Origin of the sequence: Enterobacter sp. V87_3, assembly GCF_029967835.1 — a bacterium.
Taxonomy (GTDB): domain Bacteria; phylum Pseudomonadota; class Gammaproteobacteria; order Enterobacterales; family Enterobacteriaceae; genus Enterobacter; species Enterobacter cancerogenus.
In genome coordinates this window covers 57,672-115,342 of the sequence record NZ_JASCAM010000011.1, presented here as the reverse complement: position 1 = coordinate 115,342, position 57,671 = coordinate 57,672, and the positions used below count along the sequence as shown (strand labels likewise).

The window sequence follows — 57,671 nt, the reverse complement described above, 5'->3', positions numbered from 1 at the left end:
CAATCAGCGGATGAATGTTATAGCCGCCCTGCATGGTGCCGAGCAGTTCAATCGCTTTTTCAGGAGTAACCAGTGGGGAGGTCGCTTCGCCTTTGGCAACGGCGGCAAGGAATCCGGCTTTTACGTAGGCAGCTTCATCTACGCCAGGCGGTACACGGTTGATCAGCAGATCTAAAAGGAATTCTTCTTCGCCCGCAGGCGGGTTCTTCAGCAGCTCGACGAGCGCGGCCATTTGGGTTGCATCTAAAGGTTTGGGTACAATTCCCTCGGCGGCACGTTCTGCTACGTGCTTACGGTATTCTTCTAGCACGACGGTTCTCCTCGCTCTCATTGTCATATGCGGCCGGCGTTCTCTTCACGCTCCTGTGAGACAGCAGTTTGTAGGGTAAATGCCCGATACCGCGTCGGGCAGCATAGCAGGATTTCTGCACAGTGTTAATCTGTTTACAAAAAAGCAACATTAAATACTTTGCTGAATCGTTAAGAATGGTATAGCGGGCAGACGAGGCCAATTTGAGGGACAAAAAAACCGCCTGAAAGCGGTGAGTTTGTTGCCTTGCGGTGGCTGGCAGGTTTGCGGCAGGTGCATGTACAGAATTGTGTAATAAATACTCACACTCTTTATCCGGACCTTCTGGTGAATTCCCAACAATCGTCAAAACTGTAAAAGACGGGTGAATAATACTCGCGGCAATTGCAACGCCTGAGGGCATTGCGCTGGTCTCGTCGGAGTCACTATATGAAGTTGCCCTTTAAGCCACATCTGCTTGTTCTTCTGTGCAGTACCGGGTTATTCGCCGCCTCTGGCGTGATGTTTGTTAAAAGCCGCGCGACAGAAACGCCGGTCTCCCCTGCGCCTGTCGCGCAACAACCCGTCATCCCAACTGCTCAGCCCGCGCCGGTCGTCGCCCCTACTTATACTGCGGCTCAAATCGATCAGTGGACGGCGCCCATTGCGCTCTACCCCGATGCGCTGCTTTCGCAAATCCTGATGGCCTCAACCTACCCTTCAAACGTCATCCAGGCCGCGCAGTGGTCGCAGGACAATCCAAAGCTGCAGGGCGACGCAGCGATCCAGGCCGTCTCCGGCCAGCCGTGGGATGCCAGCGTAAAATCGCTGGTTGCCTTCCCACAGCTGATGACGCTGATGGGCGGTAACCCGGAGTGGGTGCAAAATTTAGGGAATGCATTTCTGGCTCAGCCGAAGGACGTCATGGACTCCGTGCAGCGTCTTCGCGCGCTGGCGCAGCAAACCGGCGCGCTGCAATCGACTCCTCAGCAGACGGTGACCACGGTTAAAAAAGCCACACCCGCCAAAAGTACCACCGCAACGGTCGCCGCCGCGCCTGCAAGCGAGACGGTGATAAAGATTGAGCCCGCCGATCCGCAGGTAGTGTATGTCCCCACCTATAACCCAACGGCCGTTTACGGCACCTGGCCAAACGCCAGCTATCCGCCGGTTTATCTCCCCCCGTCTCCCGGCGAGCAGTTCACCAACAGCTTTGTAAAAGGGTTCGGCTATAGCCTCGGCGTGGCTACTACCTATGCGCTGTTCAGCAATATCGACTGGGACGATGACGACGATCACCACCACCACGATGATGATTATTATCGCCATGACGGATACTCGCATAACGGCGATAACATCAATATCAACGTCAATAATTTCAATAAAATAACCGGCGAGCACCGCACGGATAACAATATGGTGTGGCAGCACAACCCGGCGTATCGCAACGGGGTGCCCTATACCAACAGCCAGCTTGCCAGCCGGTTCCATCCGACGTCGACCCCCACCGGGTTGAGCGCGACGCAGCATCAGCCGGTTAACCGTGACATTCAGCGTCAGGCGGCATTGGCGCAGGTGCAAAAATCGACCGGGAAATCGCTGTCGCAACTGCAGCATCCCGTCACCCGAAACGTGCAGCATCCCGCCTCCACCCAGCAGCTAAGGCAGATCACACAGCGCAATAACTACCGGGGCTACGACGGGATAAAACCGCACGCGCAGCAGCCAAATACCCACGCCCTTCAGGATCGCCTGCAGACCGAGCGACGCGCGCAAAGCCAGCATCCTCAGCGTTATGCCAACGCCCTGAGCGGCAACGACAGCCGTTCTCCGAGCTGGCAGGCGCAGCAGCAGCGCGGGTTACAAAGCCGTCAGCGAGCGTCGCTGAGCGATGAACAACGTGCCAGCCTCAGACAACAGGCGTCTGAACGCCACGCCGAACACCGAGAATTCCGCCACCGTTAAGGACATCATGATGAAAAGACAACTGATTGGCGGCGCACTGTTGCTTATGGTATCCACCTTCGCCCTGGCCCAGCAGAATTTCACGACGCCGGGACAGGCAACGGACGCCCTGACAAAAGCCATCAGCGAGCAAAACGAGGAGGCACTCAACAGCCTGCTCGGCGATAACTGGCGTGATTATCTGCCGCCTGAGGGCGTTGACCCTGAAGCCGTGGCGCGTTTTTTACGCGACTGGAAGATAAGCCATCACGTCGCCATTAACGGCAATACCGCCCATCTCTACGTTGGGGAAAACGGCTGGCAGCTGCCTATACCCGTCGTGAAAAAATCCGACGGCTGGCAGTTTGATATGCAAAAAGCCGCCGACGAGATCCAGACGCGTGAAATCGGGCGCAACGAGCTTGCGGCAATTGAAGCCTTACACGGCTATGTGGACGCGCAGCAGAGCTATTTTGCGCTGAATCAGCATTACGCCGAAAAAATCGTCAGCGCTGAAGGAAAAAAAGATGGTCTGTACTGGCCCGTCTCACCGGGCGAAGCGCCCAGCCCGCTCGGACCGGCATTTAGCCCGCAAGAGCCTGGCGCCGGTTATCACGGCTATCGTTTCCGGATCCTGCCCGATAAAGAGGGCTTTGCCATGATCGCCTGGCCGGTGCGTTACGGTCAGACGGGCGTGATGAGCTTTATGATTAATCAGGACGACAGGGTTTATCAGGCCGATCTCGGCAGTGCGTCCGGCCAAAAAGCAGAGGATGTAACCTCCTTCCACCTGGATAAAAGCTGGGAAGCCGTCGCGCCATAAATCCTTCGCGTGGCGCGCTGGTTCAGCACGGCAAAAGCAAAAAAAACGCCTCCGAAGAGGCGTTTATCAGCAATAAAGAAACTTATTTCTTCTTCGCTTTGGCGTTTGGCAAGTCGGTGATGCTACCTTCAAACACTTCTGCAGCCAGGCCCACAGACTCGTGCAGAGTCGGGTGCGCGTGGATGGTCAGCGCGATGTCTTCAGCGTCACAGCCCATTTCGATCGCCAGGCCGATTTCGCCCAGCAGCTCGCCGCCGTTGGTCCCGACAATCGCACCACCGATAACACGGTGAGATTCTTTGTCGAAGATAAGCTTGGTCATACCGTCTGCGCAGTCAGAGGCGATAGCACGGCCAGAAGCAGCCCACGGGAAGGTGGCGGTTTCGTAGCTGATGCCTTTCTCTTTCGCTTCTTTCTCGGTCAGACCCACCCAGGCAACTTCTGGCTCGGTGTAGGCGATAGATGGGATCACTTTCGGATCGAAGTAGTGCTTCATGCCCGCGATAACTTCAGCGGCAACGTGACCTTCGTGAACACCTTTGTGTGCCAGCATTGGCTGACCAACGATATCGCCGATAGCAAAGATGTGCGGCACGTTGGTGCGCAGCTGCTTGTCAACGCGGATGAAGCCACGGTCGTCCACTTCCACGCCGGCTTTGCCTGCGTCGAGGTTTTTACCGTTCGGCACACGGCCGATAGCCACCAGCACGGCGTCGTAACGCTGTGGTTCTGCAGGGGCTTTTTTGCCTTCCATGGAAACGTAAATACCGTCTTCTTTCGCTTCAACGGCAGTTACTTTGGTTTCCAGCATCAGGTTGAACTTCTTGCTGATGCGCTTGGTGAAGACTTTAACGATGTCTTTGTCAGCAGCCGGGATAACCTGGTCGAACATTTCAACCACGTCAATGTCTGAACCCAGCGCGTGGTACACGGTACCCATTTCCAGACCGATGATACCGCCACCCATTACCAGCAGACGCTTAGGAACGGTTTTCAGCTCCAGCGCATCGGTGGAATCCCATACGCGTGGGTCTTCATGTGGAATGAACGGCAGTTCGATCGGACGGGAACCCGCCGCGATGATCGCGTTGTCGAAGTTGATCACGGTTTTGCCGTTTTCACCTTCCACTTCCAGGGTGTTCGCCCCGGTGAATTTACCCAGACCGTTAACCACTTTCACTTTACGGCCTTTGGCCATACCTGCCAGACCGCCGGTCAGCTGAGTGATAACTTTCTCTTTCCAGGTACGAATTTTGTCGATATCGGTTTTCGGCTCGCCGAAGACGATACCGTGTTCAGCCAGCGCTTTGGCTTCTTCGATAACTTTCGCTACGTGCAGCAGCGCTTTAGAAGGGATACAGCCGACGTTCAGACAAACACCGCCGAGGGTGTTGTAACGTTCTACGATGACGGTTTCCAGACCTAAATCCGCGGCGCGGAATGCTGCGGAATAACCTGCCGGGCCTGCCCCAAGTACTACGACCTGAGTTTTGATTTCTGTGCTCATCATGACCTCTTAATTTATACCCGTCGTCCACCGGGTCGTTCTATCCGCCCGTATTTTACAAAATTGTTAACAATTTTGAAACAACAAACGGCTCATGAATTCTCGCTTTCGCCAGTAACCTCACTGACATCACAAGGTTACCAGAAAAAAGCCGGCCGTCTGGCCGGCTTTTCGATTACATCACCAGGCGGCGAATGTCGCTCAGGGTGTTGTTGATGATGGTGATGAAACGCGCACCATCTGCACCGTCGATGACGCGGTGGTCGAAGGAGAGAGAGATTGGCATCATCAGACGCGGCACAAACTCTTTACCATTCCACACCGGCTCCATCGCGGACTTGGACACACCGAGGATGGCCACTTCCGGCGCGTTTACAATCGGTGCGAAGTGGGTCGTACCCAGGCCGCCGATGCTGGAGATAGTGAAGCAGCCGCCCTGCATTTCGCCGGCAGTCAGCTTACCATCGCGCGCTTTTTTGGAGATGGTGGTCAGTTCACGGGACAGCTCGGTAATGCTCTTCTTGTTCACGTCTTTGAAGACCGGAACAACCAGACCATTTGGCGTATCAACCGCAACACCGATGTTGATGTATTTCTTCAGCGTCAGCTTCTGGCCGTCTTCGGACAGGGAGCTGTTGAAGCGTGGCATCTGTTCCAGCGCCGCCGCAACCGCTTTCATGATGAAGACCACTGGGGTGAATTTCACGTCCAGTTTACGCTTCTCAGCTTCGGCGTTCTGCTGTTTACGGAACGCTTCCAGATCGGTGATATCGGTCTTATCGAAGTGCGTAACGTGCGGGATCATCACCCAGTTACGGCTCAGGTTAGCACCAGAGATTTTCTGAATACGGCCCAGTTCCACTTCTTCGATTTCGCCGAACTTGCTGAAGTCCACTTTTGGCCATGGCAGCATGCCCGGGATACCGCCGCCAGCGGCTGCAGCAGGTGCCGCTTCAGCGCGTTTCACCGCGTCTTTCACGTAGGTCTGAACGTCTTCACGCAGGATACGACCTTTACGACCGGTCCCTTTCACTTTCGCCAGGTTCACACCGAACTCGCGCGCCAGGCGACGAATCAGCGGTGTTGCGTGGACGTAAGCGTCGTTTTCAGCGAACTCGGATTTGCCTTCCGCTTTTGCAGCAGGGGCAGCAGCAGGTTTAGCAGCCTGAGCCGGTGCAGCAGCCGGAGCTGGAGCAGCCGCGGCAGCCGGAGCGGCCGCAGGCGCAGCGCCTTCTACTTCAAAGACCATGATCAGAGAACCGGTAGACACTTTGTCGCCGGTGCTGATTTTGATCTCTTTAACGGTACCGGCGAACGGTGCAGGAACTTCCATGGAAGCCTTGTCGCCTTCAACGGTGATCAGTGACTGTTCAGCGGCAACTTTGTCGCCCACTTTCACCATCACTTCGGTCACTTCAACTTCGTCACCGCCGATGTCCGGTACGTTAACGTCTTTCGCACCGCCAGCCGCTGCTGGTGCAGCCGCCTGGGCCGGAGCCGCTTCGGCTTTCGCCGGAGCCGCCGCGCCTTCAGCGCCAGCCACTTCAAAGACCATGATCAGGGAGCCGGTAGACACTTTGTCACCGGTGTTGATTTTGATCTCTTTAACGGTACCTGCGAACGGCGCAGGGACTTCCATAGAGGCTTTGTCGCCTTCTACGGTGATCAGGGACTGTTCAGCCGTAACGGTATCGCCCACTTTCACCAGGATTTCAGTGACTTCAACTTCGTCACCGCCGATGTCAGGCACGTTAACGTCTTTCGCTGCCGCAGCAGCAGGTGCTGCAGCCGGAGCGGCTTCTTTCTTCTCTTCTGCCTTAGCAGGTGCAGCATCAGCTGCACCGTCGGCGGAATCGAAAATCATGATCAGTTTGCCCGTCTCGGTTTTATCGCCAACAGAGACTTTGATCTCTTTAACGATGCCAGCCTGAGGAGACGGCACTTCCATAGAGGCTTTGTCGCCCTCTACGGTGATCAGCGACTGTTCAGCTTCAACTTTGTCGCCCACTTTGACCAGGATCTCGGTGATTTCAACTTCATCAGCCCCGATGTCCGGTACATTGATTTCGATAGCCATTATTCTTTTACCTCTTACGCCAGACGCGGGTTAACTTTTTCTGCATCGATGTTGAATTTGGTAATTGCATCCGCAACCACTTTTTTATCGATTTCGCCACGTTTAGCCAGTTCGCCCAGAGCTGCTACAACCACGTAAGAAGCATCAACTTCGAAGTGGTGACGCAGGTTTTCGCGGCTGTCAGAACGACCGAAGCCGTCAGTACCCAGAACGCGATAATCATCCGCTGGAACGTAAGTACGAACCTGCTCAGCGAACAGTTTCATATAGTCAGTAGACGCCACCGCTGGCGCGTCGTTCATCACCTGAGCGATGTACGGAACGCGTGGGGTTTCCATTGGGTGCAGCATGTTCCAGCGCTCACAATCTTGGCCATCACGCGCCAGTTCAGTGAAGGAAGTCACAGAGTACACATCGGAACCCACACCGTAGTCTTTCGCCAGGATCTGTGCTGCTTCACGGACGTGACGCAGGATAGAGCCGGAGCCCAGCAGCTGAACTTTACCTTTGCTACCTTCGAGGGTTTCGAGTTTGTAGATACCTTTACGGATACCTTCCTCGGCACCTGCTGGCATAGCCGGCATGTGGTAGTTTTCGTTCAGCGTGGTGATGTAGTAGTAAATGTTCTCTTGTGCTTCACCGTACATACGGGTCAGACCGTCGTGCATGATGACAGCCACTTCGTACGCGTAAGACGGGTCGTAAGAGATACAGTTAGGGATAGTCAGCGACTGAATGTGGCTGTGACCATCTTCGTGCTGCAGGCCTTCACCGTTCAGGGTCGTACGACCAGAAGTACCACCGACCAGGAAGCCGCGAGCCTGTTGGTCGCCCGCCTGCCAGCACAGGTCACCGATACGCTGGAAACCGAACATGGAGTAGTAGATGTAGAACGGGATCATCGGCAGGTTGTTGGTGCTGTAAGAGGTCGCAGCAGCCAGCCAGGACGCGCCTGCACCCAGCTCGTTGATACCTTCCTGCAGGATCTGGCCTTTCTCGTCTTCTTTGTAGTATGCAACCTGCTCACGGTCCTGCGGGGTGTACTGCTGGCCGTTCGGGCTGTAGATACCGATCTGACGGAACAGACCTTCCATACCGAAAGTACGCGCTTCGTCGGCGATGATTGGAACCAGACGATCTTTGATCGACTTGTTCTTCAGCATCACGTTCAGGGCACGCACGAAAGCGATGGTGGTGGAGATCTCTTTGTTCTGCTCTTCCAGCAGTTGAGAGAAGTCTTCCAGCGCTGGCAGTTCCAGTTTCTCGGTGAACTTAGGCTGACGAGCAGGCAGGTAGCCTTTCAGCGCCTGACGACGTTCGTGCAGGTACTTGTGCTCTTCAGAGCCTTCCGGGAAGGTGATGTAAGACAGGTTTTCTACCTGCTCATCGGTCACTGGAACGTTGAAACGGTCGCGGATATAACGCACGCCGTCCATGTTCATTTTCTTCACCTGGTGAGCGATGTTTTTACCTTCTGCGGTATCACCCATGCCGTAACCTTTGATGGTGTGGGCCAGGATTACAGTCGCTTTACCTTTGGTTTCCTGCGCTTTTTTCAGTGCCGCGTAGACTTTCTTCGGATCGTGACCGCCACGGTTCAGCGCCCAGATCTGCTCATCAGTCCAGTCTGCAACCAGTGCGGCGGTTTCAGGGTATTTACCGAAGAAGTGCTCACGCACGTAGGCACCGTCTTTGGATTTGAAGGTCTGGTAGTCGCCGTCAACGGTTTCGTTCATCAGCTGAATCAGTTTACCGCTGGTGTCTTTACGCAGCAGCTCATCCCAACGACCGCCCCACATCACTTTAATCACGTTCCAGCCAGCACCCGCGAAGATGCCTTCCAGTTCGTTGATGATCTTGCCGTTGCCGGTTACCGGACCATCCAGACGCTGCAGGTTACAGTTGATGATGAAGCACAGGTTGTCCAGCTTCTCACGGGTCGCGATGGTGATCGCACCCTTAGATTCTGGCTCATCCATTTCGCCGTCGCCCAGGAAGGCGTAAACGGTTTGCTCTGAGGTGTCTTTCAGACCACGGTGTTCCAGATATTTCAGGAATTTAGCCTGATAAATCGCGCCGATTGGACCCAGACCCATAGATACGGTCGGGAACTGCCAGAATTCTGGCATCAGTTTAGGGTGCGGATAAGAAGACAGACCTTTACCGTGAACTTCCTGGCGGAAGTTGTTCATCTGCTCTTCAGTCAGACGACCTTCCAGGAACGCACGCGCGTAGATGCCCGGAGAGATGTGGCCCTGGAAGTACACCAGATCGCCGCCGTCTTTCTCGTTGGCCGCACGGAAGAAGTGGTTGAAGCACACTTCATAAACGGTTGCAGAAGACTGGAAGGACGCCATGTGGCCACCCAGTTCCAGGTCTTTTTTGGACGCGCGCAGAACGGTCATGATGGCGTTCCAGCGGATAGCAGAACGAATACGACGTTCCAGATCCAGATTGCCCGGGTATTCCGGTTCGTCTTCGACGGCAATCGTGTTTACGTAGTTGTTAGCCCCTGCACCTGCAGCAACCTTCACACCGCCTTTGCGGGCTTCTGAAAGCAGCTGATCAATCAGATACTGAGCGCGCTCAACACCTTCTTCACGGATGACCGATTCGATCGCCTGTAGCCAGTCGCGAGTTTCGATCGGATCCACGTCATTTTGGAGACGTTCTGACATGGGGGTATTCCTTATCTATCTAATACGTTGATTTGTCTGGAACCTGTCCCATTGTATTTTCGCCAGAAAACACAATAAGACAGGTTCTGCGTTTAGTTGCCGCGCTCTAAAATGTCGGCGCTTAATCCTTTCGTTGCTGTATGCGGCGAAGTGAGCGTTCACGACGTGATTGCTCACGGCTGCGGTCCAGCAAGATTTCCTCAATGAAAGCCAGGTGACGGTGCGACGCTTCGCGCGCCTGCTCCGGTTCTCCGGCCATTATCGCCTCGAATACTCGGGTGCGATGGTTGCTTACCAGTGGGAGCATTTCCCGACGGGCATACAACAATTCAAAATTCTGACGAACGTTCTGGGCCAGCATCGGCTCCATGCAGCGTAGCAGATGGAGGAGCACCACGTTGTGTGCTGCTTCGGTGACGGCAATTTGATACTGGACTACGGCGCTGGACTCGGCGTCTAAATCGCCGGACTGCTGTGCCCGTTCAATGGCCTGATGCAGCTCGCGGATACGCACGCGATCTTCATCAGTGCTGCGAAGCGCGGCGTAATAGGCCGCGATGCCTTCCAGCGCGTGACGGGTCTCAAGCAGATCAAACTGGGATTCTGGGTGGTCAGAGAGAAGTTCTACCAGCGGGTCGCTGAAGCTCTGCCACAGGCTGTTTTGCACAAAGGTTCCGCCGCCCTGACGACGAAGGAGCAAGCCCTTTGCTTCGAGACGTTGAATCGCCTCACGCAGAGAGGGACGGGAAACGTCGAACTGTTTTGCCAGCTCGCGTTCTGGCGGAAGTTTTTCACCCGGGCGCAGTGTCCCTTCGAGGATCAAAAACTCCAGCTGTTGCTCAATCACATCGGATAATTTTGGTTGGCGAATTTTGCTGTAGGCCATATTCCCTGTCTTACGCCTTTTTGCCCGGAGTCAATTGGTCTTACCAATTTCATGTTCGTATCGCTAAAGTAACAAAGTATTCACCTTCTGTCCATATTGGTTTTGATTGAAATCAGTAAACCCTGCACTTTTTAACAACCTTACAGAAATAACGTTTCAGAAATGTAACTTTGCACAAATGAGTTGATTACCCACAAAGAGGCAGTTTTAACCTTAATGAAACGAGGGTTTTTGTAATCTGAAGCGATTCAACAAGGCAAATCATGAAAATTCGCCCCCTTATGGAGCATTTCTATTCTATAGGTTGGGAGACGGAGAGTTAGCGCGCAGATTTACAAATGCTTTCTTTTTATTCAAGTCGTCATCGACCCTTCATAAAGCAGGTGCATTCGCGGGCGCTTACCACTATTCTTTCGCTTACGGAAGTCATCTCCGATTTTTTCGGCATCGTTAGCCGTAAAGAAATAAATACAGAACATGGACTTTCATAATTACACACGCACAGCGTGAACATAACAACCACACACGAGGTTTCAAATGGAAGCTCAACAGCATGGCGATCAGCTCAAGCGCGGCCTTAAAAACCGCCATATACAGCTCATCGCATTGGGTGGTGCCATTGGTACCGGCCTGTTTCTGGGAAGCGCATCGGTTATTCAGTCAGCCGGACCGGGCATTATTTTGGGTTACGCCATCGCAGGGTTCATTGCCTTCCTGATTATGCGCCAGCTCGGTGAAATGGTCGTTGAAGAGCCGGTTGCAGGCTCGTTCAGCCACTTTGCTTATAAATACTGGGGCAGCTTTGCGGGCTTCGCCTCCGGCTGGAACTACTGGGTGCTGTACGTTCTGGTTGCCATGGCCGAACTGACCGCCGTCGGCAAGTACATTCAGTTCTGGTACCCGGAGATCCCCACCTGGGCTTCCGCCGCCGCGTTCTTCGTCATCATTAACGCCATCAACCTGACCAACGTGAAAGTGTTCGGTGAGATGGAGTTCTGGTTTGCAATCATCAAAGTCATTGCCGTTGTGGCGATGATTATCTTCGGCGGCTGGCTGCTGTTCAGCGGCAACGGCGGCCCGCAGGCGACGGTGCGTAACCTCTGGGAGCAGGGCGGCTTCCTGCCGCACGGCATGACCGGCCTGGTGATGATGATGGCGATCATTATGTTCTCCTTCGGCGGCCTGGAGCTGGTAGGCATCACTGCCGCAGAAGCCGATAACCCGGAGCAGAGCATTCCGAAAGCGACCAACCAGGTTATCTACCGTATTCTGATCTTCTACGTAGGCTCGCTGGCCGTGCTGCTTTCCCTGCTGCCCTGGACGCGCGTCACGGCGGACACCAGCCCGTTCGTTCTGATCTTCCACGAGCTGGGCGATACCTTTGTGGCGAACGCGCTGAACGTCGTGGTACTGACCGCCGCGCTGTCCGTGTATAACAGCTGCGTTTACTGCAACAGCCGTATGCTGTTTGGCCTGGCACAGCAGGGCAACGCCCCGAAAGCGCTGCTCAACGTCGACAAGCGTGGCGTACCGGTGAACACCATTATTGTTTCAGCCGTGGTCACTGCGCTGTGCGTGCTGATCAACTACCTGGCACCGGAATCGGCCTTTGGCCTGCTGATGGCGCTGGTGGTTTCTGCCCTGGTCATCAACTGGGCAATGATCAGCCTGGCGCACATCAAATTCCGCCGCGCCAAGCAGCAGCAGGGCGTCACCACACGCTTCCCTGCCCTGCTCTACCCGCTGGGTAACTGGGTTTGCCTGCTGTTCATGGCGGCCGTACTGGTCATCATGCTGATTACCCCAGGCATGGCGATTTCCGTGTACCTGATCCCGGTCTGGATTGCGATCCTCGGCGTGGGCTATATGGTTAAGCAGAAAAATGCCAAAACGGTAAAAGCGCACTGATCCGCCTCCTCTGCGCCTGCCTCTAACGGGCGCAGAGGATTGTTACCTTCCTCACAGATTCACATCCACAGCCATTTTATCCATATCACCGCCTCTATGTTGCAACGCATATATCGCCTTGTCGGCGTTTAATTCTCTCCATACCGCAACCCGGAGAGCTGTCGATGGATAACAATAAACTGTCAGTGAAAGAGAAGATCGGCTATGGGATGGGCGACGCAGGATGTAACATCATCTTCGGCGCTATCATGCTGTTTGTTAACTATTTCTATACGGATATTTTTGGTCTTGCCCCCGCGCTGGTCGGCGTTCTGCTGCTGTCCGTGCGCGTCATTGACGCCGTAACGGACCCGATCATGGGCGCCATTGCTGACCGTACCCGCAGCAAATATGGCCGTTTTCGTCCATGGCTGCTGTGGATTGCCTTCCCCTATGCGCTGTTCAGCATCCTGATGTTCACCACCCCGGAGTGGAGTTACAACAGCAAAGTTATCTATGCGTTTGTGACCTATTTCCTGCTGTCCCTGACCTACACCGCCATTAACATTCCCTACTGCTCGCTGGGCGGCGTGATCACCAACGACCCAAAAGAGCGCGTGGCCTGTCAGTCCTACCGTTTTGTGATGGTCGGTATCGCGACTCTGCTACTGTCGCTGACGCTGCTCCCGATGGCCGACTGGTTTGGCGGGGATAACAAAGCCAAAGGCTACCAGATGGCGATGACCGTGCTGGCGCTGATCGGAACCTGTATGTTCCTGTTCAGCTTCTCTACCGTACGCGAGCGCGTGCGTCCGGCGGTCCAGACCCATGACGAGCTTAAAAACGACCTTAAAGACGTGTGGAAAAACGATCAGTGGGTGCGCATCCTGCTGCTGACCCTGTGCAACGTCTGCCCCGGTTTTATCCGCATGGCGGCGACGATGTATTACGTCACCTGGGTGATGGGCCAAAGCACCCACTTCGCCACGATCTTTATCAGCCTGGGCGTAGTGGGCATGATGATCGGCAGTATGCTGGCGAAAGTGCTGACCGACCGCTGGTGTAAGCTGAAAGTGTTCTTCTGGACCAACATCGTGCTGGCGATTTTCTCCTGCGCGTTCTACTTCTTCGACCCGAAAGCGACCGTCGCTATCGTGGTGCTCTACTTCCTGCTGAACATCCTGCATCAGATCCCGTCGCCGCTGCACTGGTCGCTGATGGCCGACGTCGATGACTACGGCGAATGGAAAACCGGTAAACGCATCACCGGGATCAGCTTCTCCGGCAATATCTTCTTCCTCAAGCTCGGGCTGGCGATTGCCGGGGCGATGGTCGGTTTCCTGCTCTCCTGGTACGGTTACGACGCCGGCGCGAAAGCGCAAAGCGCGGATGCCCTCAACGGGATTGTGCTGTTGTTTACCGTGATCCCAGGCGTGGGGTATCTCATTACCGCGGGCGTGGTTCGCCTGCTGAAGGTCGATCGTGAAACTATGAAGCAGATCCAGGAAGACCTGGAGAAGCGTCGCAATAACTACCGCGAGCTGAACGATTATCAGGAACTCAAAGCCGCTGAGACGAAATGACGAAATAAGGAAAGCCGAATGCAAACCTGGCCCAACCCGTTTATCGAACAACGAGCCGATCCCTATATTTTGCATCATGAGGGGCAATACTATTTTATTGCCTCGGTGCCAGAGTACGACAGGCTGGCGATCCGCCGCGCTGACACGCTGGAAGGGTTACGCAGCGCCGACGAGGTTGTCGTGTGGCGTAAACCCGATACCGGACCGATGAGCCAGCTGATCTGGGCACCGGAGCTGCATTACATCGACGGGAAGTGGTACATCTATTTTGCCGCCACGCACACCCAGGCGCTGGATAATCTCGGGATGTTCCAGCACCGCATGTTCGCGATTGAATGCGCCGACCGCGATCCGCTAACCGGCTCATGGGTGGAAAAAGGGCAAATCAACACGCCTTTTGACACCTTTGCGCTGGATGCCACCACCTTTGTTCATCAGGGTAAACGCTGGTATCTGTGGGCGCAAAAAGCCCCGGATATCTCCGGAAACTCCAATCTTTATCTCTGTGAAATGGAAAACCCGTGGACGCTGAAAGGCGAGCCGGTGATGCTCAGCAAACCGGAATACGACTGGGAGTGCCGTGGATTCTGGGTCAACGAAGGTCCGGCGGTACTGATGCACGGCGACAGGCTGTTTATCAGCTACTCCGCCAGCGCTACCGATGAAAACTACTGCATGGGGCTATTGTGGATTGATGTTGATGCCGATCCGCAAAACCCGGCGAACTGGCATAAAGCCCCGCGCCCGGTATTCCGGACCAGCTATGAAAATCGTCAGTATGGCCCGGGCCACAACAGCTTTACGCAAACGTCGGAGGGGGAAGACGTGCTGGTGTACCACGCGCGAAACTACACCGAGATTGAGGGCGATCCACTGTACGATCCGAATCGCCATACCCGCCTGAAACAGGTCCGCTGGGACGAAAACGGGATGCCTGATTTTGGCATCCCGCCTGCGGACACGCTCTGATCGGTACGGCGCGCTGGCTTAAACCAGCGTGCCGTAAATGGTCAGCAGCGCCACAATCACCACGACCACGAACGAGGTTTTCTTCGCCATAGAAACGGCAGCTTTCGGCGTTTCAACTTTATCGGTATGCGGTTCACGCGCCAGCGAGAATTGCGCCAGACGCGTTAACACGTGGTACTGCGAAGTATGACGGTCGGCAAGTGAGGCAAACCACGCCGGGAGCGCCTTTTCGCCGTGGCCGATCAACGCATACACCACGCCCACTAAGCGCACCGGGATCCAGTCGAGTACATGGAGAATGGCATCAATTCCCGACAGCAGACGCTCGTGCGGTGTCAGGTAGCGGGCAAGCCAGGTTTGCCAGGCGCGCAGGAACGCATACCCCATCAACAGTACCGGCCCCCACGGGCCCCCCACCACAAACCAGAACAGCGGCGCCAGATAGTAGCGGAAGTTAATCCACAGCAGAGCGTTTTGCAGTTCGCGCAGGAACTCGCGCTCGTTACAATCCGGCGGCACGCCGTGGATCATCGTCAGCTCGCTTGCCATGGCGCTACGCGCATGAACGTCATCGCGGGATGCGGCCTTAAGATAGGCGTGATAGTGCAAACGCACTTTGCCCGCGCCGATACACAGCACGCCCAGCAGGATCCACACCACCAGCAAGGGTACGTTGAAAAACAGGCCGTAAAGGGCGCGCAGCAGCAGGAAGGTAATGCCCATCACGCAGGCCATCATCAGCAGCGTGCGCAGCATGGAAAAGTGTTTGATACGGCGGAAAAGCACTTCCAGTCGATGATCCAGGTGCCAGTGCTCGCCAAGTTTAAACAGGCGTTCGGCGATCATAACCAGCAGCATGGTAAACAACGTCATGTTATCTCCTTATCTGACGACGCGGTAAGCATGGCGCGAAACCGGGACCAGTCGAATGCCGGGCCGGGGTCGGTTTTTCTCACGGGAGCGATGTCGCTGTGCCCCGCGATATTCTCGGCAAGGGCAGGATACAGCCCGATAAGCGCCTCAGTGACAGCGACCAGCTGTTGGTACTGTGCGTCCGTGTAAGGCGTCGTATCCGTCCCTTCCAGCTCAATACCAATCGAGAAATCGTTGCAGCGCTCGCGCCCCTGATACATCGACACGCCCGCATGCCAGGCGCGCTTATCAAAAGGAACATACTGAACTACTTCCCCATCGCGACGAATCAGACAGTGGGCCGATACGCGCAGATGGGCAATTTCAGCAAAGTATGGGTGCACATCAGGATCAATCGTTCCCGTGAATAACGCGTCGATCCACGGACCGCCAAACTCACCCGGCGGAAGGCTGATATTATGAACCACCAGCAGTGTGGGCGTTTCGTCCTCCGGGCGGCTGTCGTGGTGCGGCGAAGGTACATGCCGCGCATCCACCAGCCATCCGTTTTCTAACAGCATGCTGGAACTCCTTATGTGTGGTGCAGTTTCTCGGTTCAGAGTAGCATGTTTCAATATTATGATTCGTTACCAATTTGGAGTTTTATCATGCCGCCTCGCCGCTATAACCCCGACCATCGACGTGACGCGCTTCTGGAACGTATTAACAGAGATATTCCGGCAAGCGTTGCCCAGGCTTTAAAAGAGGACCTGGGCGGCGACGTGAATGCCGATAACGATATTACCGCACAATTATTGCCGAAAGAGACACGCTCGCACGCGGTGATCATCACCCGTGAAGAGGGCGTGTTCTGCGGTAAACGCTGGGTTGAAGAGGTCTTCACCCAGCTTGCGGGCGACGAGGTGAAGGTCACCTGGCATGTTGAAGATGGCGATACCCTCATCCCCAATCAACCGCTGTTCGAGCTTGATGGCCCCTCCCGCCTGCTGCTGACAGGTGAGCGCACCGCGCTTAACTTTGTCCAGACGCTTTCCGGCGTCGCCAGTGAAGTTCGCCGCTACGTTGACCTGCTGGCCGGCACGCGCACGCAGTTGCTGGACACGCGCAAAACCCTGCCGGGCCTGCGCACCGCCCTGAAATACGCCGTGCTCTGCGGCGGCGGCACGAACCACCGTCTGGGCTTATCCGACGCCTTCCTGATCAAAGAGAACCACATTATTGCCTCTGGCTCTGTACGCCAGGCCGTGGAGAAAGCCTTCTGGCTGCACCCGGACGTGCCGGTCGAGGTGGAAGTCGAAACCCTTGAAGAGCTGGAGCAGGCCATTAAGGCGGGCGCGGATATCATCATGCTCGATAACTTCGAGACGGAGCAAATGCGCGAGGCGGTAAAACTCACTAACGGACAGGCGCGGCTTGAGGTGTCTGGCAACGTGACCTTCGATACCATCCGCGAGTTCGCCGAAACCGGCGTGGATTACATCTCCGTGGGTGCGCTGACCAAACACGTACGTGCCCTCGATCTCTCGATGCGCTTCAAATAATACGTCCTCCCCTCTCGACCCGGAGAGGGGAAAATAGAACCCCGCTCGCAAAGATAATGCCCTGGTGTGCAACAACGCATTAAATCCCTGAAAGCCTCTTCCCGTTCCTTTTTTTGCCCCTCGTCTGTCTTCTCGCCTGCTGACAAAGTAGCGCCACCTAATCTGAGGAGCAGATATGAACAGACAACACGGATTTACGCTCATTGAGCTGATGGTGGTCATTGGCATTATTGCCATCCTGAGCGCCATTGGTGTACCCGCCTACCAGAACTACCTGCGAAAAGCCGCGCTCACCGATATGCTGCAAACCTTCGTTCCCTACCGCACCGCCATTGAGCTGTGCGCGCTGGATCACGGGGGTGTGGAGCGCTGCGACGCGGGCAGCAACGGCATTCCTTCCGCCACCACGACGCGCTATGTCTCTGCCATGAGCGTCGCGTCAGGCATTGTGACGTTAACCGGCCAGGAGAGTCTGAACGGGCTTGAAGTGGTGATGACGCCGCAGTGGAACGAGGGCAACGGCATGACGGGCTGGAAGCGCGACTGCAATATCGCTGACGACAGCGCCCTGAAGCAGGCCTGCGAAGACGTCTTCCGCTTCGATGATCATTGACAGGAGCCGAGGATGAATACCGAACAACTCACGGCGCTCTGTCAGCGCCACCATGCCCTGCTGTTGACCAGCGACGACGATATGATTGACATTGCGGTGGTTGGCAATCCCGGGATGGAACTGATGGAGGCGTTACGCTTCGCGACGCAAAAGCGCATCGATATTGAATGCTGGACCGCCGAGCGCATGGAAAAGCAGCGGCAGTTCGCCTCGCCTTCTCCACTGCCAGCGGTTCCCGCCGCCCGTACTGCGGTGGATGCCCTGAATAATACGCTGCGCGAGGCGCTAAGCCAGCGCGCCTCGGATATTCATATCGAACCGTCAGAACACGCCTGCCAGATCCGTTTACGTATCGACGGCGTGCTTTGCCCACAGCCGCCGCTTGCGCCCGCGCTGGCGAACACGCTCATCGCCCGGCTAAAGGTCCTGGGAGATTTGGATATTGCCGAGCGCCGTCTGCCACAGGACGGACAATTTACGGTCGAGCTGGCAGAGAAGCCCGTCTCTTTTCGTATCGCCACCCTTCCGTGCAGCGGCGGAGAAAAAATCGTCCTGCGCCTGCTGCATCAGGTCCAGCAGGCGCTGGACGTGGGTCAACTTGGGATGAGTGCGGATCAGCTCGCGCGCTTCACCGATGCCCTGCACAAACCACAGGGGCTGATTTTGGTCACCGGACCTACCGGCAGTGGCAAAACCGTCACGCTCTACAGCGCGCTGCAGGCACGTAACGCGCCTGAGGTGAATATTTGCAGCGTGGAGGACCCCATTGAAATTCCGCTCGCCGGGTTAAACCAGACGCAAATCAACCCGCGTGCGGGCTTAACCTTTCAGAGCGTGCTGCGGGCGCTGCTGCGCCAGGATCCGGACATCATCATGGTGGGGGAGATCCGCGATGGCGAAACGGCGGAAATTGCCATCAATGCCGCCCAAACCGGACACCTGGTTCTGTCCACGCTCCACACCAACTCAACGGCAGAAACGCTTGTCCGTCTGCAACAAATCGGGGTTGCGCGCTGGACGATCTCCTCCGCCCTCTCGCTGGTTGTAGCTCAACGGCTGGTTCGCCGCCTGTGCCCACACTGCCGGAAAGAGGCGAGCAGCAAAACGGAATTACCCCGCTCGGTGTGGCCCCGGCCACTGCCGCGCTGGCTGCCCTCAGGCTGCGATCGCTGCTATCACGGTTTTTATGGCCGCGTGGCTATTTTTGAAGTGCTGGCGATAGACAATGCGTTGCGTCAGGCAATCGCCAGCGGCGCAACGAGTGACATTATAAATGAGAGCGCCCGTCAGGCGGGTATGCTGTCGCTGTTTGAACACGGCTGCCTGGCCGTGGAGCAAGGGCTCACGACCGTCGAAGAGCTTCTGCGCGTGCTGGGAATGCCTGATGACTGCTAATCAGCTGTGGCAATGGCGGGCGCTGTCACACGACGGTGAACTGCAGCAAGGAACGCTGTGGGCGCAAAACCGCGAGGCGGCGTTTGCCACATTAATGCATAAAAACCTGCATCCGCTGGCGCTCAAGCGCCGCAGGTTACGCCAGCGCTGGCAGATCGATCACTGCTACGCTATTTTCCAGCAGCTCGCCACGCTGCTACAGGCGGGTCTGACCCTGTCGCGCAGCCTGGCGATGCTGGCACAGCAGCACCCTTTGCCGCAATGGCAGGCGTTACTGCAGGCCATTGCCGATGACCTCAGCGAAGGGTGTGCCTTCTCTGAGGCCCTAAAACAGTGGCCCGAGGTGTTTCCTCCGCTGTATGTCGCGATGGTCAAAACGGGCGAGCTCACGGGTAAGCTGGAGACCTGCTGCCGCCAGCTTGCACAGCAGCAGAAGTCTCAGCAACTTCTGCGCGCAAAGGTGATGAAGGCGCTGCGCTACCCCATCATCATCCTGACGCTGGCCGCAGCGGTGGTACTGGCGATGGTTACGCTGGTCCTGCCGGAGTTCGCCGCCATCTACAGCACATTCAATACGCCGCTCCCCTGGCTGACGCAGAGTGTAATGCGCTTGTCGGCGTTCATTCAGCATCATGCGGTCGTACTGATCGTTCTGTTCATTACCCCTTTTATCGGCGCGTATGGCCTCAGGCGGCATCCTCTATGGCAACAATTCAGCCAGCGTCTGTTGCTGCGTTTGCCGGTCCTGGGTGCGCTGGCACGGGGGCAAAAACTGGGACAGATCTTTACCGTTCTGACGCTGACCCAGCAGGCAGGCATCGCCTTTTTACACGGCATGGAAAGCGCGGCGGAGACCGTTGAAAGCCTGTTCTGGCAAGAGCTACTGACGGGGATCCGTGAAGATGTCGCGCAGGGGTCGCCGGTCTGGTCTGCATTTCAGAAGTCAGGTGTGTTTACGCCCCTGTGCATTCAGCTGGTTCGCACCGGCGAAATCTCGGGCGCGCTCGACGCGATGCTGGCAAACCTGGCACGTCATCATACGGAGCAGACGCTCCAGCAGGCGGACAACCTGGCGGCGCTTCTTGAGCCTTTACTGCTGATCGTGACGGGGGTGATTATCGGGACGCTGGTGGTGGCGATGTACCTGCCGATTTTTCATCTGGGCGATGCGATGAGCGCGGGATAGCGCTGGCGCAAGGATGCGCCAGCGAAAGCCATTACAGGCTGTTGAATACGCGGTTTTCCTGTTCCTGAACGCGAATAAACGTCGTGCGTTTAGTCAGCTCTTTCAGGCGGGAGGCCCCCACGTAGGTGCAGGCAGAACGCAGGCCGCCGAGGATATCACGCGCCGTGTTTTCTACCGGGCCGCGCAGTGGCAGCTTAACGGTTTTGCCTTCTGCCGCGCGGTATTTTGCCACGCCGCCGACATGACGCGTCATCGCGGATTCAGAGCTCATGCCATAGAACAGCATAAATTTCTCACCGTTTTCTTCCACCACGGTACCGCCGCTCTCTTCATGGCCTGCCAGCATACCGCCAAGCATCACGAAATCAGCGCCGCCGCCGAAAGCTTTAGCCACATCGCCCGGCATGGTGCAGCCGCCGTCGCTGATGATCTGCCCGCCAAGGCCGTGTGCCGCATCCGCACACTCAATCACCGCAGACAGCTGCGGATAACCGACGCCGGTTTTCACACGCGTGGTGCAGACAGAACCCGGGCCAATGCCCACTTTCACGATATCCGCGCCGGAGAGGATCAGCTCTTCACACATTTCGCCGGTCACCACGTTGCCCGCGATGATGGTTTTTGTCGGCCAGGCTTCACGCGCTTTGCTGACGAACTGAACGAAGTGTTCTGAATAACCATTCGCAACATCAATACAAACAAAATTCAGCGCCGGGTTGGCGTTCAGGATCTGTTTGGTTTTCTCGAAATCAGCATCGGACGTGCCGGTAGAGACCATCACATGCTTAATCACTTCATCAGAGGCAGCAGCGACAAATTCGTTCCACTCTTCCGGGCTATAGTGCTTATGCACGGCGGTCAGCACGTCAAATTTGGCCAGCGCTGTTGCCATGGCAAAGGTACCCACCGTGTCCATATTGGCCGCGATAATAGGCACGCCAGACCAGGTCTGACCGGAGTGTTTAAAGGTGAATTGACGATCGAGTTCAACGTCTGAGCGACTTTTCAGCGTAGAGCGTTTAGGGCGGATAAGAACGTCTTTGAAACCTAACTTCAGATCTTCTTCGATACGCATGTGCGGATTCCTGGGGTTAGAGGCAAAAATGTTAAAAGCACAACTCCAGTGACGTTATCATACGCACTAATACCTGCTCCGCAAGACTGCGAAAATCTCTTTTTTTACGCTACAATCCTATAAATTTACCTGAGAAAAGGCGGGTAAAGGGAGCGAAACATCGCGTGCAGCATGTTTGAATTTCAAGCAACTGATTTTAAAAATGAATAATTCCCAGGATTTGATTTAATGGGGTACATCGTCGCATTAACCGGCGGCATCGGTAGTGGTAAAAGTACCGTTGCGAACGCGTTTTCTCGTCTGGGCATCACGATAATCGATGCCGATATTATTGCCCGTCAGGTGGTAGAGCCGAATACACCAGCGCTAAAAGCCATCGAAACGCATTTCGGCAGCCGCATCCTCAATGCGGATGGCACGCTTAACCGTCGGCAGCTTCGCGAATACATTTTTTCTGATTCTTCAGAAAAAGTCTGGCTTAATGCCCTGCTCCACCCCATTATCCACCAGGAAACCCAGCGTCAGATCGCTGAAGCACGCTCGCCCTATGTTCTGTGGGTTGTCCCACTGTTGGTCGAAAACCAGCTGCAGAGAAAAGCCGACAGAGTTCTGGTGATCGACGTGTCTCCCGAGACGCAGATCCAGCGCACCATGGCCCGCGACAATGTTTCGCGCGAGCATGCTGAACAAATTCTTGCCGCTCAGGCCACGCGCGATGCGCGCCTTGCCGTAGCGGATGATGTTATTGATAATAACGGCGCACCAGATGCCATCGCATCGGATGTTGCCCGCCTGCATGAGCAGTATCTGTCGTTCGCCGCGCAGGCCGTTGCACAGGAAAAACCATGATGTCGACCCATATCCTTTTTGAGCATCCACTTAATGAAAAAATGCGTACCTGGCTGCGTATTGAGTTTTTGCTCCAACAGCTTTCACATCACCCCTCTATTAGCGACCATGCCGCGGCACTGCACTTCTTCCGCAATATTGGCGACTTGCTGGATGTGATTGAACGCGGTGATGTCCGCACGGAATTGCTGAAAGAGCTGGAGCGCCAGCAGCGTAAATTACAGGCGTGGGCAGAGGTGCCTGGCGTTGACCAGAGCCGCATCGATTCGCTTCGTCAGCAGTTGAAAAACAGCAGCACGATCCTGATGGGCGCACCGCGCGTCGGGCAATTTTTACGTGAAGATCGCCTCATCGCCCTGGTCCGCCAGCGTCTGAGTATTCCGGGCGGCTGCTGCAGCTTTGACCTGCCGACGCTTCACATGTGGCTGCACATGCCGCAGGCGCAACGTGACGCGCAGGTGCACAGCTGGCTGGCAAGCCTGGATCCAATGAATCAGGCCCTGACGCTGGTGCTTGATCTTATCCGCAACTCGGCCCCTTTCCGCAAGCAGACCAGCCTCAACGGGTTCTATCAGGATAACGGCGACGACGCGGATCTGCTGCGCCTCAATCTCTCTCTTGGCGAGCAGCTCTATCCGCAAATTTCCGGCCATAAAAGCCGTTTTGCGATCCGCTTTATGCCGCTCGACAGCGAAAATGGCACCGTACCGGAGCGCCTTGATTTTGAACTGGCCTGTTGTTAAGGAGTGCCCGTGACTGACATTACTACCGTAAGCTGCCCCACCTGTGGGAAAACCGTTGTCTGGGGCGAAATCAGCCCGTTTCGCCCGTTCTGCTGCAAGCGCTGCCAGCTGATAGACCTTGGCGAATGGGCCGCGGAAGAGAAACGCATCCCGAGCGAAGGCGATCTTTCTGACAGCGACGACTGGAGCGAAGAGCAGCGGTAAGTTAACCGCCCTCTACTAACCGGGTGATCACGGGCGCATTGGCGGGTGGGAATTTTTCCGCATCACTCGCCTGAAGCGCAACCCAGTTACCCGGTTGCCCCTCTTTGCCCCAGGGCTCGCCTTCCCAGTTTTCCACCAGCCAGAACCACAGCGTAACGTGGCGATCCGGAAACTGATACTCCAGCTTATCAAACAGCGTAGCGCCCAGCGGGTTGATACCCACCTCTTCCTGAAGCTCGCGCACCAGCGCCTGTTCCGGCGTTTCGCCTGACTCTATTTTCCCGCCAGGAAACTCCCACTTATTCGCCATATGGGCGTCGGCGGCACGCTGGGTAATGAAGATCTGATGTTGCGGGTTACGGATAATCCCGACGGCGATTTGCAGTGTTTTCATCATGTCGCTTCCATAAAAAAGGCGCAGTAATCTGCGCCTTTTCAGTGTGTAAACGTCTTAGCTCAGGCGGCCGTGGCACGCCTTGTATTTTTTGCCTGAACCACATGGGCATGGGTCGTTGCGGCCCACTTTGCGATCGCCTGTCTGCGCGGCAATCGCTACCGCCGCTTCGCTCTCGTCAGTCTGGTGGCTCAGCTGCTGCATCTGGGCCAGACGCTCGGCCTCTTCGCGACGCTGCTCTTCCATCGCTTCCACTTCTTCAGGCATACGTACCTGAACTTTGCTCAGGGTGCTGATCACTTCATACTTCAGCGACTCCAGCATGGCGGCAAACATGGAGAAGGATTCGCGCTTGTACTCCTGCTTCGGATCTTTCTGCGCATAGCCGCGCAGGTGAATACCCTGACGCAGGTAGTCCATCGCCGCCAGGTGCTCTTTCCACAGGGAGTCGAGCGTTTGCAGCATCACGCCTTTCTCGAAGTGACGCATCATCTCTGCGCCAACCACCTCTTCTTTGCGCTTATACACTTCCAGCGCGTTTTCAAAGATACGCTCACGCAGCGTCTCTTCGTGCAGCTCAGGCTCTTTGTCCAGCCACTCTTTGATTGGCAGATCGAGGTCGAAGTCGTTTTTCAGACGTTCCTGCAGGCCTTCGATATCCCACATCTCTTCCAGAGATTGCGGTGGAATATGGCCGTCGATGGTTGCCTTGAAGACATCTTCACGGATGCTGTTAATGGTTTCGCTTACGTCGGACACGTCCAGCAGTTCGTTACGCTGGGTATAGATCGCACGGCGCTGGTCGTTGGCTACGTCATCATATTCCAGCAGCTGCTTACGAATATCGAAGTTACGGCTTTCCACTTTACGCTGGGCGTTCGCAATCGCTTTGGTTACCCATGGGTGCTCGATCGCTTCGCCTGGTTTCATCCCCAGTTTACGCATCATGCCGGACACGCGGTCAGAGGCGAAAATACGCATCAGCGCATCTTCCATAGACAGGTAGAAACGGGAAGAACCGGCATCACCCTGACGACCCGCACGGCCACGCAGCTGGTTATCGATACGACGAGATTCGTGACGTTCGGTACCGATAATATGCAAGCCGCCTGAAGCCAGAACGGCATCGTGACGCACCTGCCAGTCGGCTTTGATCTGCGCGATCTGCTCTGGCGTTGGGTTTTCCAGTTCAGCGACTTCTGCCTGCCAGCTACCGCCGAGCATGATGTCGGTACCACGACCCGCCATGTTGGTGGCGATGGTAACGGCTCCCGGATAGCCCGCCTGCGCAACGATATCCGCTTCTTTCGCGTGGAACTTGGCGTTCAGAACGTTGTGTTTGATACCCGCTTTGGTCAGCTCGTTTGAAACCACTTCGGATTTCTCGATGGAGATGGTCCCCACCAGCACCGGCTGGCCTGCTGCGGTACGATCGCGAATATCTTCGATGATCGCCTGAATTTTTTCTGCTTCGGTCATGTAGACCAGATCCGGCATGTCCTTACGGATCATTGGACGGTTGGTCGGTACCACCACGGTATCCAGCTTGTAGATGGAGCTGAATTCAAACGCTTCGGTATCCGCAGTACCGGTCATCCCGGCCAGCTTCTCGTACAGACGGAAGTAGTTCTGGAAGGTGATGGAGGCCAGCGTCTGGTTTTCGTTCTGGATCTCAACGCCTTCTTTGGCTTCAACGGCCTGGTGCAGACCATCGGACCAGCGACGGCCCTGCATGGTACGGCCAGTGTGTTCGTCAACGATGATCACTTCACCGTCTTTCACGATGTAGTCAACGTCGCGGGTGAACAGCGCGTGGGCGCGCAGCGCCGCCGTCACATGGTGCATCAGCATGATGTTGGTCGGAGAGTACAGTGACTCACCCTCTTCCATGATGCCCTGTTCAACCAGCAATTCTTCAATCTGAACCAGACCGCGCTCGGTCAGGTTGACCTGACGTGCTTTTTCATCCACGGAGAAGTGACCTTCACCCTGGAAGGTGTCGGAGTCTTCTTTTTCCTGGCGCAGGAGGTGCGGAATGATTTTATCGACTTTGCGGTACATTTCGGAGCTGTCTTCGGCCGGGCCGGAGATGATCAGCGGGGTACGCGCTTCATCGATCAGGATGGAGTCCACCTCATCCACCAGCGCATAGTGCAGTTTACGCTGTACGCGCTCTTCCGGGCTGAACGCCATGTTGTCACGCAGGTAGTCGAAACCGTATTCGTTGTTGGTACCGTACGTGATGTCCGCGTTATAGGCTTCACGCTTAGCTGGAGCAGGCAGACCGGACATGTTGATGCCCACGGTCAGGCCCAGGAACTCGAACAGCGGGCGGTTGTTTTCGGCGTCACGCTGTGCCAGATAGTCGTTGACGGTAACCACGTGAACGCCTTTACCGGTCAGCGCGTTCAGGTAAGCCGGCAGCGTTGCGGTCAGGGTTTTACCTTCACCGGTACGCATTTCCGCGATGCAGCGTTCGTTAAGCACCATACCGCCCAGCAGCTGAACGTCGAAGTGGCGCATACCGAACACGCGCTTACTGGCTTCACGCACAACGGCGAAAGCTTCCGGGATCAGGCTTTCTAAGGTTTCACCTTTCTCCAGACGTGCGCGGAATTCCACGGTCTTGGCTTTCAGCTCATCATCAGACAGCTTCTCCATCGCCGGTTCCATGCCATTGATAACGGAGACAGCTTTGCGCATGCGGCGCAGGGTACGATCGTTACGGCTACCAAAAACTTTGGTTAATAATTTGATTAGCATAATAAATTCTCAAACGCCCCAGTGCGGGCAGATAAATTAAGGTATTGAAAAAGGGTTAATTTAGCTGAGGCGCTGAGGCCCGGCGCGAATACCGTGAGCCTGGCTGATCCATGAGGAAACAGAGAATGTGGCGGGAGAAACGAACGCAACGTGCGTCTTCTGGCGTACAGCGACCGGCGGCTGGCTATCCTGCGTCAGCAGGGCATTGAGCGTGTCCAGCAGGGCAAGGTGCTGTACCTGAGCAGGCAGCGTCTGTTCCGCCACCGGCATCGTCTGCGGTGCCATTGCGAATGACAGATGGCGAATAACCGTGCGGATGGCGTGCTGGTGCCAGTAATCAACCGAGTAATTAGGCCGGCGATTGGCTTCAAGCCACGCGAGGTTAGTAATGTTAACCCGCGTGCTGAGATCGTGTTTACTGGTGGAAGCTTTGGTTGGCGTGTCCGCCTGAGCGCTGTTGCTGAGCGCAGGCAAGCCGAGGCTCGCCGCGACCATCCCTAATAAGAGATGCGGCCAGAAATAACGTCTGCCAAATTGTCGCCAGCGCGTCAGTATTCCGCTCACCTGCTCCACCACATAAGCCAGCCTGATACAGGCCGGGATCAATTATTCTTTTAGCGCCCAGATATTACCACTAAAGCCAATGCACATCAGCAGGAATGACGAGTTGCAGCGAGGAAAAACGGTCAAGAATGCAGCTAACGCACGGATTTTCAGCGCCAGACAAAGGCGACAGGAAAACGGGAACAGATCTGAGAAAGGTAAAAATAAAAACGACTGGTTTCCCTGGCCGGAGAGAGTACCAGGTTAACCAGTCGATTTTTTACGCAACGGATTGAGCGTTACGCCAGGACCGTATTGGGTGCTTTGAACGCCAGCGGCAGTTCTGCTTCGTCTTCGAAGGTCACATATTCCCAGGCTTCCTGTTTCGCCAGGACGGCCTGCAACAATTTGTTGTTCAGCGCATGACCGGATTTAAACGCGGTAAATGCACCAATGATATTGTGACCACACATGAAGAGGTCGCCGATAGCATCCAGCATTTTGTGACGAACGAATTCATCTTCAAAACGCAGGCCGTCTTCGTTCAGTACGCGATAATCGTCAACAACGATGGCACAATCGAAGCTGCCGCCCAGGCACAAACCACGGGACTGCAGATATTCGATATCACGCATGAAGCCAAACGTACGAGCACGACTGATCTGGCGCATAAACGCATCAGCAGAGAAGTTCATCGCATAGCGTTGGGTGCTGGCATCAATCGCCGGATGGTTAAAGTCGATGGTAAAGTCCAACGAGAAACCATTGTACGGTTTGAATTCAGCCCACTTGTCGCCATCCTGGACACGAACGGTCTCTTTGATGCGAACAAATTTCTTCGCGCAGTTCAGTTCTTCAATGCCGGCATCCAGCAACAGATAAACGAACGGAGCAGCACTACCATCCATAATCGGGATTTCTGGCGCATCGACTTCAACCATAATGTTGTCGATACCCAGACCCGCCAGGGCGGCGTTCAGGTGCTCTACGGTAGAAATCCGCACGTCATGCTCATTCACCAGGCAAGTACAGAGCATAGTATCACGCACAGATTTGGCATCGGCCGGAAAATCTACCGGTGGATTCAAGTCGGTGCGACGATAGATGACCCCGGTATTGGCCGGCGCAGGGCGTAACGTCAGTGTGACTTTCTTGCCGGTATGTAAACCGACACCCGTCGCCTGAACGATACGTTTAAGTGTCCTTTGTTTGATCATCGTATAATCTCGCCAAATTAACTATCCAACCGAAAGTGTATATCACTAACGGTGGGCCAGTTTAGCACAAAGAGCGAAAATCCCCAAATTCCAGCCAATTCTTAGTCAGCTTGCTTACGCAGGAACGCCGGGATGTCCAGATAATCTGGCTCTTTCGCAGTTTGTGGCGTGTTATCGTTAACCACTTTCGCGGCAGGTTTTTGCTCTTGCGTCAGCGGAGCCATACCGTGCTGCTGGTAACGATCCATTACCGGCTGCTGAGTCTGTTTGTTGGTCACCAGGGTGATCTCAGGGCGCTTGTCCATACCGATACCGGTGGCAACAACCGTTACGCGCAGCTCGTCGTTCATTTCCGGGTCAAGGGATGTACCGATAACCACGGTTGCGTTGTCGGACGCGAACGCACGGATAGTGTTACCCACGGTTTCGAACTCATCCAGACGCAGGTCAAAGCCAGCGGTAATGTTGACCAGCACGCCGCGCGCGCCGGACAGATCGATATCTTCCAGCAGTGGAGAAGAGATCGCCATTTCAGCCGCTTCTTCCGCACGGTCTTCACCGCTTGCCACGCCAGAGCCCATCATCGCGTAGCCCATTTCGGACATCACGGTGCGAACGTCTGCAAAGTCAACGTTCATCAGGCCAGGACGGGTAATCAGTTCAGCGATACCCTGGACTGCGCCTTTCAGCACGTCGTTTGCTGCGCCAAAGGCGTCAAGCAGGGAGATACCGCGACCCAGAACTTTCAACAGCTTGTCGTTCGGGATAGTAATCAGAGAGTCCACGTGCTTGGACAGCTCGGTGATACCCTGCTCCGCGAAAGCCATACGCTTCTTGCCTTCAAAGTTGAAAGGCTTGGTCACGACGGCAACGGTCAGAATACCTAAATCTTTAGCCACTTCTGCCACAACAGGCGCTGCACCGGTGCCGGTACCGCCGCCCATGCCCGCTGCGATGAAGACCATGTCTGCACCGTCCAGCGCGGCACGCAGGGCTTCACGATCTTCTTCAGCGGCGTTACGACCGACTTCAGGGTTAGCCCCAGCACCCAGACCTTTGGTGATGCCACCACCGATCTGAATCGTCTGGCCTACGGCCGTCTTACGCAGTGCCTGTGCATCGGTGTTAACTGCGAAAAATTCAACACCTTCAATGCGCTCGCGCACCATATGCTCTACGGCGTTACCGCCGCCGCCACCGACGCCGATGACTTTAATCACCGCGTCGTTGGTCAGTTCCATAGGTTCAAACATAATTTCTCTCTCCGTTGTGCCTGTCGCCCGAGACCGCTAATTCTCTCCGGTCTCTTAAAAAAATTAAAACTCTTTTCGCAACCAGTTGTTCAGTCGTTTGACCCACGACCCCACTGATACGCGTTTTTCCACTTCTGCTTCACCACTCAGATGGGATTCTTTCCCGTAGTGCAGCAGGCCCACGGCCGTTGAATAGTACGGCTCCTGAGCATAATCCGTTAACCCGGTGATATTCAGCGGCGCACCAATACGCACCTGCGTATGGAACACGCGCTGAGCGCAGGCCGCAAGACCTTCAATTTGCGCTGCCCCGCCGGTTAATACAATCCCCGCCGCGAGATGGTGTTTCACACCCTGCTGGCGAAGCTGCTCCTGCAACTGCAAAATCTCTTCGTTAACCAGGTTGAGCAGCTCGGTATAGCGCGGCTCAATCACCTCTGCCAACGTCTGGCGCTGAAGGCTGCGCGGCGGACGACCGCCCACACTCGGTACTTCAACGCTCTCATCTTTACCTACGATAGAGCCAAGTGCACAACCGTGGCGCACTTTAATCGCTTCTGCATCACTCGGTGGCGTACCAAAAGCGTAAGCAATATCGCTGGTCACAACGTTCCCTGCGTACGGGATCACTTTGGTGTGGCGCAACGCACCGCCGGTATAGACGGCCATGTCCATTGTACCACCACCAATATCGACCACACAGACGCCCAGTTCACGTTCATCTTCGGTCAGCACAGAATAGCTTGCGGCCAGACCGGCGAAAATAAGTTGGTCAACTTTCAGACCACAACGTTCAACGGCTTTTACAATGTTCTTCGCCATATCGTTGTGACATGTGATCAGGTGCACTTTTGCCTGCATACGCACGCCGGAAAGACCGACCGGATTCTTGATCCCTTCCTGATAGTCGATCGCATATTCCTGTGGGATCACATGCAGCACGCGATGCTCATCGCGCACGCGCACGGACTTCGCCGTATGCACAACGTTTTCAACGTCTTCCTGCGTCACTTCTTCTTCTGAAATCGGCACCATACCAATTTCGTTCTGGCAGCTGATGTGCTTGCCAGACAGGGCCAGATAGACAGAAGAAATCTGGCAATCGGCCATCAGTTCAGCCTGGTCGATGGCGCGCTGAACGCATTTCACCACCGACTCAAGGTCGTTTACCCCACCTTTGTCCATACCCCTGGACGGGCAACTGCCCACGCCAATGATATTGACCATACCGTCGGGCAGAACTTCCCCTACTAAAGCGGCAACCTTTGCGGTGCCAATCTCCAGTCCAACTACCAGTTTTCTGTCCGTCGCCTTGATCATTGTTGTTTTGCCTGTACCTGTGCCTGATTCTGTTGCTGATTAGGTTCCTCGACCGGAGCCGGCTCCCAACCGACTGCTGCGCCTGAGTCATAGCGCAAATCAACGTAGCTTATCCGTTTGCCGTCCGTCTGCGCCTGCTGTTGTAAAACCGGGTAAAGTTCGACAAAACGCGCCAGACGTTTCATTGTGTCGCCGCGACCAAGGTTAAGCTTAATGCCGTTCGTTAACGTCAACTGCCATGAGCGGCGCGCCGTCATCGCTGCCTCTTTTAACGTAAAGCGGTCCTTAGCCAGCACCTGGCCCATATCACGAAAACCCTGCAACACTTCGTTTTCGCTACCTTCCGGGCCATACAACATCGGTAAATTTTGCTTGCTGACACGATCGCTCGGCACGCTGAAGGAATTTCCATCCACGTCTACCATGTGCTGATCATTCCAACGCGCAATGGGCACATATTCAACCAGATGAATCTTCAATTCATCAGGCCATTGCTTTCTGACGCTCGCCTGTTTTATCCACGGCAGACGTTCAATCTGACTCTGAATGATATTCACATCCTGAGTCATAAAGGTGCCGGGCGAGCCCAGCGCCAGGATCGACTGGCGAATATCATCGTTACGCGTGTAGTGGCGCTCACCGGTCACCACCAGCTTCGAGAGCGGTAACCGCTGCGCATCTTCCATCCACCCCAGCACCATCCAGCCGCTGATAAACACGGTGCACAGCACCCCCAGCAGGAAGAGGATCCCTGCAAGACGCGTTCCATTACTCCGGCGCGAAGACGTATATTCTTCTTCTTCGTCGCGGTTGCGCGTGTTCAATGCAGCCTGAGACATATCAGCCCGCCTGGTCCAGTATGCGTACAACAAGCTGGGAGAAGCTCATGCCCGCCTGACGCGCCGCCATCGGCACAAGGCTGTGGCTGGTCATGCCCGGCGAGGTATTCGCTTCCAGCAGATAAAATTGCCCGTCACCGTCGAGCATCACGTCAATTCTTCCCCATCCCCGGCAGCCTAAAACAGTCCAGGCTTTAAGCACCAGAGCGCGTAAATCAGCCTCACGTTGATCTTCTAAACCTGATGGGCAAAAATATTGCGTCTCATCAGAGAGATACTTCGCCTCATAATCATAGAAGACGCCAGCGGGTTGGATGCGAATTGACGGTAAAATTTCTTCACCGAGCATCGCCACGGTATATTCTGGCCCGCTAAGCCATTTTTCGATTAAAACTTCTTCATCATGTTGAAATGCCAGTGCTAACGCGGCGGGTAAATCCCCCGCTTTATCGACTTTCGACATACCAACGCTCGACCCTTCACGGCTCGGCTTAACAATAACCGGTAACCCCAGCGCCGCAATGCGTCCATTAACGCTATCGTTAAGGCCCATTTCATATTCGCGACGCGTCAGGGCAACCCATGGCGCAACGGGTAAACCCGCGCCCTGCCACAGCAGTTTGCTGCGCAGTTTATCCATTGAGATCGCCGAGGCCATTACGCCGCTGCCGGTGTACGGCAGGCCGATGAGTTCCAGCAGCCCTTGCAGGGTGCCGTCTTCACCGCCGCGGCCGTGCAGCGCGATAAAGACCTTATCAAAGCCCATCGTTTTCAGCTGCGTCACATCCACGTCTTTAGGATCGACCGGGTGCGCATCCACGCCGCCTTCACGCAGGCCCGCCAGTACGGCAGCGCCTGAGTTCAGGGAAACATCGCGTTCAGCGGACGTCCCGCCAAACAGGACCGCAATCTTATCAGCCATGACGCTCGTCCTCGTGAGTTTGCGGCTTCAGTTTGATTTCGGCTAAGGTACGGGCGATTTTGCCGATATTTCCCGCACCCTGAATCAGAATCAAATCGTTACCGGTCAGTACCGGTGCCAGAATTTCAGCCACCTGAGCGGGCTCTGGAACCAAAATAGGATCCACTTTACCGCGTCCACGAATGGTACGACACAAAGAACGGCTGTCTGCACCCGGAATCGGAGTTTCACCTGCTGAATATACATCCAGCATGAGCAGCGTATCGACCTGAGACAATACGTTGGCGAAGTCGTCATAGAGATCGCGGGTGCGCGTAAAGCGGTGCGGCTGGAAAATCATCACCAGGTTTTTGTCCGGCCAGCCAGCACGCGCGGCTTTGATCGTGGCATCGACTTCGGTCGGATGGTGACCGTAGTCGTCCACCAGCATGGCGCTCCCGGATTTACCGTTTACGGCATCCAGCGGGAACTCACCGAGGAAGTCGAAGCGACGACCTGTACCCTGGAAGCTCTCCAGCGCGCGCAGGATCGCCTCGTCATCAATGCCCTCTTCCGTCGCAACGGCTACTGCCGCCGCGGCGTTCAGGGCATTATGGCGCCCTGGCGCATTAAGGGTAACGTGCAGCAATTCTTTATCCTGACGGGCAAGCGTGAAATGCCCCTGCGCGCCAGATTGTTTGTACTCTTCCACCCGCACGTCAGCGTCTTCGCTAAAACCGTATGTAGTGATTTGACGGCCAACACGCGGCAGCAGCTCGCGGATCACCGGATCGTCAACGCACATCACCGCACGACCATAAAACGGCAGATTGTGCAGGAAATTAATAAAGGTCTGTTTTAAATTTTCGAAGTCGCCCTGGTAGGTATCCATATGGTCGGCTTCGATATTGGTGACAATCGCCACCATCGGCTGCAGATGCAGGAACGACGCATCGCTTTCATCCGCTTCCGCAATCAGGTACCGGCTGTGGCCCAGACGCGCATGCACGCCCGCCGCTTTGACCAGGCCACCGTTAACAAACGTCGGATCCAGGCCCGCTTCTGCGTAGATGCTTGAAACCATCGCCGTGGTCGTGGTTTTTCCATGCGTACCGGCAACCGCAATGCCATGACGAAAACGCATCAGCTCCGCCAGCATTTCAGCGCGGCGGATCACCGGAATGCGCGCTTCGTGCGCGGCAACGATTTCCGGGTTATCTGAAGAGATGGCGCTGGAGACAACAACCACGCTCGCATCGCTGACGTTTTCCGGGCGATGGTTAAAATAGATAGTCGCCCCAAGCGACGCCAGCTGCTGGGTGACCGGGTTTGGCGCCAGATCGGAACCACTGATCTGATAACCTTCGTTCGCCAACACTTCGGCAATACCGCCCATGCCAGCACCACCGATGCCAACAAAGTGAATGTGCCGGACACGACGCATCTCGGGCACGATTGAACGCAGTTTTGCCAGTTGTTGTGTATTCATTCTCTAAACGCCATCGACTACTTTAAAAAATTCGTGCAGCGCAACACGCGCTGCGAGGGTTAAGCCTGGGCTGCCAGGCTCACTTCTTTTGCTACCCGTTCCGTCGCATCCGGGATGGCGGTCGCGCGCGCGCGTTCGGCCATCTTCAGCAATGCGTCTCTGTCCCAGCCCGCCAGAGTGGTGGCGACCGCATCGGCGGTAAATTGTGGCTGCTCAAAAATTTTGGCTGCTCCGGCTTTCTCAAGCGGCAGCGCATTCCAGTACTGCTGTCGGTCTTTGTGCTGGAAAGGCACAAATAGCGCGGGTAAACCGGCGGCGGCGATTTCGCTCACCGTCAGTGCGCCAGAACGACACACCACGACATCGGCCCAGGCGTAGGCTGCGGCCATGTCATCGATAAACTCCGTCACTTTATGCTGCGGCTGGCCGTGCTCTGCGTACAGCTGCTCTACCATCTGCTGAGCGCCTTTTCCGCTTTGATGCCAGATCGTCACGGCATCACCCAGCTTTGCGGCCGCCTGCGGCATCGTCTGGTTTAAAATACGCGCGCCCTGAGAGCCGCCGACGACCAGCACACGCACCGGCCCTTCACGGCCCGTCAGGCGAGCATCAGGCAGCGGCAGCGCCAGCACGTCAACGCGCACCGGGTTGCCCACAACGTCTGCTTTTGGAAATGCACCCGGGAAGGCCTGCATCACCTTGGTGGCGATTTTCGCCAGCCATTTGTTGGTCAGCCCGGCGATGCCGTTCTGCTCGTGCAGAACGACAGGAATGCCCAGCGACCACGCCGCCAGCCCGCCAGGACCCGAGACATAGCCGCCCATGCCCAGCACAACGTCGGGTTTAAAGCGTTTCATAATGGCACGGGCCTGACGCCAGGCGTTGAAGATCCGCACCGGTGCCAGCAACTGCGCCTTGATACCTTTTCCGCGCAGGCCAGAAATACGAATAAAGTCGATCTCAATACCGTGCTTCGGTACCAGGTCGGCTTCCATGCGGTCTGCGGTTCCCAGCCAGCGTACCTGCCAGCCCTGATCCATTAAATGGTGCGCAACCGCAAGTCCGGGGAACACATGCCCGCCCGTACCGCCTGCCATCACCATTAACCGCTTCGGTTGATTCATCGTGAACCTCGTGTAAACGCCTGGGCTTTTTCCAGACGCGTTTCATAATCAATACGTAACAAGAACATGATCGCCGTCGACATAATCAACAGGCTGGAGCCACCATAGCTGATTAACGGCAACGTCAGACCTTTGGTCGGCAGCATACCTGCTGCGGCCCCGACGTTAACCAATGCCTGGAAGCTAAACCAGATACCAATTGAGCAGGCCAGAAAACCTGAGAAGCGGTGATCGATTTCCAGCGCTTTCCGGCCAATCGACATGGCGCGGAAAGCGACGAAGAATACCATTAATAGTGCCAATACCACACCGATATAACCCAGTTCTTCCCCAATAATGGAGAAGATGAAGTCGGTGTGCGCCTCAGGTAAATACTCCAGTTTTTGAACGGAGTTGCCCAGGCCTTGTCCCCAGACTTCGCCGCGGCCAAATGCCATCAGCGACTGCGTCAGCTGGTAGCCGCTGCCGAACGGGTCTTCCCACGGGTTCCAGAACGAGGTCACACGGCGAATACGGTATGGCTCAGCGAGGATCAGCAGTACCACTGCAGAAATCCCCATGCCGATAATCGCGATAAACTGCCACAGCTTCGCACCCGCCAGGAACAGCATCGCCAGCGTGGTCACAAACAGCACTACCACCGTACCGAGGTCAGGCTGCGCCAGCAGCAGAACGGCGAGAACCAAAATCACGCCCATCGGCTTTAAGAAGCCGCGAAGGTTGTTACGCACTTCGTCAACTTTACGCACCAGGTAGTTCGCCAGGTAACAGAACAGCGAGAGCTTGGTGAACTCTGCTGGCTGAATACGCAGCGGACCAAAAGCAATCCAGCGCGATGCCCCGTTTACGGAGCTGCCGACAACCAGCACGATCAGCAGCATGATGATCGAGGCAATCAGCATCGCGGTACTGTGGCGCTGCCAGAACTCCATCGGCAGACGCAGGGTTATCATCGCCAGGCAGAACGCCAGAATAATGTACAGGCCGTCACGCTTGGCAAACAGGAACGGATCGTTAGCCAGACGCTGCCCGACAGGCATCGATGCCGAGGTCACCATGATAAAGCCGATCGCCGCCAGCCCCAGCGTGAGCCAGAACAGCATGCGGTCGTACATCACCAGGCTATCGGAATCTTTGTCCCGGGAGGCCATGACCCAGCCTTTTAGCGCCGCGAAAAGCCATACCAGGATGCCAAACCCCGGCAGACGCGGCATTCTCAGGCGAGGGAGAGAGAAACGCATCAGCCTAACTCCTTCGCCAGGCGGGTGAAGATATCGCCCCGCTGCTCAAAATTCTTGAATTGATCGAGGCTGGCGCAGGCAGGAGAAAGCAGCACCATATCGCCGGGCTGAACGCGCGGCGCAATCAGGCGCATCGCCTGCTCCATGGTCTCTGTTTGCTCGGCAATCTCAGGGCGCAGCTGCGCCAGCTCGCCGCCATCGCGTCCGAAACAGTACAGGCGGATGTTATCGCCCGCGAGGTACTGCTTCAGCGAGGAGAAATCGGCTGATTTGCCATCGCCACCCAGCAGCAGATGCAGCGTACCGTCAACGTGCAGGCCATTCAGCGCGGCCTCGGTACTGCCGACGTTCGTGGCTTTGGAGTCGTTGATCCAGCGCACCCCGTTGTGCTCCAGCGCCAGCTGGAAACGGTGTGCCAGACCTGAATAAGTGGTCAGCGCCTGCAGGCTGGAAGAGCGCGGCAACCCCACCGCATCCGCCAGCGCCAGCGCCGCCAGGGCGTTGGTATAGTTATGCTGGCCGGACAGTTTCATCTCTTTCACGTTCAGCACTTTCTCACCCTTCACGCGCAACCAGGTTTCGCCCAACTGACGGTTCAGGTGATAATCGCCCATAGTGATGCCAAAGCTGATACAACGATCGTCCGCGCCGCGCACCGGCATGGTGAGCGCATCATCGGCGTTGACCACGCAGACTTTGGCATTTTCATACACGCGCAGCTTGGCCGCGCGGTACTGCTGCAAACCAAACGGATATCGATCCATATGATCTTCGGTCACGTTGAGGATCGTCGCCGCGGCGGCATGCAAACTGGTGGTGGTTTCCAGCTGGAAGCTGGAGAGTTCGAGCACGTACAGCTCACAGCCTTTATCCAGCAGCATCAGCGCCGGCAGGCCGATATTCCCGCCCACGCCCACGTTCATGCCCGCGGCTTTTGCCATCTCGCCCACCAGCGTGGTGACGGTGCTTTTGCCGTTTGAACCGGTAATCGCAATGATGGGGGCCTGCGCTTCCCGGCAGAACAGTTCAATATCACCGACAATCTCAACGCCCGCATCGGCAGCAGCGCTTAACGAAGGGTGTGCCAGCGCCATACCCGGGCTGGCAACAATCAGATCGGCGGCCAGCAGCCAGTCATCATTCAGACCACCAAGGTGGCGTTCAACCTGCTCTGGCAGCGTGTCCAGACCCGGCGGAGAAACACGCGTATCCATCACCCGCGGCGTTACACCCCGCGCGAGGAAAAAGTCCACGCAGGAGAGGCCGGTCAGGCCTAACCCGATGATAACGACTTTTTTACCCTGGTAATCTGCCATGATTAACGTACCTTCAGCGTTGCCAGGCCAATCAGGACCAGCATCAGCGAAATAATCCAGAAGCGCACAATCACGCGCGGCTCCGGCCAGCCTTTCAGTTCATAGTGATGGTGAATCGGTGCCATGCGGAAGATGCGCTGTCCGCGCAGCTTGAAGGAACCCACCTGCAGAATGACCGACAGGGTCTCCACCACAAACACGCCGCCCATGATCACCAGCAGGAACTCCTGACGCAGCAGCACGGCGATAATGCCGAGCGCGCCGCCCAGGGCCAGCGAACCGACGTCGCCCATAAAGACCTGCGCCGGATAGGTGTTGAACCACAGGAAGCCCAGCCCCGCCCCGACGATCGCCGTACAGACAATCACCAGTTCACCGGCGTGACGCAGGTAAGGAATGTGCAGATAGTTGGCAAAGTTCATGTTGCCTGTCGCCCAGGCGACCAGCGCAAAACCACCCGCGACAAAAACGGTAGGCATAATCGCCAGGCCATCCAGACCATCCGTCAGGTTGACGGCGTTACCGGTACCAACAATCACGAAGTACGCCAGCAGGATGTAGAACAGCCCCAGCTGCGGCATCACGTCTTTGAAGAAGGGCACCACCAGCTCGGTAGCCGGGGTATCCTTACCTGCCAGATACAGCGCGAAGGCGACGCCCAGCGCAATCACCGACATCCAGAAATATTTCCAGCGGGCAATCAGGCCTTTGGTATCTTTGCGCACCACCTTACGGTAGTCATCGACAAAACCAATAATCCCGTAGCCGACCAGCACGGTCAGCACGCACCAGACGTAAGGGTTTGACGGGTAAGCCCACAGCAGTACGGACACGACGATAGCGGTCAGGATCATAATCCCGCCCATGGTCGGCGTACCGCGCTTGCTGAAGTGAGATTCCGGGCCATCGTTACGCACAACCTGGCCGAAAGAGAGTTTTTGCAGACGGGCAATCATGCGCGGGCCCATCCACAAGGAGATGAACAGCGCAGTCAGCAGGCTGACGATGGCGCGAAACGTCAGATAGGAAAAGACGTTAAAGCCTGAATAATATTTGACCAAATGCTCGGCCAGCCAAACTAACATGTTCCGTTCTCCTGTAATGCGTGCACAACCTCTTCCATGGCGGCACTACGTGAACCTTTCACTAACACAGTCACAATTTGTTTTTCTGCAATTAACGCGTTGAGGCGTTCAATCAATTCGGCTTTGGTCGCAAAATGCTCGCCAACGCCGCTGGCCTGAGAAATCGCCTGACTCAATTTTCCTGCGCTCAGCACGCAATCCAGACCCGCCGCTTTCGCCGCCTCGCCCACCTGGATATGGCAGGCTTCGCTCTCATCGCCCAGTTCGCCCATATCACCGACAACCATGACGCGGTATCCCGGCATTTCCGACAGCACTTGCACAGCTGCGGTCATAGAACCGACGTTGGCATTGTAGGAGTCGTCCAGCAGCAGTTTGTTTTCTGCCAGCGGGATGGGGAACAGACGCCCCGGCACGGCTTTGAGATTCGCCAGCCCGGTTTTGATGGCGTCGTGCGACGCGCCCACGGCCATTGATAACGCCGCTGCTGCAAGCGCATTCGCGATGTTATGGCGACCCGGCAACGGCAGCAGCACATCCACACCACCCGTTGGGGTGTTGAGCGTGAACTCGGTGCCGTGCGACGTCACATGGATATTGGTTGCCGTAAAATCGCTGTTGGCGGCATTTGGGGAAAAGCGCCAGGTCTTACGCGAACCAATGATGCTCTGCCAGTTCAGCCAGTCGTTATTGTCGGCGTTCATAATGGCGATACCGTCAGCAGGCAGGCCAGTGTAGATTTCGCCCTTGGCTTTCGCCACGCCTTCCAGCGAGCCGAACCCTTCCAGGTGCGCAGCCGCCAGGTTATTCACCAGCGCCGCTTCCGGACGCGTCAGGCTCACCGTCCAGGCGATTTCGCCCTGATGGTTGGCCCCTAATTCAATTACCGCAAATTCATGTTCTTTGGTCAGACGCAGCAGTGTCATCGGCACGCCGATGTCATTGTTGAGGTTACCTGCGGTATACAGCGTGTTTCCGCACTGGCCGAGAATCGCTGCCGTCATCTCTTTGACCGAGGTTTTGCCGGACGATCCCGTCAGCGCCACAACGCGAGCCGGAACCTGCTGGCGTACCCACGCCGCCAGTTCGCCAAACGCCAGGCGGGTATCTTTCACCACAATCTGCGGCAGATCGATGTCGAGCTTGCGGCTTACCAGCAGCGCACCTGCGCCGTTCTCTTTAGCGCTATCGACAAAATCGTGCGCATCAAAACGCTCGCCTTTCAGCGCCACAAACAGGCAACCCGCGGTCACTTTGCGGGTATCGGTCGTTACGTCGTCAATGGTCAGATCCTGGCCCTGCAGCGTCCCCTTCAGGATGGCTGCGGCCTGGCTTAGCGTAATGCTAATCATGCTACAACTCCCAGCAGACGTGCTGCCGTTACGCGGTCGGAGTAGTCCAGACGGCGGTTGCCAACGATCTGATAATCTTCATGCCCTTTACCGGCCAGCAGAACGACGTCGTTCTCCTGCGCCTGCATAATGGCGTTGGTGACGGCTTCCGCGCGGCCTTCCACCACGCGGGCGCGGCCAGCGTCGAGCATACCGGCCAGAATGTCGTTGATGATGGCGCGCGGCTCTTCGGTACGCGGGTTGTCATCGGTCACCACCGGAATGTCCGCGAACTGTTCCGCAATCGCCCCCATCAGCGGACGCTTGCCTTTGTCACGATCGCCGCCGCAGCCAAACACGCACCAGAGTTTACCGGCGCAGTGCAGACGTGCCGCTTCCAGCGCTTTTTCCAGCGCATCCGGGGTGTGGGCATAATCCACGACCACGGTCGGTTTACCCGGCGCGCTAAACACTTCCATACGGCCACACACCGGCTGCAGACGCTCCGCCGTTTTCAGCAACTCCGCCATCGGGTACCCCAGCGCCAGCAGCGTCGCCAGCGCCAGCAGCAGGTTGCTGACGTTGAATGCGCCCATCAGGCGGCTTTCGATCTCGCCTTCGCCCCATGACGACGCAACGCGAATAGTCGCTCCGCGGTCGTGATACTTCACCTCAACCGCTTTCAGCCAGCGGCCATGGCAGTTCGGGTTAATATGGTCTTCCATCGATACGGCAACCGCGTCCGGCAGCTTCGCCAGCCAGCGGCGTCCGACTTCATCATCGGCGTTAACGATAGCCTCGCCGTGATGGTGGGTGGAATAGAGCAGCCATTTCGCGGCTTCGTAATGCTCCATATCGCCGTGATAATCAAGATGATCGCGGCTGAGGTTGGTGAACACGGAAGCGGCAAATTTCAGCGCAGCCACGCGGTGCTGCACCAGCCCGTGGGAGGAAACCTCCATTGCGGCGAAGCTCGCCCCCTGCTCTGCCAGACCGGCAAGCACATGCTGCACATCTACCGCCGAGCCGGTGGTATTTTCCGTCGGGCTAACGTTGCCCAGCAGGCCATTACCGACCGTGCCCATTACCGCGCCGGTTTCACCCAGCAGCTGAGCCCATTGCGCCATCAACTGCGTGGTGGTTGTTTTTCCGTTGGTGCCCGTAACGCCCACCAGACGAAGCTGGTCGGAGGGCTCATGATAAAAACGTCCTGCCAGTGCGGAGAGACGCTCATTCAGCTGGCTGAGGTAGATAACCGGCACGCCGTGCATTTCACGGATTTCGCCGTCGGTTGCCTCATCTTTCGCCTCAGCAATAACGGCAGCAACACCTTGCGCAATCGCCTGCGGGATATAACGACGCCCGTCCGCCTGATGACCTACTACAGCCACAAAAAGATCGCCAGAAGCCGCAACGCGGCTGTCCAGAATCATCTCTCGTAGCGCTCGCGCGGGTGCGTTTGGCACCCACGGAGCGAGAAGGTCGCGCAAATTACGATCTGCCACCTGTACCCTCGCCTTGATTAATTACAAATTCACTTTTCTCGCCCGTCGCCAGCGCATCCGGTTCGATATTCATGGTGCGCAACACGCCGCCCATGATGGCTCCGAACACAGGCGCGGAAACGGCGCCACCGTAGTATTTACCCGCCTGCGGATCGTTAATCACCACCACCAGCGCAAAACGCGGATTGCTGGCAGGTGCAACGCCTGCGGTATAGGCAATGTATTTATTGATGTAGCGGCCATCCGGCCCCACTTTTTTCGCCGTACCGGTTTTAATGGCGATGCGATAGCCTTTGATCGCCGCCTTCACGCCGCCGCCGCCGGGCAGCGCCACGCTTTCCATCATATGCACCACGGTACGCACGATGGATTCCGGGAAAATACGCTCGCCCGGAACCGGTGGATCAACTTTGGTGATCGACAGCGGACGGTAAACGCCATAGCTGCCAATCGTTGCGTAGACTCGCGCTAACTGTAACGGGGTTACCATTAGCCCGTAGCCGAAAGAGAAGGTGGCCCTCTCTATGTCAGACCACCGTTGTTTTTGAGGATATAAGCCACTGCGTTCTCCGACCAACCCCAAATTGGTCGCTTTTCCCAGCCCAAAACGTGAGTAAGTCTCTACTAACGCTGAGGACGGCATCGCTAACGCCAGCTTTGAAACACCGACGTTACTCGACTTCTGTAAGACCCCGGTGAGGGTCAGTTCGCTGTAACGGGCCACGTCTTTGATTTCATGGCCGTTAATGCGGTAAGGAATCGTATTCAGAACGGTACTTTCATTGACAATGCCACGCTGAAGCGCGGTCATCACCACCATCGGTTTTACGGTTGAGCCCGGTTCGAAAACGTCAGTAATCGACCGGTTACGCATCGCATCTTTTGCAGTGCCTGCGAAATTATTCGGGTTGTAAGAGGGGCTGCTGGCCATCGCCAGCACTTCGCCCGTGTTGACATCAACCAGGACGGCGCTGCCGGATTCCGCCTTATTAAAGGCCACGGCGTTGTTCAGCTCGCGGTAGACCAGCGCCTGCAGGCGTTCATCAATGCTCAGGGCCAGGTTATGCGCGGCCTGGCTGTCCGTGGAAGAGATATCCTCAATGACGCGACCGTAGCGGTCTTTACGCACGATGCGCTCGCCCGGCTGGCCGGTCAGCCACTTATCAAAGCTTTTTTCGACGCCCTCGATCCCCTGACTATCGACGTTGGTAAAGCCGATGAGGTGAGCGGTTACTTCGCCGGAAGGATAATAACGGCGTGACTCCTCACGCAGGTGAATCCCCGGCAGCTTGAGCTTTTTGATGTAATCCGCCATGTCAGGGTTAACCTGACGCGCCAGATAGATAAAACGCCCTTTCGGGTTAGCGTTAACGCGCGATGCCAGCTGATCCAGCGGCATTTTCAGCGCATCGGAGAGCGCTTTCCAGCGGTTATCAAGCGTGATACCACCCGCGTCGTGCAGCTCTTTAGGGTCAGCCCAAATGGCTTTTACCGGCACGCTCACCGCCAGCGGACGGCCAGAGCGGTCAGTGATCATGCCGCGAGAGGTAGACACTTCCTGAACGCGCAGAGAACGCATGTCGCCCTGGCGCACCAGCATGTCAGGGGCGATGATTTGCAACCACGCCACGCGTCCCAGCAGGAACCCCAGCGCCAGTAAAATGCAGCCGCAAAGCAACGCAAAACGCCAACTTACAAAGTTGGCCTGTTCTTCCTGACGTTTTGGTTTTAGCGTTTTTGCCGCTGCTTTCATGCGTCGCGTTTTCCCTTATTTTTGTACTACGATATTTTCCTGAGAAGGATCAACATGCTGCAGCTGCAGCTTTTCCGTTGCGATCCGTTCAACCCGGCTGTGATCGCCGAGCGCGTTCTCTTCAAGAATGAGGTTTCGCCATTCGATATCCAGCGCATCACGTTCCAGCACCAACTGCTCGCGCTGCGCGGTTAACAAACGGGTGTGGTGGGCCGTAGTGACCACCGTTACTGCCGTCACGATGATGCAAATGAACAAGCAGAGTGGCAGCTTCCCAAACCGCAAAAGATCGTCGCCGATCACGCCAGGCAAGGCATGGCGCTCGTTGCTTCCTAACGATCCCTTAACTTTGCTTAGGGTCTCTGTCACTCTGCTGATCATGCGTTCGTCCTCTCTGCTACACGCAGCACTGAACTACGGGCTCGTGGATTCTCTGCCACCTCTTCTTCGCCCGGCATCAACTTGCCTAGTGCTCGCAGCTGACGACCGCCCAGCTTGCTGAGCTGTTCTTCCGTCATCGGCAGCCCCGCAGGCACCTGAGGACCGCGACTTTGCTCGCGCATAAAGCGTTTCACAATGCGGTCTTCCAGTGAATGGAAGCTGATAACGGATAACCGCCCACCCGGGGCCAGCACGTCGAGCGAGCTTTTTAGCGCCAGCTCTATTTCCTCCAGTTCACTGTTTACCCAGATGCGCACCGCCTGGAAGGTACGGGTCGCGGGATGTTTATGCTTATCTTTCACCGGCGTCGCCGCCGCGATAACCTCGGCCAGCTCTTTCGTGCGGGTCATTGGCTCAATGCGGTTACGCTCAACGATGGCGCGCGCAATGCGTTTGCCAAAACGCTCTTCACCGAAGGTTTTGATCACCCAGGCGATATCCGCTTCGTCCGCCGTCTGAAGCCATTCGGCAGCAGACTGACCGCGCGTAGGGTCCATACGCATATCCAGCGGGCCGTCACGCATAAAAGAGAAACCACGTTCGGCATCATCAAGCTGGGGTGAAGAGACGCCAAGATCGAGGAGAATCCCGTCAATCTTGCCGGTTAAGCCGCGCTCGGCCACGTAGTCCGCGAGCGCAGAGAAAGGTCCATGCACGATGGAAAAGCGAGGGTCGTCGATGGTTTGCGCAACGGCAATCGCCTGCGGATCGCGATCGATTGCCAGCAGGCGTCCTTCCGCTCCAAGCTGTGAGAGGATCAAACGCGAGTGTCCACCGCGACCAAAAGTGCCATCAACGTAGATGCCGTCCGGACGAATATTCAGGCCGTTAACGGCCTCATCCAGCAACACCGTTGTATGTTTATAATTTTCCATCATATTTATAGAGACAAGTCCTGCAGCCGTTCCGATAGTGTCGCGGAATCCGACTGCTCAGCGTCGATATCTTCCCTGACCTGTTGATACCAGGTCGTTTCATCCCACAGCTCAAACTTATTGAACTGCCCGACCAGCATCACTTCTTTTGTCAGACCGGCATGTTGCCGCAACACAGGCGCGATCAGTAAACGCCCTGCGCTATCCATCTGACATTCACTGGCATGTCCCAATAACAACCGCTGCACGCGGCGTTCCTGCGGGTTCATGCTCGACAGTCGCGACAGCTTTTGCTCAATAATTTCCCATTCAGGTAAAGGATAAAGCAGCAGGCAGGGGGAGTTGATGTCAATGGTGCAAACCATTTGACCTGAAGCGTTCTCGATCAGCTGGTCGCGGTATCGGGTTGGTACCGATAAACGCCCCTTGCTGTCGAGATTGACTAACGTTGCCCCACGGAACATGCCAGCCTCACCCCTCTAAACCACTTAACCCCACAAATTCCCACCCAAAGGAGTTTACGGAGCGAGGGAAAAGCTTGTCAAGCCAGGACTATCCCTATATGAGTCCGAAAGCCCGGTATTTACAGAGACAACTCAACCTGATTAATAACTGCACAACTGGCGAGGCAAATTAACGTCATGAATATTTGTAAGAAAAAAAACGAATATGCACGTAAGCGATAAAGATCGCTTCATATCGTCACCAGCAAATATAAAGTGTCAGTTTGCGACGCGGGCAGCATTTTAGGACATATTGCCTGACAGTAACAGCGCCAGATTCGCGCGAGGATGCAGGTTGATGAGCAGGCTGGCTGGAAGCGAGAAAAAACGGTTGAATATTCATTACCCCGGACAGGGTTTGTAACAAAATAATTCAGAATGGCGGATTAAAAATCGTATAAATGTTCTTTAAAAGGCTATTTAAAAGCCAGAATGAATTAAGAAAAATAGCAGACGACAACGCGTAAAGAATTATCCTAATTTTCCTGCGGGAATTGTCTTTCACCCTATTACGCTAAAAAGGGGTAGCAAACGCTACCCCTGAACACCTTAATGGCGGCTTAAAATGCCGCGGCGATAAAGATTGCGTTTGATACGCGTCAGCCCCGGTTTCGGTTTACGCGGCTCATCCAGACTCGCCAGAACGATTTCCAGCACGCGCTCCGCCACGTCGCGATGACGCTGCGCAACGGCCAGCACCGGGCACTGCAGGAAATCGAGCAGTTCGTTATCCCCAAACGTGGCAATCGCCAGGTCAGAGGGCAGTTTACCGTCACGACGCAGCGTCACGTCCATCACACCCTGCAACAGCGCGAAAGAGGTGGTGAACAGCGCCTGCGGCATCGGATGCGTTTCCAGCCATTTTTCGAACAGTTGTGCGGCAGCTTCACGCTCATAGCTGTTGGCATAGAGGTAATGGACTTCACGCGGATCGTCTTTCCAGGCGGTTCTGAACCCTTGCTCGCGCAGGAAGCTGACGGACAGCTCGGGTAAAGCCCCCAGATACAGCACCGTTTCCGCCGGGAAGGTTCTTAGCTCGGCGGCCAGCATTTCTGAATCGTCCTGATCGGCCCCCACGACGCTGGTAAAGTGTTCGCGGTCCAGCGCACGGTCAAGCGCCACAATCGGGAACGGGTCGTTCGCCCAGCGTTGATAGAAAGGATGCTCAGGCGGCAAGGACGTCGAGACAATAATGGCATCAACCTGCCGCTGGAGGAGGTGTTCGATACAGCGCATCTCGTTATCAGGCTGATCTTCTGAACAGGCGATGAGCAGTTGGTAGCCACGCTGGCGCGCCTGACGTTCAAGATAGTTAGCAATGCGGGTATAGCTGGTGTTTTCCAGATCTGGGATCACCAGACCGATAGAGCGGGTGCGCCCGGCACGCAGACCGGCGGCGACAGCATTCGGATGGTAGTTATGCTCACGAACCACCGCCATGACTTTTTCCACGGTCTTATCGCTGACACGGTACTGCTTTGCTTTACCGTTAATCACATAGCTGGCCGTAGTTCGTGACACGCCGGCTAGCCGGGCGATTTCATCCAGTTTCACAATTGCCCCTCAAAAAAAGAAAAGAGTCCATGGCCCTGTCAAGGTTATGGTTAAATCTTTTAACATCTAAACGCAGAATAGTCACCGCGGCAATCGCTTTTATCTGCATTCGCGGCGGTTTGAACAAAAAAAAGCCCGGCTTTGGTGACCGGGCAGAAAGAGGCGAACCTTTTTGACGTTTAACGCATGATTTTATCGCCGCGCGACAGGCCCACAATGCCGGAGCGCGCCACTTCAACTATTTTTGCGACATCCCGCACCGAGGTGAGAAAAGCATCCAGTTTGTCACTCGTGCCGGCCAGCTGCACGGTATATATAGAAGGGGTAACATCGATGATCTGCCCACGGAAGATATCCGTATTGCGTTTAACCTCTTCACGGCCATACCCGCTGGCCTGAATTTTCACCAGCATCACTTCACGCTCGACGTAAGCGCCCTGCCCCAGTTCGCTTACGCGCAGCACGTCGACCAGTTTATGCAGCTGCTTTTCGATCTGCTCAAGCACTTTGGCATCACCCACGGTCTGGATGGTCATCCGCGAAAGCGTTGGATCGTCCGTCGGGGCAACCGTCAGGCTTTCAATGTTATAGCCGCGCTGAGCAAAAAGCCCAATGACGCGCGACAGTGCGCCTGACTCGTTTTCCAGTAATACAGATAATATCCGGCGCATATCAGGTTCTCTCCGTTTTGCTTAACCACATTTCGTCCATGCCACCACCGCGAATATGCATGGGATAAACATGTTCGGCCCCGTCCACGATGACGTCCATGAAAACAAGACGATTGTTTTTAACGTGCTCAAGCGCTTCGCTGAGTTTCGCCTCCAGCTCAGCCGGATTAGACACCCGCATCCCCACGTGCCCATAGGCCTCGGCCAGACGGACAAAATCAGGCAGGGAGGTCATGTATGACTGCGAGTGACGACCGGAATAGATCATATCCTGCCACTGCTTCACCATTCCGAGGTAGCCATTATTCAGGTTCAGGATCAGCACCGGCAGTTCGTACTGCAGCGCGGTGGAAAGCTCCTGAATGTTCATCTGAATACTGCCATCCCCCGTCACGCACACCACGGTTTCGTTGGGCAGCGCCAGCTTCACCCCCAGCGCGGCGGGAAGGCCAAAGCCCATGGTGCCCAGCCCGCCGGAGTTGATCCAGCGGCGGGGTTTATCAAATGGATAGTAGAGCGCGGCAAACATCTGGTGCTGGCCAACGTCCGATGTCACGTACGCATCGCCGTGGGTGAGACGCCAGATCGTTTCGATCACCGCCTGCGGTTTAATGTGCTCGCTTTGGGTATCGAACTTCAAACACTGGCGCGCACGCCACTGGGCGATCTGCTGCCACCAGTCGCGGATCTCATCCAGCGGCTGAGCGGTGGTTTCCTGAACCAGCAGCTCCAGCATCTGCTCCAGAACCTGACGAGCATCGCCGACGATCGGCACATCGGCCGCGACAGTTTTGGAAATCGACGTGGGATCGATATCAATGTGCAGCACCGTCGCGTTCGGGCAGTATTTCGCGAGGTTATTGGTCGTACGATCGTCAAAGCGCACGCCAACCGCAAAGATCACATCAGAATTGTGCATCGTCATGTTGGCTTCGTAGGTACCATGCATACCCAGCATCCCCAGCGCCTGACGGTGCGACGCCGGGAACGCGCCAAGCCCCATCAATGATGACGACACCGGAAGGTTTAATTTCTCAACCAGCTCACGCAGTTGCGTTTCACACGCGGCATTAATGGCTCCGCCGCCCACGTAGACCACCGGCTTTTTAGCCGCCAGAAGCGTTTGCAGCGCGCGCTTTATTTGTCCTTTATGTCCCTGAGTCGTCGGGTTGTAAGAACGCATGCTTACCGACTCCGGCCAGACGTAAGGCAGTTTGTTTGCCGGATTCAAAATGTCTTTCGGCAGATCGACCACCACCGGGCCGGGACGACCACTCGCCGCCAGCCAGAACGCCTTTTTCAGCACGCCGGGAATATCTTCCGTCTGCTTCACCAGAAAACTGTGCTTAACAACGGGGCGCGAGATCCCCACCATGTCGCACTCCTGAAACGCGTCGTAGCCAATCAGGGAGGTGGCCACCTGCCCGGAGAGGATCACCAGCGGGATGGAATCCATATAGGCGGTGGCAATCCCGGTGATGGCATTGGTTGCGCCAGGGCCGGAGGTGACCAGCACAACGCCCACCTCACCCGTCGCCCGCGCCAGACCGTCGGCCATGTGCACCGCAGCCTGTTCGTGACGAACCAGAACATGATCGACGCCGCCTACCGTATGGAGCGCATCGTAAATATCAAGAACTGCGCCTCCGGGATAGCCAAACACATGCTTCACGCCCTGATCGATGAGCGATCGGACGACCATTTCCGCGCCAGACAACATCTCCATGCTTTGCCTCCAGGCTTTTGTTATCGACAGGTCGCAAACGTATCATCCACGCCGTCTTACAACGGGGATTAACCCATCTTATATTTTGCAGAGTGAGCGTTACCTTAACCGCTCGTTATGAGGCAGGCAATTAGCAAACCGGGGCGACCTGGAGGCTTAAAAAGTGGAAAAGAGAGGGATTATCATAATTACTGGTGAATTCATCTGAGGGAGTGAAACGCGCTGATAAATCATCGCCTAAAAGCGGGAGGAATCAGTAAATGATCTATTTTTACGCGCTGGCTGGCAGGGCAAAAAAAATCAAACAGAATAAAATAGTAGATATTTAAACAAACCCAGGATAAATCGTGGTCGTTATCACGATTTACCCCGATTCATTTAGCGACCACACACGCTAATAAGAAGCTCTTCCATCCATTGATGGCCTTTATCTCGTCCAGCGGCTTCATGCCAGGAAAGATAGCAGGTGCGGCTATTGAGTTTGAGCGGTAAAGGCAGGACTTGCAGCCCCAGCGGCTCTGAGAACTCTTCAGCCAGCCAGCGCGGCGCAATAGCCACCAGCTGAGTCTGAGATACCACGTTTAATACACTTACCATCGCCATTCCCTGATAGGCCACGCAGGCTTGTTTATCGGGCGTGTCATACCACGGTTGGCTGAACGAAGCATATCTGTCGAGAGCAACAACGGCGTGCTGTTCGTTATAGACATCATTTTCACGCAGCGGTGAATTCATACGCGGATGTTTTTTACTGGCGACCAACACCATTTCATCTTTAAACAGAGGAACGCAGGAAAATTCCGGGCGACGGAACTCTTCATAACCCAGCACAAACTCGGTTTCCTGGTAACGCAACTGATGCTCAGTGTTCTGATTTAACGATGATTTAAAAACGAGGTGAATATTTGGCGCAATCTCTTCCACTTTATTGTAGATAATAGATGTTAAATAATTATCTAAAGGGCTGCAGACGCAGAGATGGAATACACGTTCGCTGCTTAGCGGTTCAAACCCTGAACCCGGCAGTTCATTTTGCACTAATTGCAGCGCCTGGCGAACCGCGCCGAAAAGCTGGAATGCACGCGCCGTAGGTTGGATCCCCCTGCCATAACGAACAAAGAGTTCGTCATTAAACATCACCTTAAGTCTGGCGACAGCATTACTGACTGCGGGTTGAGACATTCCCAGAGACTGCGCCGCTCTCGTGATATTCTGCTCCTGCATGACCGCATCAAACACGGTTAACAGATTAAGATCGACGGTGCGTAACTGAGGCTTAACCCCATCATAGACTTGAGGTTGATTAATATTATTTTCTTGCATTCTTGACTCCACTGTCACGCTAAACTCCCTTTACCAAAGTGCAGTAATAAGTTCGAAAAATATGATTTATCATGCATATAAAACCAGCGAAAGAGAATTCTTTAAAATTCGGAAAATATAAAGAAAAACTCATCAAAAAGTGGCTTCGCTTAGCCACTAAGCGAAAGGTAACGTTCGAATAAACGATATATAAAACATTAATAATGAAATGAAAGCATAATTTCGGCAAATAAACAATCACCTCAAAAATGAATGATAATTTAAGTATTATTAAACTATTAACCTCAGACTACACAAACTCATTAACATTTTGCTATCATAGGGCCCGCCTCAACCCCACTTAAAATCATTCACCGTAGTTATAAATAAATGAATTAAAAAAGGTTTAGCTTCATTACACATGACGTTTAAAATATGTGTTTATTTGAAAGAAAATATATTCAAACCATTTCACAAATAAATGCCCGGTCCAAAAATAGACAATCAGAATGGTTATAAACACGAAATCCAGCACAATTAGCTAAAGTGTAAAATCCGTCCTGCCCGTTTATCCGCTGCGTTTTTACCGTCGGGGGTTGACATGAAACCTCGTATCCAGTACCACTAAAAGCATATCGATTTTAACGGGAGCACGATTCATGATCCGCACCATTCGCTTCACCAGCCTACTACTACTAAACGCATCCACTGTGCGCGGTAGTCTGGCGGGCGAAATTCAGCGTTGAATCGTCTCCAGTAAAACTAAGAACCCGCGCCACTGCGCGGGTTTTTTTATGCTCGTAGCAAGGCGCCCTAAGACAGACAAGGACCTAACCCATGAGCCAGCAAGTCATTATTTTCGATACGACATTACGCGACGGTGAACAGGCGTTGCAGGCAAGCCTGAGCGTGAAAGAAAAACTGCAGATTGCGCTGGCCCTCGAACGTATGGGCGTTGACGTGATGGAGGTCGGTTTCCCGGTCTCTTCCCCGGGCGATTTCGAATCGGTACAGACCATCGCGCGCACCATCAAAAACAGCCGCGTCTGCGGTCTGGCACGCTGTGTTGAGAAAGACATCGACGTAGCGGCCGAGTCGCTGAATGTGGCTGAAGCCTTCCGAATTCATACGTTTATCGCCACCTCTCCTATGCACATTGCCACCAAGCTGCGCAGCACGCTGGATGAGGTGATTGAACGCGCGGTATATATGGTTAAGCGTGCGCGTAACTATACGGATGACGTTGAATTCTCCTGTGAAGATGCGGGCCGTACGCCGATTGAGGACCTGGCGCGCGTGGTGGAAGCCGCAATCAACGCGGGAGCCAAAACCATCAACATCCCGGACACCGTCGGCTACACCATGCCGTTTGAATTTTCCAACATCATCACCGGCCTGTATGACCGCGTGCCTAACATCGATAAAGCGATCATCTCCGTTCATACCCACGATGATTTAGGTCTGGCTGTCGGCAACGCCATTGCGGCCGTTCACGCCGGGGCGCGTCAGGTAGAAGGCGCGATGAACGGGATCGGCGAACGCGCCGGTAACTGCTCGCTGGAAGAGGTCATCATGGCGATTAAAGTGCGTAAAGACATCATGAATGTGAATACGCGCATTAATCACCATGAAATCTGGCGCACCAGCCAGACCGTAAGCCAGATCTGCAATATGCCGGTCCCTGCCAACAAGGCGATTGTTGGCACCGGCGCGTTTGCGCACTCCTCCGGTATTCACCAGGACGGCGTCATCAAGAACCGTGAAAACTACGAAATCATGACCCCGGAATCCATCGGCCTGAACCAGGTTCAGTTGAACCTGACCTCACGCTCTGGTCGGGCAGCGGTGAAACACCGTATGGAAGAGATGGGTTACAAAGACAGCGATTACAACATGGACCAGCTGTACGACGCGTTCCTGAAGCTGGCGGATAAAAAAGGCCAGGTCTTCGACTATGACCTGGAAGCGCTGGCGTTCATCAACAAGCAACAGGAAGAGCCAGAGCATTTCCGCCTGGATTACTTCAGCGTGCAGTCCGGCTCAAGCGATATCGCCACCGCCTCGGTGAAACTGGCCTGCGGTGAAGAGATTAAAGCCGAAGCGGCAAACGGCAACGGCCCGGTGGATGCCATTTATCAGGCAATCAATCGCATCACAGAGTATGACATCGAGCTGGTTAAGTATGGCCTCAGCGCCAAAGGGCACGGTAAAGATGCGCTGGGTCAGGTTGATATCGTCGTCAATCACAATGGCCGCCGTTTCCACGGGGTTGGTCTGGCAACGGACATCGTTGAATCCTCTGCCAAAGCGATGGTTCATGTCCTGAATAACATCTGGCGCGCCGCTGAAGTGGATAAAGAGTTGCAACGCAAAGCTCAGAATAAAGAGAACAACAAGGAAACCGTGTAATGTCGAAGAATCACCATATTGCTGTGTTACCGGGCGACGGTATTGGCCCGGAAGTGATGGCACAGGCGCTGAAAGTACTGGAAGCCGTTCGCTCGCGTTTTGCGATGAAAATTACCACCAGCCACTACGATGTGGGCGGTGTCGCCATCGATAATCAGGGTACGCCACTGCCAAAAGCCACGGTAGAAGGCTGCGAAAATGCCGATGCCGTGCTGTTCGGCTCCGTGGGTGGCCCTAAATGGGAACATCTGCCACCGGCAGAGCAGCCTGAGCGCGGTGCGCTGCTGCCGTTGCGCAAACATTTCAAATTGTTCAGCAACTTGCGTCCGGCGAAGCTGTACCCAGGGCTGGAAGAGTTTTGCCCGCTGCGCGCGGATATCGCCGCTAACGGCTTCGACATTCTGTGCGTGCGTGAACTCACCGGCGGGATCTACTTTGGTCAGCCGAAAGGCCGTGAAGGCAGCGGCCAGCATGAAAAGGCGTTTGATACCGAAGTCTATCACCGCTTCGAGATCGAGCGGATCGCCCATATCGCGTTTGAATCCGCACGCAAGCGCCGTCACAAAGTGACCTCAATCGATAAAGCGAACGTACTGCAATCCTCAATTTTGTGGCGCGAAATCGTCAGCGACGTTGCCAGACAGTACCCGGACGTTGAGCTGTCGCATATGTACATTGATAACGCGACGATGCAGCTGATTAAAGATCCGTCCCAGTTTGACGTGTTGCTCTGCTCCAACCTGTTCGGCGACATTTTGTCGGACGAGTGCGCGATGATCACCGGCTCCATGGGGATGCTGCCTTCCGCCAGCCTCAACGAAGAGGGCTTTGGCCTGTACGAACCGGCGGGCGGCTCTGCTCCGGATATCGCGGGTAAAAACATTGCCAACCCGATTGCGCAGATCCTGTCTCTGGCTCTGCTGTTGCGCTACAGCCTTGATGCAGGCGAAGCCGCGACGGCCATTGAAAACGCCATCAACCGCGCGTTAGAAGAAGGCATCCGTACCGGCGATTTGGCGCGCGGCACGGCGGCAGTCAGTACCGATGAAATGGGCGACATCATTGCCCGCTATGTTGCTGAAGGGGTGTAATCATGGCGAAGACGTTATATGAAAAGTTGTTTGATGCCCATGTCGTTTATGAGGCACCTGACGAAACCCCACTGCTGTACATTGACCGTCACCTGGTACACGAAGTGACCTCTCCACAGGCATTTGACGGCCTGAGGGCGCACAAGCGCCCGGTACGTCAGCCGGGCAAAACCTTTGCCACGATGGATCACAACGTCTCCACCCAGACTAAAGACATCAACGCCTCAGGCGAGATGGCGCGGATCCAGATGCAGGAGCTGATTAAGAACTGCAACGAGTTTGGCGTTGAGCTGTACGACTTGAATCACCCGTATCAGGGCATCGTCCATGTGATGGGGCCTGAGCAGGGCATCACCCTGCCGGGGATGACCATCGTCTGCGGCGACTCCCATACCGCCACCCACGGCGCGTTCGGCGCACTGGCGTTCGGGATTGGGACCTCTGAAGTTGAACACGTGCTGGCAACCCAGACCCTGAAGCAGGGCCGCGCCAAGACCATGAAGATTGAGGTGAAGGGCAAAGCCGCTCCGGGCATCACCGCGAAAGACATCGTTCTGGCCATTATCGGTAAAACCGGCAGCGCGGGCGGCACCGGCCACGTTGTCGAGTTCTGCGGCGAAGCCATTCAGGCCCTGAGCATGGAAGGTCGTATGACCCTGTGCAACATGGCGATTGAGATGGGGGCGAAAGCGGGTCTGGTTGCGCCAGACGACACCACCTTTGACTACGTGAAAGGCCGCCTGCACGCACCCAAAGATCGCGATTATGCCGATGCGGTGGAATACTGGAAAACCCTGAAAACCGACGACGGCGCGGTCTTCGACACCGTGGTCACCCTGCAGGCGGAAGAGATTGCCCCGCAGGTGACCTGGGGAACCAATCCCGGTCAGGTGATCTCCGTTAACGATAATGTGCCGGATCCGGCCTCTTTTGCCGACCCGGTAGAGCGTGCCAGCGCCGAAAAAGCGTTGGCCTACATGGGGCTGAAACCCGGCGTTCCGCTGACCGATGTCGCGATCGACAAAGTGTTTATTGGTTCCTGCACCAACTCGCGTATCGAAGATTTGCGCGCCGCAGCCGACATTGCCAAAGGCCGCAAAGTGGCACCCGGCGTGCAGGCGCTGGTCGTGCCTGGCTCCGGCCCGGTGAAAGCGCAGGCGGAAGCCGAAGGTCTGGATAAGATCTTTATCGACGCGGGCTTTGAGTGGCGTCTGCCCGGCTGCTCCATGTGTCTGGCCATGAACAACGACCGCCTGAATCCGGGCGAGCGCTGCGCCTCCACCAGCAACCGTAACTTTGAAGGCCGTCAGGGCCGCGGCGGGCGTACCCATCTGGTCAGCCCGGCAATGGCCGCTGCGGCAGCCGTCACCGGCCATTTCGCCGACATTCGCAGCCTGAAATAAGGAGACAATCATGGCAGAGAAATTTACCCAACATACGGGCCGGGTTGTCCCTCTGGATGCCGCCAACGTTGATACCGACGCGATCATTCCCAAGCAGTTTTTGCAGAAAGTGACCCGGACCGGTTTTGGTGCGCACCTGTTCAATGACTGGCGGTTCCTTGACGATAAAGGTGAAGTTCCGAACCCTGAGTTCGTTCTGAACTTTCCTGAATTCAACGGCGCCTCGATTCTGCTGGCACGTGAAAACTTTGGCTGCGGTTCCTCACGTGAACACGCGCCGTGGGCGCTGACCGACTACGGCTTTAAGGTGGTTATCGCCCCGAGTTTCGCGGATATTTTCTATGGCAACAGCTTTAACAACCAGTTGCTGCCGGTGACGTTGAGCGATGAACAGGTCGATGAGTTATTCGCGCTGGTGCAGGCGAATCCAGGCATGTCGTTTGAAGTGGATCTGGAAGCGGAAGTGGTCAAAGCCGGCGATAAAACCTACAGCTTCAGCATTGACGCGTTCCGTCGTCACTGCATGCTGAACGGGCTGGACAGCATCGGCTTAACGCTGCAGCACGAAGCCGCCATTTCCGAATACGAGAAAAAACAGCCTGCGTTTATGGGCTAAAGGCAATGGCCCGCAGAATGCGGGCCATTGATAAGGGTGCGTTGAGGCTCAACCACTCTGGAGAGGCGGGGACACTTCCCCCGCCAATACCGCTAACGTTTTGCTTCGTAAGCCAACACTGCCGCCAGCTCTGTTTTCTCCTGTCTGAAATGCAATTCACATAGCGAATCGCGCACCATCCAGGTGAAGATCAACAGCGTGGTACAGATCAGAAACAAACCTAACAGCAGAGTACGTTTTGGCATTCCAGCCTCCTTATTGCTTTTCGGCAACGAAGAGACTAACCTCGCAATGTGTGTTGTGAAGTTGGTCTCCCCATCAGTTTTATTGATGTGGGACTCTCCACTGTTTGCCTCTTGCGAAAGCCTGAGGCAAACAGCCTCAAGCACCCGCCACGCACTCTATTCCCCTTCTCAGCATCTGTCAGAAAGTCATTTCATTTCGTGAAGCCGCCTTCCAGAATCAGACGTCTTTTACCCGGCACGTCAACACCAGCGTCATGACCGAAATGGCCGCAATTACCCAGTACACCACAGCGTGCCCGTAGCTTTGCGACAACGCGCCCTGAATAACCCCTGCCAGTATCACGCCCGTTGAAATACTGTTGGTAAACAGCGTCGTGGCCGACCCGGCGCGTCCCGGCATCAGGTCCTGGAACCAGAGCATGCCAATTCCGGCGACGATACCGATAAACACGGCGTTGAACAGCTGCAGTGCCAGCAGCGCATCACGCGAGTGAAAGAGGATCAGCCCAAGGTAGAACAGCACCCCAGCCGCCACGGCGACAATCATCATCCGGCGTTTTCCAAAGCGCTTTACGTAATACCCGGCCAGGATCATCGCCGGGATTTCCAGCCCGGCGGCCGTGCCCATCAGGATCCCCGCAAGCCTGTCAGGCAGGCCCAGATCGCTGCTTACCCACAGCGGCATGTCGATGATGTACATGGTGTTGCAGGTCCACATCAGGGTAGAGGCAATAAACAGCATGCGCACGTTCTTATCCTGCCAGCCGCTTACCTGGGTGATCGGTTTATCCGTTATCTGTTCAACCCGTGCGACCGAGGGCAGCGCGAAGGCGATCAGCGCAAGGCTAATCACAAAAATCCCGGCGGCGATGGAAAACATGACGGTAAAACCGTAATTGAGCGCCAGCATGAACGCCAGCGGCGGGCCGATGACCCACGCCAGAGAGAGTTGCGCACGCATCACCGAACTGAACATCACCACTTCGCGCGCCGAGTTATCGGCATATTCGCGAGCCAGCGCAAACAGCTGTGGCATGGCGGTATTGGCCAACGAAGCCAGCAGCACGCCGCAGGTAATGAGCGTCAGGTAGTGACGGTTGAAGGCAAACAGCAAGGCATTCCCCACCGCCATGGCGCAGCAAAACAGAATGAGTCGGCGGCGATCGCCCTGGCTGTCCGATCGTTTTGCCAGCCACAGGCTCACCAGGATCCCGGCGATGGCGTTAACGGTATAAAACAGGCCGACCCAAAACGGCTGCGCGCCCACTTCACGGCTGAGGAACAGGCTCAGCGTCGGAGCCTGTAGCGCCCCTGCAACGCCCATCATAAAGGCGACCAGCATAAAAGCGGCGTACACGCCGTTCAGGCGTCGCCCCATTGTCATCAACCAGAGCATGCACAAATCCTTATGAAAGCAAAACGAATTGGGCGAAATAGTAAACGAAAAAAGCCAGCAAAAACATTTTGCTGGCGGGTGATTAGCACCAATACTCAGTCACACATGATCGAGGCGAGTTAGCGAGAAGAGGTCGATTTCGTAACGTCCCACTGCATCAGTTCTTCAAGCATTTTCAGCCGTTGCTCTGCACACTGGCGGGCCAGCCAGGACACACCCTGTGTCGCTAAAAAATACTGTTGA

General features: G+C 55.5%; 50 protein-coding genes (2 of these 50 cut by a window edge). 16 read left to right on the top strand and 34 right to left on the bottom strand.

The features are described from left to right. Positions 1-310: the 5' portion of a bifunctional aconitate hydratase 2/2-methylisocitrate dehydratase gene (gene acnB, locus QLG21_RS03730; protein ID WP_042319239.1), read on the bottom strand. Its footprint begins 2,288 nt before the window's first position; the window shows 310 of its 2,598 coding nt (coding positions 1-310); it begins with the start codon at positions 308-310; its stop codon lies off the left edge, out of view. A gap of 429 nt (positions 311-739) precedes the next feature. Here acnB and QLG21_RS03725 point away from each other — a divergent pair, with 429 nt between their 5' ends. Together QLG21_RS03725 and QLG21_RS03720 are read left to right on the top strand one after the other, a co-directional pair. Continuing rightward, positions 740-2,254 (top strand): DUF3300 domain-containing protein, encoded by a 1,515-nt coding sequence (locus QLG21_RS03725; protein WP_282483900.1) that lies wholly within the window; start codon positions 740-742, stop codon positions 2,252-2,254. Between the two features lie 10 nt (positions 2,255-2,264). Beyond that, positions 2,265-3,056, top strand: coding sequence for a DUF2950 family protein (locus tag QLG21_RS03720; RefSeq protein ID WP_282483933.1), 792 nt, complete (start codon positions 2,265-2,267; stop codon positions 3,054-3,056). An 82-nt stretch (positions 3,057-3,138) separates the two neighbouring features. On the opposite strand, the gene lpdA is transcribed toward QLG21_RS03720, so the two are convergent. From lpdA to pdhR, 4 genes are all read right to left on the bottom strand, one after another. Continuing rightward, complete coding sequence (lpdA, locus tag QLG21_RS03715; RefSeq protein ID WP_042319244.1) at positions 3,139-4,563, bottom strand: dihydrolipoyl dehydrogenase; 1,425 nt, start codon at positions 4,561-4,563, stop codon at positions 3,139-3,141. Between the two features lie 175 nt (positions 4,564-4,738). Then, positions 4,739-6,640, bottom strand: a complete 1,902-nt coding sequence (gene aceF, locus QLG21_RS03710; protein WP_006173803.1) for a pyruvate dehydrogenase complex dihydrolipoyllysine-residue acetyltransferase — start codon at positions 6,638-6,640, stop codon at positions 4,739-4,741. A gap of 14 nt (positions 6,641-6,654) precedes the next feature. Further along, complete coding sequence (aceE, locus tag QLG21_RS03705; RefSeq protein WP_137849577.1) at positions 6,655-9,318, bottom strand: pyruvate dehydrogenase (acetyl-transferring), homodimeric type; 2,664 nt, start codon at positions 9,316-9,318, stop codon at positions 6,655-6,657. 121 nt (positions 9,319-9,439) lie between these two features. Continuing rightward, positions 9,440-10,204, bottom strand: a complete 765-nt coding sequence (gene pdhR / locus QLG21_RS03700; RefSeq protein WP_006173806.1) for a pyruvate dehydrogenase complex transcriptional repressor PdhR — start codon at positions 10,202-10,204, stop codon at positions 9,440-9,442. 537 nt (positions 10,205-10,741) lie between these two features. Between pdhR and aroP the strand changes: the two genes are divergently transcribed. The 3 genes from aroP (at position 10,742) to QLG21_RS03685 (ending at position 14,643) form a co-directional block, all read left to right on the top strand. After that, positions 10,742-12,112, top strand: coding sequence for an aromatic amino acid transporter AroP (gene aroP, locus QLG21_RS03695; protein ID WP_006173808.1), 1,371 nt, complete (start codon positions 10,742-10,744; stop codon positions 12,110-12,112). Positions 12,113-12,276: 164 nt separating this feature from the next. Further along, positions 12,277-13,674 (top strand): MFS transporter, encoded by a 1,398-nt coding sequence (locus tag QLG21_RS03690; protein WP_006173810.1) that lies wholly within the window; start codon positions 12,277-12,279, stop codon positions 13,672-13,674. Between the two features lie 18 nt (positions 13,675-13,692). Continuing rightward, positions 13,693-14,643, top strand: a complete 951-nt coding sequence (locus tag QLG21_RS03685; RefSeq protein ID WP_282483899.1) for a family 43 glycosylhydrolase — start codon at positions 13,693-13,695, stop codon at positions 14,641-14,643. An 18-nt stretch (positions 14,644-14,661) separates the two neighbouring features. Here the strand turns inward: QLG21_RS03685 and ampE are convergent, their stop codons facing one another. Both ampE and ampD read right to left on the bottom strand, forming a co-directional pair. After that, positions 14,662-15,516, bottom strand: a complete 855-nt coding sequence (gene ampE, locus QLG21_RS03680; RefSeq protein WP_006173813.1) for a beta-lactamase regulator AmpE — start codon at positions 15,514-15,516, stop codon at positions 14,662-14,664. Beyond that, on the bottom strand, positions 15,513-16,076 hold the full coding sequence (gene ampD / locus QLG21_RS03675; protein WP_282483898.1) for a 1,6-anhydro-N-acetylmuramyl-L-alanine amidase AmpD: 564 nt from the start codon (positions 16,074-16,076) through the stop codon (positions 15,513-15,515). The genes ampE and ampD overlap by 4 nt, the downstream gene beginning before the upstream one ends. Positions 16,077-16,163: 87 nt before the next feature. Here ampD and nadC point away from each other — a divergent pair, with 87 nt between their 5' ends. From nadC to hofC, 4 genes are all read left to right on the top strand, one after another. Next, positions 16,164-17,057: a carboxylating nicotinate-nucleotide diphosphorylase gene (nadC, locus tag QLG21_RS03670; RefSeq protein WP_088208873.1), complete on the top strand. Its 894-nt coding sequence runs from the start codon at positions 16,164-16,166 to the stop codon at positions 17,055-17,057. 175 nt (positions 17,058-17,232) lie between these two features. After that, a complete protein-coding gene (ppdD, locus tag QLG21_RS03665; RefSeq protein ID WP_058609685.1) occupies positions 17,233-17,670 on the top strand; it encodes a prepilin peptidase-dependent pilin in 438 nt (145 codons plus the stop codon). Between the two features lie 12 nt (positions 17,671-17,682). Next, positions 17,683-19,065: a type II secretion system protein GspE gene (gspE, locus tag QLG21_RS03660; protein WP_282483897.1), complete on the top strand. Its 1,383-nt coding sequence runs from the start codon at positions 17,683-17,685 to the stop codon at positions 19,063-19,065. Continuing rightward, positions 19,055-20,251, top strand: a complete 1,197-nt coding sequence (gene hofC, locus QLG21_RS03655) for a protein transport protein HofC (RefSeq protein WP_137849581.1) — start codon at positions 19,055-19,057, stop codon at positions 20,249-20,251. The genes gspE and hofC overlap by 11 nt, the downstream gene beginning before the upstream one ends. A gap of 31 nt (positions 20,252-20,282) precedes the next feature. Here the strand turns inward: hofC and QLG21_RS03650 are convergent, their stop codons facing one another. After that, the gene (locus QLG21_RS03650) at positions 20,283-21,326 is read right to left on the bottom strand and encodes a GMP reductase (protein WP_006173824.1); all 1,044 of its coding nucleotides are present in this window, start codon (positions 21,324-21,326) and stop codon (positions 20,283-20,285) included. A gap of 228 nt (positions 21,327-21,554) precedes the next feature. Here QLG21_RS03650 and coaE point away from each other — a divergent pair, with 228 nt between their 5' ends. The 3 genes from coaE to yacG are packed head-to-tail and all read left to right on the top strand — an operon-like array spanning position 21,555 to position 23,122. Continuing rightward, positions 21,555-22,175: a dephospho-CoA kinase gene (gene coaE, locus QLG21_RS03645; RefSeq protein WP_102891424.1), complete on the top strand. Its 621-nt coding sequence runs from the start codon at positions 21,555-21,557 to the stop codon at positions 22,173-22,175. Next, positions 22,175-22,918 (top strand): cell division protein ZapD, encoded by a 744-nt coding sequence (zapD, locus tag QLG21_RS03640; protein WP_042320460.1) that lies wholly within the window; start codon positions 22,175-22,177, stop codon positions 22,916-22,918. Before coaE ends, zapD begins: the two co-directional genes overlap by 1 nt. 9 nt (positions 22,919-22,927) lie before the next feature. Beyond that, positions 22,928-23,122 carry a DNA gyrase inhibitor YacG gene (gene yacG / locus QLG21_RS03635; RefSeq protein ID WP_006173828.1) on the top strand — a complete coding sequence of 65 codons (195 nt, stop codon included), beginning with the start codon at positions 22,928-22,930 and terminating at the stop codon, positions 23,120-23,122. A gap of 1 nt (position 23,123) precedes the next feature. Here yacG and mutT read toward each other — a convergent pair whose 3' ends face one another. The 23 genes from mutT to leuO form a co-directional block, all read right to left on the bottom strand. Beyond that, positions 23,124-23,516: an 8-oxo-dGTP diphosphatase MutT gene (gene mutT / locus QLG21_RS03630; protein WP_282483932.1), complete on the bottom strand. Its 393-nt coding sequence runs from the start codon at positions 23,514-23,516 to the stop codon at positions 23,124-23,126. A 57-nt stretch (positions 23,517-23,573) separates the two neighbouring features. Next, positions 23,574-26,279, bottom strand: a complete 2,706-nt coding sequence (secA, locus tag QLG21_RS03625; protein WP_282483896.1) for a preprotein translocase subunit SecA — start codon at positions 26,277-26,279, stop codon at positions 23,574-23,576. Positions 26,280-26,339: 60 nt separating this feature from the next. Continuing rightward, positions 26,340-26,843 (bottom strand): secA translation cis-regulator SecM, encoded by a 504-nt coding sequence (gene secM / locus QLG21_RS03620; protein ID WP_220711069.1) that lies wholly within the window; start codon positions 26,841-26,843, stop codon positions 26,340-26,342. A 278-nt stretch (positions 26,844-27,121) separates the two neighbouring features. Continuing rightward, positions 27,122-28,039, bottom strand: coding sequence for a UDP-3-O-acyl-N-acetylglucosamine deacetylase (gene lpxC, locus QLG21_RS03615; RefSeq protein ID WP_006173839.1), 918 nt, complete (start codon positions 28,037-28,039; stop codon positions 27,122-27,124). 101 nt (positions 28,040-28,140) lie between these two features. Beyond that, positions 28,141-29,292, bottom strand: coding sequence for a cell division protein FtsZ (gene ftsZ / locus QLG21_RS03610; protein ID WP_006173842.1), 1,152 nt, complete (start codon positions 29,290-29,292; stop codon positions 28,141-28,143). Positions 29,293-29,355: 63 nt separating this feature from the next. Next, the gene (gene ftsA, locus QLG21_RS03605) at positions 29,356-30,612 is read right to left on the bottom strand and encodes a cell division protein FtsA (protein ID WP_006173845.1); all 1,257 of its coding nucleotides are present in this window, start codon (positions 30,610-30,612) and stop codon (positions 29,356-29,358) included. Next, positions 30,609-31,451, bottom strand: coding sequence for a cell division protein FtsQ (ftsQ, locus tag QLG21_RS03600; RefSeq protein WP_006173847.1), 843 nt, complete (start codon positions 31,449-31,451; stop codon positions 30,609-30,611). The genes ftsA and ftsQ overlap by 4 nt, the downstream gene beginning before the upstream one ends. A 1-nt stretch (position 31,452) precedes the next feature. Next, positions 31,453-32,373, bottom strand: a complete 921-nt coding sequence (locus QLG21_RS03595) for a D-alanine--D-alanine ligase (protein WP_137849585.1) — start codon at positions 32,371-32,373, stop codon at positions 31,453-31,455. Beyond that, the gene (gene murC, locus QLG21_RS03590; RefSeq protein ID WP_088208867.1) at positions 32,366-33,841 is read right to left on the bottom strand and encodes a UDP-N-acetylmuramate--L-alanine ligase; all 1,476 of its coding nucleotides are present in this window, start codon (positions 33,839-33,841) and stop codon (positions 32,366-32,368) included. The genes QLG21_RS03595 and murC overlap by 8 nt, the downstream gene beginning before the upstream one ends. Positions 33,842-33,900: 59 nt before the next feature. Next, positions 33,901-34,965 (bottom strand): undecaprenyldiphospho-muramoylpentapeptide beta-N-acetylglucosaminyltransferase, encoded by a 1,065-nt coding sequence (gene murG / locus QLG21_RS03585; RefSeq protein ID WP_058609678.1) that lies wholly within the window; start codon positions 34,963-34,965, stop codon positions 33,901-33,903. Beyond that, the gene (gene ftsW / locus QLG21_RS03580) at positions 34,962-36,206 is read right to left on the bottom strand and encodes a cell division protein FtsW (protein WP_102891427.1); all 1,245 of its coding nucleotides are present in this window, start codon (positions 36,204-36,206) and stop codon (positions 34,962-34,964) included. Before ftsW ends, murG begins: the two co-directional genes overlap by 4 nt. Then, a complete protein-coding gene (gene murD / locus QLG21_RS03575; RefSeq protein ID WP_006173855.1) occupies positions 36,206-37,522 on the bottom strand; it encodes a UDP-N-acetylmuramoyl-L-alanine--D-glutamate ligase in 1,317 nt (438 codons plus the stop codon). The genes ftsW and murD overlap by 1 nt, the downstream gene beginning before the upstream one ends. A gap of 2 nt (positions 37,523-37,524) precedes the next feature. Then, positions 37,525-38,607 carry a phospho-N-acetylmuramoyl-pentapeptide-transferase gene (gene mraY / locus QLG21_RS03570; protein WP_003856353.1) on the bottom strand — a complete coding sequence of 361 codons (1,083 nt, stop codon included), beginning with the start codon at positions 38,605-38,607 and terminating at the stop codon, positions 37,525-37,527. After that, on the bottom strand, positions 38,601-39,959 hold the full coding sequence (murF, locus tag QLG21_RS03565; protein ID WP_058609677.1) for a UDP-N-acetylmuramoyl-tripeptide--D-alanyl-D-alanine ligase: 1,359 nt from the start codon (positions 39,957-39,959) through the stop codon (positions 38,601-38,603). Before murF ends, mraY begins: the two co-directional genes overlap by 7 nt. Next, complete coding sequence (gene murE, locus QLG21_RS03560; protein WP_042319266.1) at positions 39,956-41,443, bottom strand: UDP-N-acetylmuramoyl-L-alanyl-D-glutamate--2,6-diaminopimelate ligase; 1,488 nt, start codon at positions 41,441-41,443, stop codon at positions 39,956-39,958. Before murE ends, murF begins: the two co-directional genes overlap by 4 nt. Next, the gene (locus tag QLG21_RS03555) at positions 41,430-43,196 is read right to left on the bottom strand and encodes a peptidoglycan glycosyltransferase FtsI (protein WP_006173859.1); all 1,767 of its coding nucleotides are present in this window, start codon (positions 43,194-43,196) and stop codon (positions 41,430-41,432) included. The genes murE and QLG21_RS03555 overlap by 14 nt, the downstream gene beginning before the upstream one ends. A gap of 15 nt (positions 43,197-43,211) precedes the next feature. Beyond that, positions 43,212-43,577, bottom strand: a complete 366-nt coding sequence (gene ftsL, locus QLG21_RS03550; RefSeq protein ID WP_064324824.1) for a cell division protein FtsL — start codon at positions 43,575-43,577, stop codon at positions 43,212-43,214. Continuing rightward, entirely contained in the window at positions 43,574-44,515 is a 942-nt protein-coding gene (gene rsmH, locus QLG21_RS03545) for a 16S rRNA (cytosine(1402)-N(4))-methyltransferase RsmH (RefSeq protein ID WP_006173862.1), read from the bottom strand. Before rsmH ends, ftsL begins: the two co-directional genes overlap by 4 nt. Before the next feature lie 2 nt (positions 44,516-44,517). Beyond that, positions 44,518-44,976, bottom strand: a complete 459-nt coding sequence (gene mraZ, locus QLG21_RS03540; RefSeq protein WP_006173863.1) for a division/cell wall cluster transcriptional repressor MraZ — start codon at positions 44,974-44,976, stop codon at positions 44,518-44,520. A 588-nt stretch (positions 44,977-45,564) separates the two neighbouring features. Continuing rightward, the gene (gene cra / locus QLG21_RS03535; RefSeq protein ID WP_006173866.1) at positions 45,565-46,569 is read right to left on the bottom strand and encodes a catabolite repressor/activator; all 1,005 of its coding nucleotides are present in this window, start codon (positions 46,567-46,569) and stop codon (positions 45,565-45,567) included. Positions 46,570-46,748: 179 nt separating this feature from the next. Next, positions 46,749-47,240 (bottom strand): acetolactate synthase small subunit, encoded by a 492-nt coding sequence (gene ilvN / locus QLG21_RS03530; protein ID WP_137849589.1) that lies wholly within the window; start codon positions 47,238-47,240, stop codon positions 46,749-46,751. A 1-nt stretch (position 47,241) separates the two neighbouring features. After that, positions 47,242-48,966 carry an acetolactate synthase 3 large subunit gene (gene ilvI / locus QLG21_RS03525; RefSeq protein WP_137849590.1) on the bottom strand — a complete coding sequence of 575 codons (1,725 nt, stop codon included), beginning with the start codon at positions 48,964-48,966 and terminating at the stop codon, positions 47,242-47,244. Between the two features lie 378 nt (positions 48,967-49,344). Further along, on the bottom strand, positions 49,345-50,289 hold the full coding sequence (gene leuO, locus QLG21_RS03520) for a transcriptional regulator LeuO (RefSeq protein ID WP_006173872.1): 945 nt from the start codon (positions 50,287-50,289) through the stop codon (positions 49,345-49,347). An 816-nt stretch (positions 50,290-51,105) separates the two neighbouring features. Between leuO and leuA the strand changes: the two genes are divergently transcribed. The 4 genes from leuA to leuD are packed head-to-tail and all read left to right on the top strand — an operon-like array spanning position 51,106 to position 55,787. Continuing rightward, positions 51,106-52,677 (top strand): 2-isopropylmalate synthase, encoded by a 1,572-nt coding sequence (leuA, locus tag QLG21_RS03515; protein WP_282483895.1) that lies wholly within the window; start codon positions 51,106-51,108, stop codon positions 52,675-52,677. After that, a complete protein-coding gene (gene leuB, locus QLG21_RS03510; protein WP_058609675.1) occupies positions 52,677-53,768 on the top strand; it encodes a 3-isopropylmalate dehydrogenase in 1,092 nt (363 codons plus the stop codon). The genes leuA and leuB overlap by 1 nt, the downstream gene beginning before the upstream one ends. 2 nt (positions 53,769-53,770) lie before the next feature. Continuing rightward, positions 53,771-55,171, top strand: a complete 1,401-nt coding sequence (gene leuC, locus QLG21_RS03505; protein ID WP_137849591.1) for a 3-isopropylmalate dehydratase large subunit — start codon at positions 53,771-53,773, stop codon at positions 55,169-55,171. Positions 55,172-55,181: 10 nt separating this feature from the next. Next, positions 55,182-55,787 (top strand): 3-isopropylmalate dehydratase small subunit, encoded by a 606-nt coding sequence (leuD, locus tag QLG21_RS03500; protein WP_101738248.1) that lies wholly within the window; start codon positions 55,182-55,184, stop codon positions 55,785-55,787. Positions 55,788-55,879: 92 nt separating this feature from the next. Here leuD and QLG21_RS03495 read toward each other — a convergent pair whose 3' ends face one another. The 3 genes from QLG21_RS03495 to sgrT form a co-directional block, all read right to left on the bottom strand. Next, positions 55,880-56,032 (bottom strand): Hok/Gef family protein, encoded by a 153-nt coding sequence (locus QLG21_RS03495; protein WP_010427008.1) that lies wholly within the window; start codon positions 56,030-56,032, stop codon positions 55,880-55,882. A gap of 217 nt (positions 56,033-56,249) precedes the next feature. Continuing rightward, positions 56,250-57,428 carry a sugar efflux transporter gene (locus QLG21_RS03490; protein ID WP_282483894.1) on the bottom strand — a complete coding sequence of 393 codons (1,179 nt, stop codon included), beginning with the start codon at positions 57,426-57,428 and terminating at the stop codon, positions 56,250-56,252. A 119-nt stretch (positions 57,429-57,547) separates the two neighbouring features. Beyond that, positions 57,548-57,671, bottom strand: the 3' portion of a protein-coding gene (gene sgrT, locus QLG21_RS03485; protein WP_042319274.1) for a glucose uptake inhibitor SgrT. It continues 29 nt past the right edge of the window; the window shows 124 of its 153 coding nt (coding positions 30-153); its start codon lies beyond the right edge, outside the window; it ends in the stop codon at positions 57,548-57,550.

Excerpts from the sequence above, each read along its gene's own strand:
- murG (WP_058609678.1), bottom strand. The coding sequence starts at position 34,965 with ATGAATCAACCGAAGCGGTTAATGGTGATGGCAGGCGGTACGGGCGGG.
- mutT (WP_282483932.1), bottom strand. The coding sequence starts at position 23,516 with ATGAAAACACTGCAAATCGCCGTCGGGATTATCCGTAACCCGCAACAT.
- QLG21_RS03490 (WP_282483894.1), bottom strand. The coding sequence starts at position 57,428 with ATGCTCTGGTTGATGACAATGGGGCGACGCCTGAACGGCGTGTACGCC.
- lpxC (WP_006173839.1), bottom strand. The coding sequence starts at position 28,039 with ATGATCAAACAAAGGACACTTAAACGTATCGTTCAGGCGACGGGTGTC.
- gspE (WP_282483897.1), top strand. The coding sequence starts at position 17,683 with ATGAATACCGAACAACTCACGGCGCTCTGTCAGCGCCACCATGCCCTG.
- ampD (WP_282483898.1), bottom strand. The coding sequence starts at position 16,076 with ATGCTGTTAGAAAACGGATGGCTGGTGGATGCGCGGCATGTACCTTCG.
- aroP (WP_006173808.1), top strand. The coding sequence starts at position 10,742 with ATGGAAGCTCAACAGCATGGCGATCAGCTCAAGCGCGGCCTTAAAAAC.
- leuD (WP_101738248.1), top strand. The coding sequence starts at position 55,182 with ATGGCAGAGAAATTTACCCAACATACGGGCCGGGTTGTCCCTCTGGAT.
- ilvN (WP_137849589.1), bottom strand. The coding sequence starts at position 47,240 with ATGCGCCGGATATTATCTGTATTACTGGAAAACGAGTCAGGCGCACTG.
- murD (WP_006173855.1), bottom strand. The coding sequence starts at position 37,522 with ATGGCAGATTACCAGGGTAAAAAAGTCGTTATCATCGGGTTAGGCCTG.
- ftsQ (WP_006173847.1), bottom strand. The coding sequence starts at position 31,451 with ATGTCTCAGGCTGCATTGAACACGCGCAACCGCGACGAAGAAGAAGAA.
- secA (WP_282483896.1), bottom strand. The coding sequence starts at position 26,279 with ATGCTAATCAAATTATTAACCAAAGTTTTTGGTAGCCGTAACGATCGT.
- leuO (WP_006173872.1), bottom strand. The coding sequence starts at position 50,289 with ATGCAAGAAAATAATATTAATCAACCTCAAGTCTATGATGGGGTTAAG.
- ampE (WP_006173813.1), bottom strand. The coding sequence starts at position 15,516 with ATGACGTTGTTTACCATGCTGCTGGTTATGATCGCCGAACGCCTGTTT.
- rsmH (WP_006173862.1), bottom strand. The coding sequence starts at position 44,515 with ATGATGGAAAATTATAAACATACAACGGTGTTGCTGGATGAGGCCGTT.
- ilvI (WP_137849590.1), bottom strand. The coding sequence starts at position 48,966 with ATGGAGATGTTGTCTGGCGCGGAAATGGTCGTCCGATCGCTCATCGAT.
- murC (WP_088208867.1), bottom strand. The coding sequence starts at position 33,841 with ATGAATACACAACAACTGGCAAAACTGCGTTCAATCGTGCCCGAGATG.
- QLG21_RS03495 (WP_010427008.1), bottom strand. The coding sequence starts at position 56,032 with ATGCCAAAACGTACTCTGCTGTTAGGTTTGTTTCTGATCTGTACCACG.
- leuA (WP_282483895.1), top strand. The coding sequence starts at position 51,106 with ATGAGCCAGCAAGTCATTATTTTCGATACGACATTACGCGACGGTGAA.
- lpdA (WP_042319244.1), bottom strand. The coding sequence starts at position 4,563 with ATGAGCACAGAAATCAAAACTCAGGTCGTAGTACTTGGGGCAGGCCCG.
- QLG21_RS03595 (WP_137849585.1), bottom strand. The coding sequence starts at position 32,373 with ATGGCTGATAAGATTGCGGTCCTGTTTGGCGGGACGTCCGCTGAACGC.
- murF (WP_058609677.1), bottom strand. The coding sequence starts at position 39,959 with ATGATTAGCATTACGCTAAGCCAGGCCGCAGCCATCCTGAAGGGGACG.
- QLG21_RS03685 (WP_282483899.1), top strand. The coding sequence starts at position 13,693 with ATGCAAACCTGGCCCAACCCGTTTATCGAACAACGAGCCGATCCCTAT.
- ppdD (WP_058609685.1), top strand. The coding sequence starts at position 17,233 with ATGAACAGACAACACGGATTTACGCTCATTGAGCTGATGGTGGTCATT.
- leuC (WP_137849591.1), top strand. The coding sequence starts at position 53,771 with ATGGCGAAGACGTTATATGAAAAGTTGTTTGATGCCCATGTCGTTTAT.
- mraZ (WP_006173863.1), bottom strand. The coding sequence starts at position 44,976 with ATGTTCCGTGGGGCAACGTTAGTCAATCTCGACAGCAAGGGGCGTTTA.
- zapD (WP_042320460.1), top strand. The coding sequence starts at position 22,175 with ATGTCGACCCATATCCTTTTTGAGCATCCACTTAATGAAAAAATGCGT.
- QLG21_RS03555 (WP_006173859.1), bottom strand. The coding sequence starts at position 43,196 with ATGAAAGCAGCGGCAAAAACGCTAAAACCAAAACGTCAGGAAGAACAG.
- QLG21_RS03650 (WP_006173824.1), bottom strand. The coding sequence starts at position 21,326 with ATGCGTATCGAAGAAGATCTGAAGTTAGGTTTCAAAGACGTTCTTATC.
- ftsW (WP_102891427.1), bottom strand. The coding sequence starts at position 36,206 with ATGCGTTTCTCTCTCCCTCGCCTGAGAATGCCGCGTCTGCCGGGGTTT.
- QLG21_RS03720 (WP_282483933.1), top strand. The coding sequence starts at position 2,265 with ATGAAAAGACAACTGATTGGCGGCGCACTGTTGCTTATGGTATCCACC.
- pdhR (WP_006173806.1), bottom strand. The coding sequence starts at position 10,204 with ATGGCCTACAGCAAAATTCGCCAACCAAAATTATCCGATGTGATTGAG.
- mraY (WP_003856353.1), bottom strand. The coding sequence starts at position 38,607 with ATGTTAGTTTGGCTGGCCGAGCATTTGGTCAAATATTATTCAGGCTTT.
- nadC (WP_088208873.1), top strand. The coding sequence starts at position 16,164 with ATGCCGCCTCGCCGCTATAACCCCGACCATCGACGTGACGCGCTTCTG.
- QLG21_RS03690 (WP_006173810.1), top strand. The coding sequence starts at position 12,277 with ATGGATAACAATAAACTGTCAGTGAAAGAGAAGATCGGCTATGGGATG.
- QLG21_RS03725 (WP_282483900.1), top strand. The coding sequence starts at position 740 with ATGAAGTTGCCCTTTAAGCCACATCTGCTTGTTCTTCTGTGCAGTACC.
- leuB (WP_058609675.1), top strand. The coding sequence starts at position 52,677 with ATGTCGAAGAATCACCATATTGCTGTGTTACCGGGCGACGGTATTGGC.
- aceF (WP_006173803.1), bottom strand. The coding sequence starts at position 6,640 with ATGGCTATCGAAATCAATGTACCGGACATCGGGGCTGATGAAGTTGAA.
- ftsA (WP_006173845.1), bottom strand. The coding sequence starts at position 30,612 with ATGATCAAGGCGACGGACAGAAAACTGGTAGTTGGACTGGAGATTGGC.
- aceE (WP_137849577.1), bottom strand. The coding sequence starts at position 9,318 with ATGTCAGAACGTCTCCAAAATGACGTGGATCCGATCGAAACTCGCGAC.
- ftsL (WP_064324824.1), bottom strand. The coding sequence starts at position 43,577 with ATGATCAGCAGAGTGACAGAGACCCTAAGCAAAGTTAAGGGATCGTTA.
- coaE (WP_102891424.1), top strand. The coding sequence starts at position 21,555 with ATGGGGTACATCGTCGCATTAACCGGCGGCATCGGTAGTGGTAAAAGT.
- ftsZ (WP_006173842.1), bottom strand. The coding sequence starts at position 29,292 with ATGTTTGAACCTATGGAACTGACCAACGACGCGGTGATTAAAGTCATC.
- hofC (WP_137849581.1), top strand. The coding sequence starts at position 19,055 with ATGACTGCTAATCAGCTGTGGCAATGGCGGGCGCTGTCACACGACGGT.